General features: G+C 40.7%; 51 protein-coding genes and 1 pseudogene (1 of these 52 only partly in view). 35 read left to right on the top strand and 17 right to left on the bottom strand.

The genetic code is table 11. The annotated features are described in order from the left end of the window. On the bottom strand, positions 1–1,310 hold the 5' portion of the coding sequence (locus H8S90_RS13840; RefSeq protein WP_187338461.1) for a RagB/SusD family nutrient uptake outer membrane protein. It extends 70 nt beyond the left edge of the window; 1,310 of the gene's 1,380 nt are visible here — the first part of the coding sequence; it begins with the start codon at positions 1,308–1,310; its stop codon lies off the left edge, out of view. 10 nt (positions 1,311–1,320) lie between these two features. Further along, complete coding sequence (locus tag H8S90_RS13835; protein ID WP_187338460.1) at positions 1,321–4,590, bottom strand: SusC/RagA family TonB-linked outer membrane protein; 3,270 nt, start codon at positions 4,588–4,590, stop codon at positions 1,321–1,323. A 627-nt stretch (positions 4,591–5,217) separates the two neighbouring features. On the opposite strand from H8S90_RS13835, the gene H8S90_RS13830 reads away from it, so the two are divergent. From H8S90_RS13830 to H8S90_RS13820, 3 genes are all read left to right on the top strand, one after another. Beyond that, positions 5,218–5,601: a hypothetical protein gene (locus H8S90_RS13830; RefSeq protein ID WP_187338459.1), complete on the top strand. Its 384-nt coding sequence runs from the start codon at positions 5,218–5,220 to the stop codon at positions 5,599–5,601. 256 nt (positions 5,602–5,857) lie between these two features. After that, positions 5,858–6,082 carry a PLDc N-terminal domain-containing protein gene (locus tag H8S90_RS26460; RefSeq protein WP_187338458.1) on the top strand — a complete coding sequence of 75 codons (225 nt, stop codon included), beginning with the start codon at positions 5,858–5,860 and terminating at the stop codon, positions 6,080–6,082. A 462-nt stretch (positions 6,083–6,544) separates the two neighbouring features. Continuing rightward, complete coding sequence (locus H8S90_RS13820; protein WP_187338457.1) at positions 6,545–7,183, top strand: hypothetical protein; 639 nt, start codon at positions 6,545–6,547, stop codon at positions 7,181–7,183. Positions 7,184–7,264: 81 nt separating this feature from the next. Here the strand turns inward: H8S90_RS13820 and H8S90_RS13815 are convergent, their stop codons facing one another. Next, positions 7,265–7,972, bottom strand: coding sequence for an Eco47II family restriction endonuclease (locus tag H8S90_RS13815; protein WP_187338456.1), 708 nt, complete (start codon positions 7,970–7,972; stop codon positions 7,265–7,267). Between the two features lie 144 nt (positions 7,973–8,116). On the opposite strand from H8S90_RS13815, the gene H8S90_RS13810 reads away from it, so the two are divergent. The 4 genes from H8S90_RS13810 (at position 8,117) to H8S90_RS13795 (ending at position 11,326) form a co-directional block, all read left to right on the top strand. Continuing rightward, positions 8,117–8,377, top strand: a complete 261-nt coding sequence (locus tag H8S90_RS13810) for a hypothetical protein (RefSeq protein ID WP_187338455.1) — start codon at positions 8,117–8,119, stop codon at positions 8,375–8,377. Further along, complete coding sequence (locus tag H8S90_RS13805; protein WP_187338454.1) at positions 8,353–8,676, top strand: hypothetical protein; 324 nt, start codon at positions 8,353–8,355, stop codon at positions 8,674–8,676. The genes H8S90_RS13810 and H8S90_RS13805 overlap by 25 nt, the downstream gene beginning before the upstream one ends. Before the next feature lie 146 nt (positions 8,677–8,822). Next, on the top strand, positions 8,823–10,601 hold the full coding sequence (dcm, locus tag H8S90_RS13800) for a DNA (cytosine-5-)-methyltransferase (protein ID WP_222852092.1): 1,779 nt from the start codon (positions 8,823–8,825) through the stop codon (positions 10,599–10,601). Continuing rightward, positions 10,601–11,326, top strand: coding sequence for a PmeII family type II restriction endonuclease (locus H8S90_RS13795; protein WP_187338453.1), 726 nt, complete (start codon positions 10,601–10,603; stop codon positions 11,324–11,326). Before dcm ends, H8S90_RS13795 begins: the two co-directional genes overlap by 1 nt. Positions 11,327–11,328: 2 nt before the next feature. Here the strand turns inward: H8S90_RS13795 and H8S90_RS13790 are convergent, their stop codons facing one another. After that, entirely contained in the window at positions 11,329–11,829 is a 501-nt protein-coding gene (locus H8S90_RS13790; RefSeq protein ID WP_187338452.1) for a very short patch repair endonuclease, read from the bottom strand. A 98-nt stretch (positions 11,830–11,927) separates the two neighbouring features. Between H8S90_RS13790 and H8S90_RS13785 the strand changes: the two genes are divergently transcribed. Continuing rightward, positions 11,928–12,248, top strand: a complete 321-nt coding sequence (locus H8S90_RS13785; protein WP_187338451.1) for a hypothetical protein — start codon at positions 11,928–11,930, stop codon at positions 12,246–12,248. Between the two features lie 46 nt (positions 12,249–12,294). Here the strand turns inward: H8S90_RS13785 and H8S90_RS13780 are convergent, their stop codons facing one another. Continuing rightward, on the bottom strand, positions 12,295–13,197 hold the full coding sequence (locus tag H8S90_RS13780) for an NmrA family NAD(P)-binding protein (protein WP_187338450.1): 903 nt from the start codon (positions 13,195–13,197) through the stop codon (positions 12,295–12,297). 95 nt (positions 13,198–13,292) lie between these two features. On the opposite strand from H8S90_RS13780, the gene H8S90_RS13775 reads away from it, so the two are divergent. Then, the gene (locus H8S90_RS13775; protein ID WP_187338449.1) at positions 13,293–13,634 is read left to right on the top strand and encodes a helix-turn-helix domain-containing protein; all 342 of its coding nucleotides are present in this window, start codon (positions 13,293–13,295) and stop codon (positions 13,632–13,634) included. A 525-nt stretch (positions 13,635–14,159) separates the two neighbouring features. Further along, a complete protein-coding gene (locus H8S90_RS13770) occupies positions 14,160–14,561 on the top strand; it encodes a nuclear transport factor 2 family protein (protein ID WP_187338448.1) in 402 nt (133 codons plus the stop codon). A 145-nt stretch (positions 14,562–14,706) separates the two neighbouring features. Here the strand turns inward: H8S90_RS13770 and bla are convergent, their stop codons facing one another. Continuing rightward, the gene (bla, locus tag H8S90_RS13765; protein WP_187338447.1) at positions 14,707–15,615 is read right to left on the bottom strand and encodes a class A beta-lactamase; all 909 of its coding nucleotides are present in this window, start codon (positions 15,613–15,615) and stop codon (positions 14,707–14,709) included. Between the two features lie 747 nt (positions 15,616–16,362). Between bla and H8S90_RS13760 the strand changes: the two genes are divergently transcribed. Then, entirely contained in the window at positions 16,363–17,073 is a 711-nt protein-coding gene (locus H8S90_RS13760) for a hypothetical protein (RefSeq protein WP_187338446.1), read from the top strand. Positions 17,074–17,524: 451 nt separating this feature from the next. On the opposite strand, the gene H8S90_RS13755 is transcribed toward H8S90_RS13760, so the two are convergent. Further along, the gene (locus tag H8S90_RS13755; protein WP_187338445.1) at positions 17,525–17,830 is read right to left on the bottom strand and encodes a hypothetical protein; all 306 of its coding nucleotides are present in this window, start codon (positions 17,828–17,830) and stop codon (positions 17,525–17,527) included. A gap of 19 nt (positions 17,831–17,849) precedes the next feature. On the opposite strand from H8S90_RS13755, the gene H8S90_RS13750 reads away from it, so the two are divergent. The 6 genes from H8S90_RS13750 to H8S90_RS13725 all read left to right on the top strand — a co-directional run bounded on the left by H8S90_RS13750 (position 17,850) and on the right by H8S90_RS13725 (position 21,237). After that, positions 17,850–18,242 (top strand): hypothetical protein, encoded by a 393-nt coding sequence (locus H8S90_RS13750; RefSeq protein WP_187338444.1) that lies wholly within the window; start codon positions 17,850–17,852, stop codon positions 18,240–18,242. A 10-nt stretch (positions 18,243–18,252) separates the two neighbouring features. Next, positions 18,253–18,822, top strand: coding sequence for a hypothetical protein (locus H8S90_RS13745; protein ID WP_187338443.1), 570 nt, complete (start codon positions 18,253–18,255; stop codon positions 18,820–18,822). A 175-nt stretch (positions 18,823–18,997) separates the two neighbouring features. Next, positions 18,998–19,384: a DoxX-like family protein gene (locus H8S90_RS13740; protein WP_187338442.1), complete on the top strand. Its 387-nt coding sequence runs from the start codon at positions 18,998–19,000 to the stop codon at positions 19,382–19,384. Continuing rightward, positions 19,377–20,096, top strand: a complete 720-nt coding sequence (locus H8S90_RS13735; RefSeq protein WP_187338441.1) for a DUF2071 domain-containing protein — start codon at positions 19,377–19,379, stop codon at positions 20,094–20,096. The genes H8S90_RS13740 and H8S90_RS13735 overlap by 8 nt, the downstream gene beginning before the upstream one ends. Next, complete coding sequence (locus H8S90_RS13730) at positions 20,096–20,845, top strand: class I SAM-dependent methyltransferase (RefSeq protein ID WP_187338440.1); 750 nt, start codon at positions 20,096–20,098, stop codon at positions 20,843–20,845. The genes H8S90_RS13735 and H8S90_RS13730 overlap by 1 nt, the downstream gene beginning before the upstream one ends. Then, entirely contained in the window at positions 20,842–21,237 is a 396-nt protein-coding gene (locus H8S90_RS13725; RefSeq protein WP_187338439.1) for a hypothetical protein, read from the top strand. The genes H8S90_RS13730 and H8S90_RS13725 overlap by 4 nt, the downstream gene beginning before the upstream one ends. A 180-nt stretch (positions 21,238–21,417) precedes the next feature. On the opposite strand, the gene H8S90_RS13720 is transcribed toward H8S90_RS13725, so the two are convergent. The 4 genes from H8S90_RS13720 to H8S90_RS13705 all read right to left on the bottom strand — a co-directional run bounded on the left by H8S90_RS13720 (position 21,418) and on the right by H8S90_RS13705 (position 25,373). After that, a complete protein-coding gene (locus H8S90_RS13720) occupies positions 21,418–22,338 on the bottom strand; it encodes an AraC family transcriptional regulator (RefSeq protein ID WP_187338438.1) in 921 nt (306 codons plus the stop codon). A gap of 217 nt (positions 22,339–22,555) precedes the next feature. Next, positions 22,556–23,395: an SDR family NAD(P)-dependent oxidoreductase gene (locus H8S90_RS13715; RefSeq protein ID WP_187338437.1), complete on the bottom strand. Its 840-nt coding sequence runs from the start codon at positions 23,393–23,395 to the stop codon at positions 22,556–22,558. 232 nt (positions 23,396–23,627) lie between these two features. Further along, positions 23,628–24,482, bottom strand: coding sequence for an SDR family oxidoreductase (locus tag H8S90_RS13710; protein WP_187338436.1), 855 nt, complete (start codon positions 24,480–24,482; stop codon positions 23,628–23,630). Positions 24,483–24,554: 72 nt separating this feature from the next. Beyond that, positions 24,555–25,373: a helix-turn-helix transcriptional regulator gene (locus H8S90_RS13705; protein WP_187338435.1), complete on the bottom strand. Its 819-nt coding sequence runs from the start codon at positions 25,371–25,373 to the stop codon at positions 24,555–24,557. 24 nt (positions 25,374–25,397) lie between these two features. On the opposite strand from H8S90_RS13705, the gene H8S90_RS13700 reads away from it, so the two are divergent. The 3 genes from H8S90_RS13700 (at position 25,398) to H8S90_RS13690 (ending at position 27,574) form a co-directional block, all read left to right on the top strand. Next, a complete protein-coding gene (locus tag H8S90_RS13700; protein WP_222852091.1) occupies positions 25,398–25,592 on the top strand; it encodes a hypothetical protein in 195 nt (64 codons plus the stop codon). Between the two features lie 367 nt (positions 25,593–25,959). After that, a complete protein-coding gene (locus H8S90_RS13695) occupies positions 25,960–26,769 on the top strand; it encodes a hypothetical protein (protein ID WP_187338434.1) in 810 nt (269 codons plus the stop codon). A gap of 268 nt (positions 26,770–27,037) precedes the next feature. Further along, the gene (locus H8S90_RS13690) at positions 27,038–27,574 is read left to right on the top strand and encodes a GNAT family N-acetyltransferase (RefSeq protein WP_187338433.1); all 537 of its coding nucleotides are present in this window, start codon (positions 27,038–27,040) and stop codon (positions 27,572–27,574) included. A gap of 64 nt (positions 27,575–27,638) precedes the next feature. Here H8S90_RS13690 and H8S90_RS26455 read toward each other — a convergent pair. The 4 genes and pseudogenes from H8S90_RS26455 to H8S90_RS13675 form a co-directional block, all read right to left on the bottom strand. Continuing rightward, positions 27,639–27,755 (bottom strand): annotated as a pseudogene (locus H8S90_RS26455) (IS3 family transposase); the annotation flags it as partial. Between the two features lie 69 nt (positions 27,756–27,824). Further along, positions 27,825–28,223, bottom strand: a complete 399-nt coding sequence (locus tag H8S90_RS13685; RefSeq protein ID WP_187338432.1) for a hypothetical protein — start codon at positions 28,221–28,223, stop codon at positions 27,825–27,827. Between the two features lie 334 nt (positions 28,224–28,557). Beyond that, the gene (locus H8S90_RS13680; RefSeq protein ID WP_187338431.1) at positions 28,558–31,362 is read right to left on the bottom strand and encodes a bifunctional aconitate hydratase 2/2-methylisocitrate dehydratase; all 2,805 of its coding nucleotides are present in this window, start codon (positions 31,360–31,362) and stop codon (positions 28,558–28,560) included. Positions 31,363–31,609: 247 nt separating this feature from the next. Then, on the bottom strand, positions 31,610–32,038 hold the full coding sequence (locus H8S90_RS13675; RefSeq protein WP_187338430.1) for an SRPBCC domain-containing protein: 429 nt from the start codon (positions 32,036–32,038) through the stop codon (positions 31,610–31,612). Positions 32,039–32,254: 216 nt separating this feature from the next. On the opposite strand from H8S90_RS13675, the gene H8S90_RS13670 reads away from it, so the two are divergent. From H8S90_RS13670 to H8S90_RS13630, 9 genes are all read left to right on the top strand, one after another. Then, the gene (locus tag H8S90_RS13670) at positions 32,255–32,842 is read left to right on the top strand and encodes an RNA polymerase sigma factor (RefSeq protein WP_187338429.1); all 588 of its coding nucleotides are present in this window, start codon (positions 32,255–32,257) and stop codon (positions 32,840–32,842) included. Positions 32,843–32,876: 34 nt separating this feature from the next. After that, a complete protein-coding gene (locus H8S90_RS13665) occupies positions 32,877–34,103 on the top strand; it encodes a FecR family protein (protein WP_187338428.1) in 1,227 nt (408 codons plus the stop codon). Between the two features lie 240 nt (positions 34,104–34,343). Further along, a complete protein-coding gene (locus H8S90_RS13660) occupies positions 34,344–37,829 on the top strand; it encodes a SusC/RagA family TonB-linked outer membrane protein (protein WP_222852090.1) in 3,486 nt (1,161 codons plus the stop codon). Positions 37,830–37,849: 20 nt separating this feature from the next. After that, entirely contained in the window at positions 37,850–39,865 is a 2,016-nt protein-coding gene (locus tag H8S90_RS13655) for a RagB/SusD family nutrient uptake outer membrane protein (protein WP_187338427.1), read from the top strand. Between the two features lie 119 nt (positions 39,866–39,984). After that, the gene (locus H8S90_RS13650; protein ID WP_187338426.1) at positions 39,985–41,091 is read left to right on the top strand and encodes a glycoside hydrolase family 105 protein; all 1,107 of its coding nucleotides are present in this window, start codon (positions 39,985–39,987) and stop codon (positions 41,089–41,091) included. Between the two features lie 24 nt (positions 41,092–41,115). Further along, a complete protein-coding gene (locus H8S90_RS13645; RefSeq protein WP_187338425.1) occupies positions 41,116–42,567 on the top strand; it encodes a sulfatase in 1,452 nt (483 codons plus the stop codon). Positions 42,568–42,917: 350 nt separating this feature from the next. Beyond that, the gene (locus H8S90_RS13640; protein WP_187338424.1) at positions 42,918–43,706 is read left to right on the top strand and encodes an AraC family transcriptional regulator; all 789 of its coding nucleotides are present in this window, start codon (positions 42,918–42,920) and stop codon (positions 43,704–43,706) included. A gap of 69 nt (positions 43,707–43,775) precedes the next feature. Continuing rightward, positions 43,776–44,759: a S41 family peptidase gene (locus tag H8S90_RS13635; protein WP_187338423.1), complete on the top strand. Its 984-nt coding sequence runs from the start codon at positions 43,776–43,778 to the stop codon at positions 44,757–44,759. Positions 44,760–45,021: 262 nt separating this feature from the next. Continuing rightward, positions 45,022–46,086: an NADH:flavin oxidoreductase/NADH oxidase gene (locus H8S90_RS13630; RefSeq protein ID WP_187338422.1), complete on the top strand. Its 1,065-nt coding sequence runs from the start codon at positions 45,022–45,024 to the stop codon at positions 46,084–46,086. Positions 46,087–46,196: 110 nt separating this feature from the next. Here H8S90_RS13630 and H8S90_RS13625 read toward each other — a convergent pair whose 3' ends face one another. Further along, entirely contained in the window at positions 46,197–47,621 is a 1,425-nt protein-coding gene (locus H8S90_RS13625) for a sulfatase (protein WP_187338421.1), read from the bottom strand. A 395-nt stretch (positions 47,622–48,016) separates the two neighbouring features. On the opposite strand from H8S90_RS13625, the gene H8S90_RS13620 reads away from it, so the two are divergent. Further along, entirely contained in the window at positions 48,017–50,479 is a 2,463-nt protein-coding gene (locus tag H8S90_RS13620) for an ABC transporter permease (RefSeq protein ID WP_187338420.1), read from the top strand. A 445-nt stretch (positions 50,480–50,924) separates the two neighbouring features. Then, positions 50,925–51,431 carry a pyridoxamine 5'-phosphate oxidase family protein gene (locus tag H8S90_RS13615; RefSeq protein ID WP_187338419.1) on the top strand — a complete coding sequence of 169 codons (507 nt, stop codon included), beginning with the start codon at positions 50,925–50,927 and terminating at the stop codon, positions 51,429–51,431. 154 nt (positions 51,432–51,585) lie between these two features. Here the strand turns inward: H8S90_RS13615 and H8S90_RS13610 are convergent, their stop codons facing one another. Further along, the gene (locus H8S90_RS13610; protein ID WP_187338418.1) at positions 51,586–52,608 is read right to left on the bottom strand and encodes a TlpA disulfide reductase family protein; all 1,023 of its coding nucleotides are present in this window, start codon (positions 52,606–52,608) and stop codon (positions 51,586–51,588) included. A 533-nt stretch (positions 52,609–53,141) separates the two neighbouring features. Here H8S90_RS13610 and H8S90_RS13605 point away from each other — a divergent pair. The 4 genes from H8S90_RS13605 to H8S90_RS13590 all read left to right on the top strand — a co-directional run bounded on the left by H8S90_RS13605 (position 53,142) and on the right by H8S90_RS13590 (position 57,587). Beyond that, entirely contained in the window at positions 53,142–53,369 is a 228-nt protein-coding gene (locus H8S90_RS13605; protein WP_187338417.1) for a DUF899 family protein, read from the top strand. Between the two features lie 205 nt (positions 53,370–53,574). Next, positions 53,575–54,564, top strand: a complete 990-nt coding sequence (locus H8S90_RS13600) for an MBL fold metallo-hydrolase (protein WP_187338416.1) — start codon at positions 53,575–53,577, stop codon at positions 54,562–54,564. A 118-nt stretch (positions 54,565–54,682) separates the two neighbouring features. After that, complete coding sequence (locus tag H8S90_RS13595; protein ID WP_187338415.1) at positions 54,683–55,966, top strand: pepsin/retropepsin-like aspartic protease family protein; 1,284 nt, start codon at positions 54,683–54,685, stop codon at positions 55,964–55,966. A gap of 211 nt (positions 55,967–56,177) precedes the next feature. Continuing rightward, a complete protein-coding gene (locus H8S90_RS13590) occupies positions 56,178–57,587 on the top strand; it encodes a sialate O-acetylesterase (RefSeq protein WP_255501605.1) in 1,410 nt (469 codons plus the stop codon). The last annotated feature ends 84 nt before the right edge of the window (positions 57,588–57,671 follow it).

Genomic DNA, 57,671 nt, shown 5'->3' with positions numbered 1-57,671 from the left:
GCCCTTTCTGTCCAATTACCTTTGTGCCGCTTCACAACCTCGGAAAGCCTTTCTGTGCGTTTCAAATCCATGAAGCGGTGCCCCCATTCCATGAAGAACTCTCTTCTTCGCTCCTCTTCAATTGCTAATAAAAGCTCAGGTTGTGATATGTTGCCCGCTTGAAAAGATTCCAATCCTGCACGTAGTCTTATCCTATTTAAATCTTCCCATGCGCTTTCGGGACCATCCAACTGACCGAGATGTGCCTTAGCTTCCGCACGAATCAAAAATTGCTCTGCCAGTCTGAGCACCACCAAAAATTCCTGTCCGTAAGTGTTTGTATTTCTGTTCTTGTACTTGAAGGCATAAGGATAGAGGATTAGACTGTCTGCCGCCACTTCATTGGTATTTATCCAATTCGCTTTCCGTAGATCATTTTTACCAAAAGCAGTTACCAAACTATCGGAAAGTGCATAAATCACCGCAACACTTGTATTTGACGGAAGTAAACTTGCCGCATCGCTTATAAAATCATTTTGCGTCCAGAATTGAAGTATTGTTTCATTACTTCCCGAAAAGAAAACATTATTCACATCGCCGTTGAGTTCAAATCTTCCGGACTGTATTACCTCAGTTGAGAGTTCGACTGCCCTTTCCCATTCGTTCTGCTGCAAATAAGCTCTAGCGAGCAATGCGCTGGTAGCCCATTTGTCTGCATGGGTTCTGTTATCCGTGTCCGAGACAGCTTCCAAGCGCTCTTTTAGCCCAAGAAGATCAGCTATGATGAAACTATAAACTTCTTCTTTTGTACTGTTTGGTAGCACTGCGGTAATATTTACATTCGTTTCCAAGACTAATGGAATATTGTCATAAATGCTTACGAGGTACAAATAGGCAAAAGCCCGTAGAAATATGGCTTCATTTTGAACCATATCACTAAAGAGGGTTGGCGTATTATAAATCCCCTCCATGTGCTCAATTATCGCATTACATTGGTAGATCACGCTATACAAGGAAGACCAGATGTTCTGGTTTAAGCCATTATCCAATGAAATGCTATTGCGAAAAAATTCTTCGGCTTGCACATTAGACGCATTATGGTTGAGATCATCTACGTATAGGCTCAGGTACTTGTTCAAATTCGGATCTACATTACGTTCAATATATGCGTATACATTACTTAGGGCACTGTGTGCAGAAACCGAATCATTGAACACCTCTTCCGGTGTGATAAGATTTTTGGGTGTGTTTATTTCAATCAGCTTATTACATCCCGTCAAGGATGCGCCTGCTAAAAAAGCTATAAATAGTACGTTCTTAAATAATTTCATCTTCAATAAATTAGAGGGTTAACTGAAAACCAAACACCAACGATCTCATCGGCGGAATATTCCTTTGCGAATTGGAGAGTGCTCCAGACTCGGGATCCAGCAAAGGCAATTCGTCATTCCAGAAACTCAGGAGGTTCTGCCCTGTAGAATAGATGCGTAAGGAGCCTTTCTGCTGACCGGCAAAAACCAAAGGCATCGTATAAGAAAGAGCAAGATTCTTGAGCCTTAAATAAGCCACATCAAAATAGTTGGCAGAAGAAGTGCTGTAATAGGCATCATTCAATGTGCTTGCTCTTGGCATTTCTGTTTCATCACTCGGCGATTGCCACCTATTTGCTACTATAGCATAGTGATTGGTTCTCCAACCAGGGCTATAAAAGATGCCGCCGGCCGTCGTCTGTTTAGCAAACTGAAAAAGCACATCTAGTGACCAGCTTTTATAAGTCAAGCTATTGCCTAAACCACCATAAAAATGCGGCGTTCGCCTGCCAAGAGTGTAAAAATTGTAAGGTACCGAGATATTACTTTCGTGGTAAGCATATGAAGCTATCCCCGTCTCTGCATCCACACCCAAAAAGCGCCTCCCGTATATTCGATTAATATCATAGCCCTCTTCCAACGTATTGGCATAACTGGAAAGTGCTAAACCCGGAAACTCCTTTAATATATTTCTCGGTACGGTAAGGTTGAAGGTAGAACTCCAACGCCAGTTCTTGCTCTTTATATGCTCATTTTGTATTTCAAACTCCCATCCAGTGTTCTCCACCACTGCTGGCAGGTTTGCCTGATAAGAAGAAAATCCCGTCATCCGAGGAATAGCGTAATTCACCAACTGATTACTACTGCGGTGACGATAGCGGTTTATCTGTACCATAAGTCGATTATCCAGAAAGCCCAGTTCCAGTGCATACTCCAATTTGTGGGTTTTCTCCCACCGAAAATCCTCATTCGCTATGCGTGAAGGTGCCAAACCTGCTATCCCCTCATAAATCAATCCCGAGTTATTGTAGGTAGACAGGTATTGATAATCCGTTATCTGATCATTTCCTACAATGCCATAGCTCGTTCTCAATTTGCCGAAACTCATCATCTGCAGGAAGTCTTTCAGCCATGCTTCATCTCCAAACAGCCAAGCGACACCGGCAGAGCCAAAATTTCCGAAACGGCTCTGTGGACCAAAGCGAGAAGAGCCATCCCTTCTAAGGGAGACATTGAGGATATACTTATCTCTAAGGGTATAATTTATTCTGGAAAACATGGATACATACCTATATTGAATGAAGCTATTGGTACGTGTAGGTACATTACCTGCCGAGCCAAGGTTTTCCATCAAGCTTTCATTGGCGAAGTTTTCTGCCCTTATAAATACCCCTTCTCGAAGACTACTTTGGAAAGTTCCCCCCAGCATGACGGCAAACCTCGATTGTGCGAAATCCTTTTTATAATCTATCTGTGGTTCTGCGATATAAGACTCCGTGGAATTCTGGCCGAAATTGGTATAATTTATTGACCCGGGAAAAAGTGCAACTTCAGGAAAAAGCTGCGTTTGATCTATACTAATTTTATTATAGCCGGCACTTAACTGCAATTTCAAATCCTCAAAAAGTTTATAGCTGACCAATGTATTTACCAAAATATTACCCGTTTTCACTTTGCTTCTTGCATGTAACTGCGCAATTGGATTGCTGATGTACCAGTTATAAGCACCACTCTCCTCAAATACAGGAAAGTGTGGTGGCAGCAATATATTAGACCAGATACTACCCGATGGATTAGCTGAGCGATTGTCATCGTTGTTTACCAGTGTTGAGACGTTGAAATTAAATTTACCATCCTTCGAGGCGTGGGTCAATCGCAAGTTGATACCAGACCGGATATATTTATTATCGCCCGGCAATACATTAGATTCGTTACGAAAGTTTGCACCAGCTATAAAATTTGTGTAGGTGCTTCCACCGGAAAGTGACACCTGCGCATTTGTTAGTTGCGCTGAATTCCCCAGCATATAATCAAACCAATCAGTCGTACTATCTGCATTCCAAATTGTTAAATCCGGCGCATAATCAGCTGAAGCGGGATCATTAGAAGGAACCCTTCCGTCATTTGCAAATGCCTCCCTCCTAATGTTCAGATATTGCTCCATATCCAAAAGCTTCGGCTTATTTGCAACTGTTGAAAAACCGTTCTGTAAATTGACGTCTACTTTTGTCTGTTCTCCCGCACCCTTCTTCGTTGTAATTATTACTACGCCATTTGCACCCCTGCTACCATATATAGCCGTTGCATCCGCATCCTTCAGTACAGAAATAGATTCGATATCATTCGGGCTCAAGGTATTAAAGGGATTTACGGCCCCCGCTATAGATCCTCGATCCAAAGCAGAGCCTCTGCCAATTGCACCCTGTTCATAAGGAACACCATCTACGATGTACAAAGGATTGACTCCCGCACTTATTGACCCCGTGCCCCTGATCTGAATATTGATATCTCCTCCCGGCAGACCATTGGTTGTTTGCACGAAGACCCCGGGCATTCTACCAGATAAGGCAGATAAAACATTCGTTACCGGTTGCTGTTCGATTTCTTTTGCTGTGACGCTGGATACGCTCCCGGTATTAAACCGCTTTGTTGTTTGGCCATAACCGATGATCTGCACCTCATCCAGCTCTGCTGCGCTCCCCAAAGCTATATTAAAGGGACCTGCATTTTGTCTACTAAACGCTAACTCCCTTGTTCGGTATCCCAGGTAACTGATCTGGAGGGTTCCAGCCGAATCCCTAGTGACCATATTAAACGTACCATCTTCATTTGTAGTGACCGTTTTGCCTGTACTTGTAATTTTAACCGTTGCCCGTTGCAAAGCCACGCCGGTGGCAGCGGATGATACCGACCCTCGCAGACGGTACGGTTCATCCTGCTGCCGGGCGTGGGCCAAACAAACACAGAACAAGGAGATTAGAAAACCAGTTGTTTTCAGCGCCAAAGGCTTTGACGCTAATATTTTTCGGTAGCTGTAAAACGCACTTCGGTAGCTACACTTGTCATTTTGGCCATGGTTTACGCCATTTCGGTTATTTTTTAATAATGTAGTTCTGACCTCATAGGTGCTTTGCTTTTTTCCGTATATATTACTTTCATTTCGTTCGCTAAAAAAGCCATTTCGTGTATGAAATTTGTTGACCTCACCCCCTAGTGAAAAAATGAGAAACTTTATTTTGTGTATATACTTATAAAGCTTAAATTTGAGACATAGGTATCCCCTATGAACGTAAACCTTCATGTTTTTGTAAATTAGATTTAGGTATTTTTAATAAGAAGAATCCGAGATATAATCTACCCATTAGCGCTATTGAATTAGCACTTTCGGAAGAAAATAAGAAAAGGTTTTACGGACTTAGGTTGGTGCTGTGATGATATGGATTATTGGATTTTGAAGTGGTTTTGCATGTGCGCGAGGCATTGTGCAAGGCTTGCTTGCGTGAGTTTTTGGCCGTTGGATGTGGCGTCGGTTCGGTAAAATCGTTTTCATAATATCTGGTTATGATAACGATGTCTACAACGTAAGGAGTTAGAAATATTAGGCCGTCACAAACCAGTGAGGCAGTCCTTGCTCCTTCTATTTTGGAGGAAACCGTCAAGCAACCTCTTCAATAAACCCTTCGGATTTATTGGTGCCCATAGAAGTTCAAACGCAAAGACGCCCATACTGGTGTTTATCAACAAAGATAGAACATTCCAGTAAATATACAGGGCGACCTTACGGTTCTCTCTTGGGCAAAAATTGACGGTTTTTCCAAATTGAGAGACATCGTTGCGAGTAGATTCACTTACTCGTTAAGTGTCGCTTTATTTATTAGATACAAATATAATAATAACTGCTATATAATGCAAGTTTTTATCTCAAATAATGGCTAAAAAAATTAACAATATTAAGGAAGAGTTGAATAAAAGTTCGTTGCAAGTTGCTGCTTTGGCTCTGTATCTCGACGTAGAAGACACAACGATAAGCAAATGGAATTCCAATAAATATCAGCCTAGCCTAAATAAAATAGATGATATTGGTGATATTTTAGAAATTGACAACACCAATCTAATTCTTTCCATAAAAAGAGAATCTACTGGTTTAGCTGATGCACTACAGAAGGAATACAAAAGGTTGCTGCAAACTGGAATGCCCAAAAAAGTAAAAGTGAAAGATGCTAAAAGCGAAGAGAAAGAGATAAATAATCCAGAATTCGTCAGTACTTTGAGAGATTTTGTTGAGAAATATAAAAAGGAGAAAGCAAAGTAAAAGATATGGATAATACTCTCAGAAGTGGCCGGCTTAAGCAGCGGTGGTTTGGTTCCGATTGTCCTAGTATTAATATTAATTATTTTGAAATTTTTCAGCCGTAGAAAGGAAAATCATATGGAGCATAATAAAAATAGAACTATTATATCGAGTGTCGGAAACGCAGTAACAGAAACCATTTGGGCAATCGGGACGTCCATCGCAGCTTCGGCTGTGTTGCAATTATCAAAGCGGAAGCATCTGAAATATTAGATTCATGGTATTAAACTATTTAAATATTGGTACACCAGAAATAATATTCGTTGTCCTGTTTACAATAGTGGGATTTTATACTATTTACCAATGTATTAATAATCCTCAATTGACCTCGACACAACGTATTACTTGGCTAACTGTTATCCTGATCATTCCGGTATTTGGATGTTTAATTTATCTATTTGCAAATAAGAAAATAAGGCATCAAAATAAATTAAGGAAGTAATCGCGGCAAAGGCAGCTACCGATGCGCAAGATTGGAAGAATTTATATTACCGAAAAGATGCCCCGGAAGCATATGAGCTCCTATTAATCGAAAAAGCTATTGGTAAAACTAGCGAAGCGTTTAAGGAATTGTACGAAAATGATATTAAATGAGACGAATGATGTAAAATAGAATAACCAAAAACATAAACCTAAACTTATGGCAAAAGACAGCCTATATTCTGTAATTGGCGGCAAAGCGTATCCCTTCGAATGTGAAGAGGTAACAATAGAACTAAGCTGCGTATAGAAGATTTCGAATACTAGATATAATATCAGATTTAATTTGGAAACAGGAAGATGATATTACGGTTTCCCGTATTTCGGAAACCCGGAATAACGCAAGCCACTCTCCCAATTGTAAACAACTATTATTCAATCTAATAAAAATTTATACATTAGTAAAATCCAATAAAAATTGTTTATGAAAACCCTAAACCTACCTATTTTTGTCGCTTCATTCATTTTTGTGCTTTCATTGATATTCCTGAATTTTGTAAATTCTCCAGTAAAGTATTTGGTAGCATCATTGGGCTTACTGTCTCTAACAAGCATCGCGGCAACGTCATTAAAAAATGTGCATCCAGCAGCGTCTCATATTGAAGTTCTGATCCTTTATCCTCTTCACAAAACATGTTTTGCGCTCGGATTCTTTCTCTTTATCGCACCATTTCTAATTTTCTTTATGATTTGGTTAGGTGTGGCTAACCAAATCTTGGGGACTACAATAGCTGCGCAGCTATTTTTGAATTTTTCAATTGATGTGACTATATTATTGGCTATAATTGTTCTCCTTGCTATAGGCAGCACCTTCGTGATGGGGCATAAAATTCATAACATCTTAACTGCAGGGTATTATGATGATAACGACAGCACGTCATTCAGAAATCATAGATATGGAAAAAAATCCGCCACTCGTAAGGAGTTTGTAGACGCACAGCTTAGTTTTATTAAAAAATATTGGATATGGATTAGTATCGCAAATTTTTTACTACCAGGTATCTCTATGCTCAATGCTTTCGAGGTTGTTTTCTCTTGGATTAAAGAGATTAAAAGGAAATAATAATATAGGTCTTACTGATCCATTGGTTACCAAACTTATTTTACACACTGAGATGCCACGAAGAGTAATTTGGACTTGCTCCTATCCGTAGGCTAAACCAAAAAATTTAGTTAGCCCCTCCCTTCCCATTTCATCTATCGGCTTACCGATAATATCTGAAATAATCTCGGGCAATACGTTAAACAAATCAAAAAGAGCGTTTTTGTCACCCGTAACAAGCTCATAAAAACTTGCGCCATCTATTATTCTGATTTTCTCATTAATTGGACATTTGGCACCTTTGCTTTTATCTGAAGGTATAAATGGTATATTTGACCTAATAGGAACTTTGGGTATAACGGTAACGTAATAAGCTGTATAACCCTTGTATATACTCGTTTTGGGAGAAACCAACTTATCTAGATCATAATATAAATCGGACAGCTTCCCACCCGTTACCGTATTATGCTTATTTTTGACCTCTGCGATAATTTTTTTTTCTTCCGACACCAAGTCAATAATTTTGCCTGTACGTTGATTATTCCACCCTTGTACACTTCCCAAAATATTCTGATGGAAGTTACCAATATGGTTTTGCAGGGTTTTCTGCGCTTGTCTAGTCTCTTCTGATAAGACCCACTCCTCGTAATCAATATCATATCCGCAGATTTGTATCATTGCTGAAAATGGGTCTAGAACATTTTTATAAAACTTGGACTTAACGTTAGCCTTGGACTTCTGTGCAACTGTTAAAATTTTTGTTACCGCATCGTTTAAGTCCTGATCGTTTATCCATTTGAGTTTAGGCATCTTGATTATTTATAGGTTATACACCGCAAAGATAATAAATTTGAGTTGCCGAAGAAACTGCGTTAAAACACAAAATTAAACCGTATATTTGAAATAATATATCGCTCATTATGAACAGAGTACAAACACAAACAACTTGCAATAATGGGATATAAATACTATGACATACATGAACAGAAAATAAGACCCGAAGATCTGCAAAATAAAAATGCATGGTGTGAGAAAGGTGCTCGCTATGAAAAATCGTTTGTACAAATATATGGCGAGGCATTGGGTTTAACGCAAAATCCGGAAAAACAAACAAACGATTTTGCTCCAGATCTTATCAACACAAAACAGGGTGGGCTAGCAGATCTCAAAACCCAGCGAACACCCTTTTTTTGTCTCAAATACTATATAAGATAGACCCTCAATATGCGGTAACATTCAATGAAATTGATTACATCCGTTACCAACAGAAATATTCCGGGATAGAGGTGTACTTTTGGATAGATTGGCAAGCTGTGCGTTTTAATGGATCGAATTCATCCGTCAAAGTGCTTCCAATGCAGGGCGTTTGGCTGATAACCTATAATAATATGCTTGAGGCAGTTAAAATGGCACCGTTACACACCTACAGTCAAAGAGTCAATGATAAACAAGGGAATGCCAAAAAAAGTTTCATACTCGACCTAAGTTCTACTTATTTTTCAAAAATAGTTTAGCTTCTACAGCCTTTAGTGCTTCTATAGCATATTGTATTACGCTTGACGGCATCCAATATTTCTTTTTGTTCCTTTCTTTCTTATTTTATTGCTAATTTTTTTAGTATGTTTGCAAAAAACAATTTTATCCCAAAACCTACACGTTTATGAAAAAGAACATTAATTTTGGAACAGCGATCAGCTATGGTGCTGGTGCTTTTCAAGAGCAGCAACAGCTTTATTTTGGTGTTATGGACATACTAGACAGTACTTTGGTGAGAAAAGATATTGAAGAAAAAGCAAAAACAATAAAACCAGCGAACACAAAACTTGAAAAAAAACAGGTAGCAGATCCTTACTACGGTCTATTTGCCCACCATTTGGCTGCCCATGGTTTTAGATATACGGTGAACAGCCAATTGATCCAACCATTGGAGGGAAATCCGGATTTTGTATTACCCGCCGATAAATGCTGTATCTTTCTCAGTAAAAGTGATAAAGATATTGAACTGTTATTAAACAAATCTGGGTGGAAAGTCTTTTGGTTTCCGAAGGTAAAGAACGGTCAACATAATATAGAGGGCTCCTTGACAGAGCTCCTCAGTAGCATCCAAGATACCCAAACAGAAGAACAGCCTAAATTTACTTTTATTGATTTGTTCTCAGGAATAGGGGGATTTAGAATAGCATTGAATAAACTTGGAGGAAAGTGTTTGGGTTTTTCAGAAATAGATAAACCTGCATCTGAAACGTATAAAACAAACTTCGTTGGCAACAACGATGCAGAATTAGAGCTTGGTGATATTACCAAACTTGGCGAACTTCCCTTTAAGGAAATTGATTTGATCGTTGGTGGAGTTCCTTGCCAATCATGGTCTGTTGCGGGAAAAATGCGGGGTTTCGATGACCCTCGGGGCAAGCTTTGGAATGATTCGATCCGTTTGGTAGCACTGAACACGCCGAAGGCTTTCATCTTTGAAAATGTAAAGGGTTTAATGGACCCGAGAAACAAGGCCAATCTTGATCTAATAGAAACTAGCCTAAGGGATTTAGGGTATAAAGTTAAATCGCAGCTCTTAAATTCCCATGACTTTGGTCTTCCACAAAATCGCGATAGGATCTTCATTGTTGGTATACGTAACGATTTGGCAAAGGGGAATAAATTTGACTTTCCAGCTCCACTTGGAAAGAGCACCAGCTTAAGTGAGATCATGGATGGGCTAACTAAAACCGGTAAAGTCAAAAAGAAGACCTTTGATCCAAAGGAGATCTTCGGTGAGAAAATACCCATTGGTAGAAATCGTTTTCAAAAGAACACGGAATTGAATGATTTTTTTGTTTTCTGTGATACACGCAACGGACATACCACCATTCACTCATGGGACTTAATAGACACTACTGAGAGGGAAAAAGAAATATGTCTGGCAGTGCTGCGGAATAGACGAAAAAAAATCTATGGCGATCAAGATGGAAATCCACTGCCTTTTACGGCGCTCCGTAAATTGGTGGATAATCTGAGGGAAAACGAGCTGACGAAATTGGTTGACAAGAAAATCTTACGCTTTGTAGAAGGGAAGAATGGATATGAATTTGTAAACTCCAAAAATTCGTCAGGGATAAATGGTATCTATCGGATATATCTACCCCACTCAGAAATCTTTTCTACCTTAACAGCAACTGGCACCAAGGATATGATTGCTACCGTAGCTGTTAAGGGAGACTCTCCAGAAGAGTATCGCCAAAATTTCATTAATCAAGTGGTGAAAAAAGGGGCTTATAGAGCCATAACGGCGAAGGAATCTGGTAAGCTTCAGGGTTTTCCCAATGGTTTTGCCATTCATAAGGATGAACGCTTGGCTAAAAAACAATTTGGAAATGCGGTTTCGACCTCAGTTATTTATTATCTTGGCAAATCATTACTGGAAACGAAAATATTCAACAAATAATGACGGAAGCAGAAAAGAAAGAGATCATTGAAAAGTTTAAAGCTTGGTTCAGAGATAATTTAGCCATCTCCCACAAGCGGAATACCGAAAAGCTGAAAGACATTAACAAGTTTCAGATCAATCCTTTTCTGCTGCATTACCTAGCTAGTTTTTTTGAAGGTAACACAGAACCGGAAAGCCTTGCCAAAGTTCTTGTTTATCCAAGAGTACTTGGCACGTCCATCACGACTTCTTTTGGAACCGGAATGCAGCGTTTCATTACACAGATATTGGGAGCTTATGGATCTGTAACAGCTGGGATAGACGTCGAATTTGTGGATCAACTTGATGGAAGGAGAAAATATTGCCAACTTAAATCTGGTCCCAATGCTATAAACAAAGATGATGTAGACACTATTGAGAACCATTTCAGAAGCATCAAAAATCTGGCAAGAACCAATAATCTTGACCTGCGATATGGTGATCTGGTATTCGCGCTCATGTATGGTGAAAGAAAAGAGGTAAATTCGTTTATCCCGATACTGGAAGGTAGGGACGTGGTCGTTCTTGTTGGCGAGGAATTCTGGCACCACTTTACGGGCGACCAAACTTTTTACAGAAATCTAATCGTTGCGGCTGGCGAAGTAGCCCAGGAAATAAACATGAAGGAATCTATCAACGAGGTGATACAAGAGCTTAGCAAAGACATCAATCAGAAGTATGATGACCTATTTGGTGAAGATTGACTTCAATCATTCTTATAGGGTATTGTTATGTCCTTTGCTGTTTCAATAAACAACATAATCTGATTTACAACTTTTGGAAGGTTGTTCGTAACTTCTCTTGACCAGAAACGAAAAACCGTAAAACCCATTGCCTGCAATTGATCTCGATCCTGACGATCTTTTTGCATATTGCGTTGGATCTTGGGTATCCAGAAGGCACGATTGCTTTTAATGCGATTTTTATTTTGCTCCCAGTTATGACCGTGCCAAAATTCCCCATCAATAAAAATGGCCAGCTTGTATTTCTTGATAATGATATCCGGTTTTCCAGGCAGGCTCTTATCATGTAAGCGAAAGCGGAGATTCTTTGCCCATAGGGCTTTACGTAACAAAAGCTCAGGCTTTGAATCTTTTCCCTTTATCTTGGACATGATCTTGCTACGCTGCTTGTTGGTATAGAAACCGGCTGCTTCCTTAAAACGGGGTACCTTAATGAGTTCTTCGCCTGTAGGGTGATATGCCATGATACAAATATAACAGTAAAAATGATGATCGGTTTTTTCTTCAAAACAGCATGGCTGGTTATTATTTTTTGATAATATAAAAACCTATTTTTGTTTAAATGATACAGCATTTTCCTATCAATAATGACCTGCCCATTCATCATCTGGCCGCCTGCTTTAACAATACATCGGCGACCTATAAATTCTATTGGCTTTTGGCTATATTAGATGGCGTTCAGGATCGCCAGCGAGAATTGGACAAACATAAGCTGTTTGCCAGTATGATCTCCAGCGCATGGTATACTGTAAATTATTTTCAAGTATCGTTTGGCCAACAAGATTTAATACAAGATATTGTAAGGGGACTCAAAGATATTGAAGGCATTAACATTGATGCGCCAAAAACATTAAACTATACTAACCCAAATGACAAAACTTAAACCTGGCCGTTACCCGACTTTTGCGCATGCGATTTTATTTGGAAAGCTAAAAAGTACTTTGAGAATAGATTATAGCAAACTCTTTAGCAAAATCAGCAAGTTTTGTTTTACCTAATTCTATCTTATTTTTCATATAGTCTTCTGTCATAAGACCCGAATTTAATGCAGCGTACATTTCAGTTAGTTCTTTTGCTACCGGATTATTCATCCCTGCTGCTTTAAGTTTATCCATCATTTCTTGTTCACTGATTATCTTCCATTTCAAAGCTGGGACTCCAATTACGTTTCCTATAATTTGAGCAACTTCACTCCCTGTTAGTTCTTCACTTGCAATATATCGGATGTTTCTTGTTTGATGTATTTGGGTAAATTCTTCTAAAGCAACTTCAGCAATATCTTTGGGGGATGTCCATGGTATTGATTTACTTCCATAACTTGCATAGATTGTATTTTCGGATTTTATGTCTTTTATATATCCATATAAGTTTGTGTATAGCGAATTTGGGCGTAAGTGAGTAATGCTTATTTCAGATGGTATTTCATTTAAAATTTTTTCCACGTAGAAAACACCCTTTATTGCTCCATTGCCTTGGTTTAGATGAGCACCCATACTGCTCAGATTAACTACACGTTTTACTGTTGTGGCGTCCTTAATAGCTTTTGCATAAATTTCTGAACGCTTTTTGTAAAAGTCAACAATGTCTAAGTTAGGATCTAAATAATTCAAAGGTGGATACATAGTAAATACTGCATCCGCACCATAGAAACTGTTTGTCAAAAAATCAACATCGCCCAAATCTCCAATCGCAGGCGTCGCCCCCAATTCTTTTATTAAATACGCAGCTTCTTTTCTGTTATCAACCCCTATAACTTCATGCCCGCTTTCTGCTAATTTTTGCGTTAATAGTTTTCCTATATTCCCTAAGGATCCAAGAACCGTAATTTTCATCTTTTTATTTTTATTTGAACAAAAATATTAGTGATAAACTATATATTTACTATTGATTACCTTAAGGAAAGTAACTTTATATGTTTGTAAATTTTATGAAAGATGAAGAGTTGTTTAGTCAACACGTTATGGCTCTTCGAGATTCTATTGATTTATTGACAGGAAAATGGAAATTCTGTGTTTTGTTAAATCTTTCTGTTCATACTGAAATGCGGTTTAAGGATTTGCTTGAGGAGGTAGATGGTATCTCGCCAAAAGTTTTGTCTAAAGAGTTGCAGGAATTGGAAGATAATTTATTAATTACAAGAACTGTGAATAGTACCAAACCTGTTACAGTTTCCTATAAACTTGCCGTACACGCCAAAGAAACTGAACCTGTCATCAAGGCATTAATTGTTTTTGGCTTGAAGCATAGACAGAAGATAAAAGAGAAATAAAAGTTTAGTAAATGTATTGGCCATACTCCAAAGGGTACACTCAACGATTGTCACTCGTTAATTTGCAATACTTACTCAAAAACTCCTATAATCTTAAAATCGGTAAGCGCATCCTCTTCAAGCACGGTGGATTTAACCGTGGGTCACAGATTCGAATCCTGTTGGGGGTACAAAGCAAATTGAAAAAGCTAAATAACCATGACAAGAACACGGAGATTGTATTCTAGTATCTCCAAGAATTGGCAGAAGAATATATCATCAACTCAACCGGAAAGAAAAAAGATCGCGCATGAAATAACGGAAGATAAAAAATAATGATACTAGAATCAGCTATATTGTATGTAAAGCCTAAGCTACAGGAACAGTTTGAAAAAGATTTTCAAACAGCAGAACAACATATCAGTTCGATAAAGGGATACACTTAGCATGGAAAAAACTGTTACACCATTACTATGATCCGTTCCCGGTGGTGGAGCATTACAAAACTATAATCAAAAACAAATCATAACCGATAAATACAACCTTATGGACACAAATCATCCAAACGTGGAATTAATACACGAGTTCTTCCGAATCTATGCCAGCAACGAAACCGACCAGCTCAGCAATGTACTAGCAGAAGATATTAAATGGCATATCCCCGGTAAACACCCACTGGCAGGAACTAAGTTAGGTATACCAGCTGTAATAGAATATTTAGGTCAACTAGGCAAAGCGTCATTCCAAGCCTCTCCCATCGTAATGGGTGTAAGCGATCAATATATGATCGACTGCCACCGTAACTGGAGTAACTTAGATGGCACCAACAATCTTGATAATATGTCATGCCTACTTTGGAAAATTGAGAACGGCAAAATTGTGGAGGTATATAATTTCCCGGAAGATCAGCATAAAGTGGATGCATTTTTTGGGGAGGTTTATGGGTAAACATGATTTAGAGCACTTATTTCCCCGGAAAGCCGAACTGATCTAAAATTAAACGAATCGGAAGGCCAACTTCAACCTTCGTCTGAGTAAAATCGGCCGTCAGAATTTTGACTTTAAATTTGACCAAAAAGAGCCCAGAACTGTATTATTTACATTCTGCCCAATAATCAAAAGCTGCTCTTGTAATCTTTGCAATCGTCAATTCGCGTTTTTTTTGAGAGTCATAAGAATCTGAAATAAAAACGGATATCGCTAAATGATTGCCATTAGGAAGCGTAACAATTCCTACATCGTTCGTTGCTCTGGTTAGTCCATTAATAGTACCGGCGGTACCGGTTTTATGTGCGACCTCCGTGCCCGGTGGCAATAATCCCTTTATCCGCCGATCAAAATAGGGCGACGATGCAAACATATATGCTAAAAGCAAAGCCCTGCTCCTTTCAGAAAGGATGTTACCGCTGTAAAATATCTTTAATAATTGTGTCATAGCTTTGGGTGTTACCCAGTTTTGGTATTGAATGGTATCATTGGCCACCTGTATCATTTCGGTAGTTGAAATGGCTATATCTCTTATACCAAGTTTATGAATGTACTGTTCAGTACTATCTGTTCCACCTAAAAGCTCAAGTAAGACATCACATGCGGTTCCATCACTTTCTTCCATGTTATATTTCAGCAGATCTCTTACGGAAAGGTTAGTGCCATCTTGGAATTTGTCTCGTATCGGGCTATGACCGTTTTTGGGAATATACGCTGATGTGTCAATACGGATAATTTCGTCTAATGAAAAAATCCCTTTATCTACCCGGTCAAGCATTGCAATCGAAATGGGAAACTTATAAACGCTTTGCATCGGAAACGGATTGTCGCCATTAAAGGATATCGACTCGCCTGTTTCTATAATTAATCCATAGATACCTGCCTTTCCATTGCCACTCGCGGCAATATCTTCAATTTGTTTTTGAAGTGTATTTTGTCCCAAAGCTAAGACAGGCCAAATTAAAAGAAATAAACCAATTGATAGATTTAATATTAGTATCTTATTCCTCGCCATATTTCTAACTGTGTGGTTTACAATGTATGACTCACAAGTCGCAATATAAGCAATTACCCGATGTATTTATTTTGTTTTAACGATGTATATCCTTTAGGCATATAATACAAAATACCATCATGATGAGTAGATCCAATTACATCGTTATGTTATTGTTTACGAAAACAAATTACAGTAAATTTCGCAAAGACATTTTATTGTACTATGGTATTATTTAGTTATATACGTGTTTCGAAAACCCAGTAAGATTTCTCTTTCCTTCCCATCATGTTACGATTTTTAAGTAATAAAAAGACTTCTTGTTGCCGCCTTGTTAATGGTTCAGTTTGACCACCAGTTTGACTACCAGTTTGACCACCTATCTGACCACCCTGAGCATTCTCGGAAGGCAACCAAAATTCTACTTTTGTAAAATTTGTACCTTGTCCAAAAACCGGAGCCGTACCAGCATAGTTAAAATTTATTATTTATGCAACGGGTGTTGTAGCTATTTCTTTGAATTTCTATTGTGTCTTGAAGTCCCTTCTTTGCAACACCCTCTCGGAAACCTTTATTATTTTTTAGGTCGGTCAAAGAATTCGTTCAGCACCTATCCTACCGCCAACTTCGCACTTTCTTGATCGATATTAAGCGGGCATAGGCTCTTCCAGTTTCCACATTGATATTGTATAATGCAAAAATCTAATAAACCGAAAAGCATAATATTGATTTGTGAAAAACAGATCAAATAATCATCTAATAATAAGAATGAAAGAAATACGAACATCATATTATATTATTACCTTTCTGTTATCACTATTTTACCTGCACGCCAATGCCCAACCTAACAATGAAAAAGAAATTGAAGAACTTTTCAAAAAAAACGCTGATAGCACAATAATTTTCCAAGGTATTACCCCTATGGCAAATGTGCCTGATAACTTATTTATTGTAAGCAAGAAAGATGATACAGTCAGTCTTTTTACCTATCATTACTCACGCCGAGACATTCCAGCATACGCAAAACTGCCGCAAACTTTAGGCAACCATATCCGTAACAAAAAATACGATCGGAAAGGTTTCAGGATTGATAGGTTCTTTGATGTATATGACATCTCCACAGAAAAGGGTGGCTCTCTATGGCAGGAATTAATGGCTTACAAGCCCTGGCAGCTGCGGGATGACAAAGTATACGGCTCCGGTTGTCCGGTAGAACCTAAAATAACTACATTTGAAGACGGAAGCTCCATGGAAGAGCTAAAATGGACAGAGGCCGCTGGACATAGTTATCTAGTCAAACTTATTACTGAAGACAGTACAAAACAATTACTCTATTCTTCCCCGGAAGACCTGGACAAATGGTGCGAGCCCAAGGAAGGACGACAGCACATCATTAAAATTAAGGAGCTTTTGTTAACATATTTTGGGAAAGACTCGGTTTTTTGGGAAAATCCAGCGCACACGGATGGGGTAAAGTAAATACGATCACGCTGGAAATAAAAGAGGCAATACATCCACATCTAGTAGTTACAAGCCTCTCCTCGACTTCGTGGCCTTACTGAAAATACAATATGGATCAATCCAGTCCACTGGTGGTATCACAATTTGTGACCTTTAAAGAGGAACTCAACAAAACAAAAGATTCTCGTATCTCTAAGCTTTCCTAAGTATGACACACATGCTAACTGAATGACATCTGATCCACAAATTCATTGCGGCATTCATTATTTAGACAAGAATGATATTGACATATCTCGCCGTTATGACTCTTGACCTCCGTAAAATCTGTACGAGCTCCGCATGCCGGACAGGTGCTTGGTTGATCGCTCATTATATAAACTTCTTTGATAGCATGCATAATATTGTAATTGTTGATTGTAATTGTTCGTCGTTCCGTAGAAAATGTTTAGTAAATACTTAATTGTATAGTTTAAAGCTGCTTCTTTAAACAGTTTAAAAATTCACTCAGGCTCTGCTTTGTTGTCGCAGACTCTTGCGTTTCTTCTAAGGATACAAACTCATGCCAGCTGTGATCGTACTGGTTATTCCAATGAGAGAAATGCAAGTCTGGCACACCAAGCTCGTACGCATAAAAATACATTTCATCAATTAAATTTGCATGGATTATATGGGTTGCATCAATTACGCTTAGATTTTCTGGATTATACATAATAACTTCACCATGGTTCTTATAATTAGCACCGTCACGGTACATATAGCTAAACTTTACTTGCATCGGCTAAATAGGTTTTGATTTGGAATGCAAAGATAATGATTGTTTGTGTGTTTGGGGATACGGGATTATTAAGTGTCCAAACCTGCCGTTATGTCTGGGACGTTTGATATCCGTCCATGTCGGGCTACCCAATATAGAATTTGAGCAAGCTTTATTTCATGATATTGTGACAAATACCCTTTCTGCTTTTTCTAGGGGCACCCAAGATCAGAAGGACGCATACGAGAGTTGGATTGATCAAATTACTGAAAATCGCACCAAGGCACCCAAAGCATATCAAGATCTGGGAGGACAATACTTTGAATTTATGGAAATTTGGAAGAATTTTTATCCTGAGTATGACAGGACTATTAAAAATGACTTAAATCCGGAGGCGATGCTCAATGTGCTCCAAAATTCCGGTTGTTATTAAATTGTAGACTATGAAAAAACTATCAAAAATAGCTGTTGCTGTATTAGCTTTATTTTCTTACATACACAGCGCTGCACAAATCAGACTGGACAAAGATATTACCAAGGCAAAAGGTGATTTGGAAATCTTTGAACTGAAAAAGGAAGGAAAAAATTATCAGGGAAGGGATTTTATAATCGTTGGCAACGCCAAAAATAAGCTTGATAAACTGCCGCTGGAGGTCCCTAAAGTTGTCGATCAACCAGGATATGATTATCCTGGACATTATTATAATATAAATTTAGAAGAAGTACGCGCGTTGATAGCTCCTATTATTCTGGCCAAAGCCGGTGATGATGAAAATGAACGAATGGAGATAAATTATTATTTTACTCCGGATGGGGCCATTCGTGAAATTGGTTTCGTGGTGAATGAGGGAAACCCTTTAAATATTGAGGATTTCGAAAAAATGGAAAAGATTTTGAAAGGTAATATAAAGATTGTATCAAAAGTAAGGGGAAACCCTTATAGTGGGGTTTCGTTTGTTAAAATTAGTGATAGTTTCAAAGTCTGGAAACTGAAAAATTCTAAGCCTTTATGAGATTAAAGGGGTATAATCTATAAAAAGAAATTAAATCGCTGCTGTAATATATCCATATTCCATTTCTTTCTTTGAACCATCGCATATAAAATAGTAAATTAAGCTGCAATTTGATGACGTACTAAAATTCTCGACAGAAAGCACAGGGACTTCAAATAATAGACACAAAAGCGGCATGCGAACAGTATATAGGGGGCAAATAATAAATTGGGTAATCGCTTCAGTTTGGTTAATCAATGGATTATACTGTAAGGTGCTGAATTTGGTTCCACGCCACGAACTAATCGTTGCGCGCATTCTCGGAATTAACCATGCCCATATACTGACGCAAATAATCGGTTTAGGTGAAATAGCCCTTGCCGTGGCTATTATATTCCGTGTTTGTCCACGTTTATTAGCCTACGCTCAGATTACCCTTGTGTTGGTAATGAACGTAATCGAATATACCTATGCACAGGATCTTTTGCTCTTTGGAAAATGGAATCTTTTTTTTGCATTTTGCTTTTGTCTCTTAATATATTACTATAATTTTATCCGGAACGAAAACCCCAGGTATGCTTAGTCGTCTTGCAGTACATCCATTTGCAGTGGAAGCTTTTTTTGATTATTCGCTGGTAATTACTATTGCGGTACGTAAAGAAGAGCTGGAACCCTATGTGCCATCATTTCTGGATCTGGATGTAATGCACAACAGATGGGCGTTCTTAGCAATCGCGGCCGTCCAAACAAAAAGTCTACGGCCGAAAGGTTTTCCAAAATTTATGGGGCGAAACTTTTTCCTGATCGGTTATAGACTATTTACACGTTACACCGACAAAAAAGGCAAAACAAGGCGGGGGCTCTATATTCTAAAATCCCAAACAGACTCCCGAAGCATGCTGTTTCTCGGTAGTATCTTTACAAAGTACCGTTATGAAAAAGTCAAGGTAACTCAGCTGTTGACCAATCAGGAACTGCGTATTGATAGTAAAGACTTTAGTGTAGACGTGAAACTTGCTGCTACTGATTTTATTCCGCCACCTGAGAGCTCTCCATTTGACGACTGGAAGGAGGCAAGGAAGTTTGCGGGCCCGCTTCCTTTTACCTTTAGCGAAGCTGATGGCGGTGTGCTGATGGTAGAAGGTGTTCGGTCAAACTGGGATCCGCGGCCGGTTGAAGTAGTCGATTTCCGCTCCGATTTTCTGAAGTCTCTAGGCTTCAAATCTGCCAAACTCGCTAGCGCATTCCTTGTTAGCAATATTCCCTATTATTGGAAGAAAGGTTCTATAGCATAATGGAAGAGCTCAGATCACCCTTTCAGGGCGTCAAAAATATCATATGCTTTAATTGGCACTTTTTTTTAATAGCAACGCTGTGGCTAATTGGTTTACTGTACCTAAGCTACTACTTTCCCATCGGGAAAACGCTTATTTATTTAATGGTATGCTGTACATGCTTGTCGCTTCTCACCACACTTATTGTTTCACATTATATTTATGACCGGTCTGCACTGTACAAATTATCATGGCTTGATGGGGTATCAATTAACGGCTCCGGAAAACTAGCTAATATACATGCCGGTTGCGATGAAAGCAGTGCTTTGCTATCCTTCAAATTTACCGAAGCCTCGATTGATATCTTTGATTTTTACGACCCCCAAAAACACACGGAAGTTTCGATAAGAAGGGCCCGGAGATCAATGCCTTCTTTACCTGGGACAAAAACTACCGGTACATCCCATTTGCCTGTTGCCGACAATAGTTATGACGGAATTTTCCTGATCTTGGCCGCTCATGAAATCAGGAAAGACAGTGAACGTATTATTTTCTTTGGCGAACTGCGGCGGGCGTTAAAACCCGGAGGAAAGATCATTGTGGTGGAACATCTGCGGAATCTAGCTAATTTTTTGGCCTATACTATAGGTTGCTTTCACTTTCTGCCGGCTAGCGTTTGGAACAGAACCTTTGACGGCAGTAGTTTGCAGTGCACAGGTCTTTTGCGGATAACACCGTTTGTAAATGCTTTTATACTGGAAAAAAGATGATCGGGCATATTCAACTTGTTGGTTGCTTATTAATGGCGTTGAGTTTAATTCATGTGTTTTTTCCACGTTACTTCAAATGGAAGGATGACCTCAAGCCCTTAAGTTTAATCAATCGACAGATGATGTATATCCACACCTTTTTTCTCGCGTTTGCCCTGCTTCTACTTGGCTTATTATGCGTATTTGCTGCCGATGAGCTCACCGATACGCCACTGGGCAAAAAACTCTCCTATGGCTTTGCGCTATTTTGGACAGCAAGGCTGATGGTACAGTTTATCGGATATCATCCATCCTTATGGAAAGGGAAAAAAAAGGAAACGATTATCCACATCTTGTTTGTTATACTGTGGATTTATATCAGCGCTGTCTTCTGGATGAATGCTTATTACTAGTTGACAAAAGATTACGTCCGGAGAAAAATCTCGTAGTTTTGCTTCAATGGCCACACTATAACCTGCGTTGACCAATGGTTCCGACAGTGCTACCCTAAACGCTGTACCTAATTCCCTAGTCATGTCATTCAACACGGAAGCTTACCACAATGCAAAGCCTAACGACGGGAAACGGTAATGTTAATTAAAAGACCTACGAAATTCTTGCGGAGAGAGCTTTGTTTTGGTTTTAAAAAGTTTACTGAATGACTGTGAGTGTTCAAAACCCAATGTATAGGCTACTTCGCTCACGGAAAGGTTAGTAGTGGAGAGCTTTTCTTTAGCCTTTTCAATCACTTTAGCATGAATATGCTGCTGAGCACTTTGGCCTGTTAGGGCGCGCAGCATATCACTCAAATAACTGGGTGAAAGATGTAGCTTTTCGGCTACGTAACTGACGGTGGGCGTGCCCTGACTTGACGGCATTTCTTTATCAAAGTAATGGTTCAACAGCTCCTCCAGTCTTTGCAACAGCTCGTTGCTGACTACCTTACGCGTGATAAATTGCCTCTTGTAAAATCGGTTGGCATAATTAAACAGCAACTCGATCTGGGAGATCATGACATCTTGGCTAAAGTCGTCAATCCTGTTATTCAGTTCTGTTTCAATGTTGCGGAAAATGGACATGACTATTGCTTTCTCTTCTTCCGATAGATGGAGTGCTTCATTGGTTGCATAGGAGAAAAAACCATACTGACTGATTTTTTTTGCTATGGGATATCCTAAAAAGAAATCGGGGTGAATCAACAATGTATATTCCGAACATACCGCCCCCTCGTTGTCATTGCCACCTATAATCTGGCCCGGAGAGGCGAACAGCAGGCCACCCTCATCAAAATCGTAATAGCCCTGACCATATTTTAGTTTTCCGCTAAGCTTTGGCTTATAAGAGATCTTGTAAAAACCCAGGACATGGCGTTGTGGAATTTTGAACAGTTCTATCTGGCTATGCGCCCCATTGATCAGGCTAATGAGCGGATGCCGGGGCTGTGGCAGGCCAAAGGCCCGGTGCGCATCAGTAAGTGATTCAAATTTATGTAAGCTGTTATCTTCCTTTTTCATCTGTAAAAATTATTCGTCAGTATTCTATTTTAAAGGCACTCATGAACCGCAAAGCGGTTTTTATTCCATCGGTAAGATGGAGCTTACCACGTTTAAACCCCGTGAATAAATTTGCATTCCGGCATGATGAAAATGAAATTTTAAACATGGACGGTTCATATAACAACAAATATAGCCATAAGCGGTTAGCATTAAAAACGCCGCTTATGGCTGATTTTTAATTCGCTTTGCCTTGGGCAGCGCTGGATAGCTCATCCCAGGCCTCCCAGATAGCCAGCCGCTGGGCATAGGCTTCCCGCGTGCCTGAAAGATTATGACTACCAAGATTAAAACGTAACGGTGGCTGTTCTGCATCTATTATTTTAAACAATGCCTGTGGCGTTGCAGCCGGATCACCTCTTTCCATCGTTTTTAAGCTGTCTGCAAATTTAGCTTTAAAATCGGCATATACTTCCATGCCGTTTGCAAATTTCAATGATTCCTGGCTACCGAACTCGGTAGCATAAGCACCTGGTTCGATAATGGTTACCTTGATCCCGAAGGGGGCTACTTCAGCCGCCAGGCTTTCATAAATGGCCTCAAAAGCCCATTTGGAGGAACAGTAATAGCCGATTACCGGCATAGTAATGTGGCCAAGATTGCTGGAAGTACCAAGGATGTGGCCATAACCCTGCTCCCTGAGCAAGGGCAAAGCGGCCTGTACTACAGCGACCGGCCCTAAAATATTCGTCTCGTAAAGTGCTCGGATATCGGCAGCGCTGGCTTCCTCAATAGTTCCCACCAATGAATAGCCTGCATTGTTGAGCACGATGTCGAGCCTACCAAAATGCGCATGTGCGGTTGTTACGGCCTCTTTTACCTGATCGGATTTAGTCACATCGAGTGCTAAGGTCAATACCTGCTCACCATACTTATCTTGGATATCTGCAAGGTCTTCCAACCTGCGTGCTGTTGCAACTACTTTATCGCCACGTGCTAAAGCGGCTTCCGTCCAAACACGGCCAAAACCGCGCGATGTGCCGGTAATGAACCATACTTTATCCTTTTGCTGTGTCATGATCTTTATCTTTTTTGTTCACAACAAATGTAGGCCAAACGCTTTCTTTACTTGTAGGCTAAGTGCGGATATTTGTAGTCATATAGAGAATCAAAGGGGTTAATGAGTCGTGTAATAAGTTACTACTTACAGGTTAGATTTGGGTTCTCTGTTAAAGTAGGATACCCAAATCTTAAAAGCGATTTTATTCAATAAATGCACGAAATGAACGGGGCTGGTATATGAGGGACCCTTACAATTCTTGAATATAGTTACGCACGACTTTGCGTTTCCGTCCCAATAATTTTTCCAACTGATCGTCTATGTCGGAAAATTCACCAGTACGGATACTGGATGCCATACTCACCGTAAAGTCAATTTCGCCTTGTGGCATTTTTAGTTTCGAGAGTTCCGCTACAAAGTCGGCATCGGAAATGTCATGGTATGCGGCATCCAAACCTTTCTCAGATTTGAACAATGCAGCCAAATCGTTAAATGATATTGCCTCCTCACCGGTTATCTGATATTCAGCGTTGTGGTGACTATCCGGTTCGGTCATTACGATGGCCAGCGCTTCCGCAATATCCGCACGGCTCACAAAACTGACTTTCCCATCGCCTCCCGCGTAATAAATCTGACCATCCTGTACGACGCTGCCAATGAACAAGGGGATGGTCTCAAAGTACATGCTGTTTCTGAAAAATGTAAAAGCGAACCGCTTATCCCGGATGGCCTTCTCCGTTGCCCAGCAGGTTCTGCCAGCCAAGAAAACAGCATTTGGGCCGGGCCTGAGCGTACCGGTATAGATGATTTTCCGGACACCTGCCGCCTCAGCTGCCTGCACCACATTAAGTTCATGTCGGGAGGCTTCCGATCCGTAGGCAGACGAAGAAATCAGTAGCAGTGTTTTCACGCCATCCAACGCCTCAACCAATGCGGTCATATCATCATAATCTGCCTTACGGATATTGATGCCCGAGTCGTGGTACGTTCCTAGTTTTGCGGGATTCCGCACGATGGCAACTATATTTGCTACCGGTGTTTTTTCGATTAGGCGGGAAAGGGTCAACTGCCCTAAATTTCCGCTTGCTCCTGTTAATGCGATCATATACAATTCTTTTCAGCAAATCTAAGGGGTTCTACTATCCAAAAATTGAACAAAACCGCCAAAACGGTTAAATCAGCGGATCAGGTGAGGAAAATTTGGCAACTGTTCTTTAAAGGCATGTGCAAATTGCCGGGGAGAGCAACCGACAAACGCTTGGAAGGTGCGGATGAAATGCGACTGATCAGCGTAACCATGCGCAAGTGCTAAGTCCGTGAACTTCAGTGGCCGTCCTTCTCGAATGTGCTGCATGGCGGCCTGGAACTGACAAATTCGGGAAAATAGCTTTGGTGATATGCCAATAGCTTGTTGGAACTTGCGCTGGAAGCTACGTTCTGAAATCCGCAACTCCTTCCGCAACTCCCGCAGTTGGATGCGGCCACCACTATCCACCAGCATTCGGGATGCATACACAGCCTCGGCATCCAGACTGACAACATTTTTCACGATCCGTTGGTGGAGGTAATCCGCCAGTGCGCCTATCTGCGTATCTGCGGTTGGCGCATTCATTAACTGCTCAATCAGCGATGCTCCTATTTTCCCATCCAGGGTGTCAATCGCCAGGCACTGATCGGTCAACTCAAACGCGGGTAGTCCAAAGATGGATTGCAGGGCATTTGGATAGAAATAAACCCCCACGGCTCGGAAATCAGAAGGGATAATGATGGTACTCGGTTGGATCGATTGACCGTACAGGTAGCATGTGGGCAATTCGTAACCTTGCTGCTGCGCACGGCCAGCAGTCAGCTGCTGGAAAATCAATCCCGGCAAACCATCGGCAATCGTGGTAAAAGCATGGTATCCCATGGCATCTCCCCTGTTATCCAATGTCCAAAAATAACGTACATAGGGAATTAAAGGGGTTGGCGGTGCAAATTTCCGGTATTCCATCATACCAAAGATAACGATTCCTTTGGTATGACCGAAAAGATAGATCCCATCCTGGAAAGTCTGGAGGTTGCCGCTCCTGATATCTGTCTATCGGCTACCCAATATTCTATCATCGACCATGAAGACGCCGTAGACCGCCTGTTGCCTGCGGTTCGAAAGGCAGGTGTGCAGCTGGTATCTGGCGCCGGATACAATTCAGGATTCGTCACAATCAGCCATTAACATCTATATCCGGGAAAAATCAACGAAAAACTCTTGGAAGGTTATTTTTATATCGGCACGGATTGGAGAGATGGACTATCAACAGATAAGTTGTTAATGTGATCAATTCTGTGGTTACTATTGCCTCGAACAATGGAACTCAGTTTTTGTATTAGATATCTGTAAGGTCTTGATTATGTTTTACACAAAACAAGATATACAGCCCTCCTCTTCATCCTGTAAAATATCCATCAAGAAAAGTAAATTATTATTCTTCCTTCGTTAAACACTTACTACGCTTCAGATATTCTCTTTTAATTTCGATTACACACGCCGGCTTCGCTAAATCTTTGTATATTAGAATGGAACTAACTTGCACCATCGTTGTATGAAACCGATTATTATTCTAGCCTTAGCCTTGCTTCCGATACTAGGTAAAGCGCAAAGTCAATCAGAAAAAATGGATACGATTATTTTCAAATTAGACCTTCTCACAATTGAGAAAGATAGGATCTTTGCAAGTTATATTGAACCTTTAAAGGATCAACTTTCCGAAAGTGACCGGGTCAAGCTTATCAATATTGAAAATAGCCTGACAGATAGCAATCTATACGATAGGCTCAATAAAGGATTGAGCACCTTATTTTCATCCGAAGAGGTAAACGACCTGTATAATTTTGTCATCTCACCAGCATTTCACAAATTTTCCAAACCGCAAACATTTGAGCAGGCCATGACGAAAGGCTTCGCTGATATATATGCTGAGCTTGATTCTCTGGAGAATAAGATTCAAGATTTTTCGCCTGAGCGAAAGGATTTCATTCCTATTCCGGTGGAGCGGAGTGATGGCTTTTATGCCGTTAAAAATTACACACAATCTATAGATCTGCAACGCGTTGAACTGGTCAATGACGCTGCGGTAAATTCCCGGGACATCGAGCATGTAGAAGAAGATTTCGATTACGCCGGAAATAGGGTGTTGAACATAAGGCTAAAGAAAGACGGTGCGGAAAGATTTTTTAATCTTACGAGATTGAATAATGCTAAACCCATTGCCATTGTTGTTGATAAAAAGATTGTCGCCTTACCGGTTATAAATGAACCTATTAAGAGTGGAAAATTGACTGTTGTTCTGAACTTTTCTGAAGAGGCTATTAAGGAAATTGTTGCACGGTTAGGCAACGCGTCCGCACTTTAGCTCTAAGGAGCTACCTTTTTTAGATCATGATGGATGGTGTACTACCTATGATAACCATGAAATAATAAATGGCGACCAAGAGCTCAAATACAGCGATGATAGTTGCGAATGGCTAGGTTATTATCGTTTATTTAAACATTTGGCTTTGAACAAGGCACATTTGTGGCAGGAATTAATGAAGAAGAGAGTTCTGTAGCGGTGTTAGAGGGAATGGTAAATTAAAACCAGCGAGTGGCTGCATTTATCTATGGAATTAAAGTATAATTAAATGAAAATCTTTTTAGAAACGAATCGGCTTATACTAAGGGAAATCGTTCTACAAGATATTGATGGGATGTTTGAGTTAGACGCCGATCCTGATGTACACAAATATCTGGGGAACAATCCTGTAAAAAACAAAGGGGAGGCTGAGAAGAATATCGATTTTATACGACAGCAATATATCGAAAACAATATCGGACGTTGGGCGGTGATAGAAAAAGATTCCAACAACTTTATCGGTTGGGCAGGCTTGAAATTCGTGAAGGAAGAGATCAACCGTCATATTAACTACTATGATCTGGGTTATCGATTGATAAAGAAATACTGGGGTAAAGGTTACGCAACAGAAGCAGCAAAAGCCTCACTTGCTTACGGTTTTGATCAACTTAACTTACCGGAAATCATTGCCATTGCCGATTGTGATAATATAGGATCTAATAAAATATTAACCAAAATTGGTCTAAAACGTATAGAAGAGTTTTCCTTAAAAGGTGTTAAGCATAACTGGTATCGTTTAAGCCAAAAAGATTGGCACGGATCCTAAGAGTAAAATCGAGGCATGTATCACCTGAATTAGTTATGACTTAATCTGATAATATTTTTAGGGTATCGGGCCTTTCCATCCGGTGTGAGGCGCTTCTATTCCGCCGAGGTCTCTTGGATCTGAGATTGAGACCTTCCAATTTGTATATCCGATATACACTCTTCCAGTTGTCAGCAAAACCTTATGCTTATAGAAAGAAACTAAAAAAACAAAGCCGTCTTTTGAAAACAGCTTTGTTGAAATGGAGAGCTTACTTATATTTAATAAACGTTGCCCTAATTTTCTGTTTTTTCAAATCGATAGTGTTACTACTTGAAGATGCCGTTGTTTTATTCTTCTTTTTTTCATTTATAACACCACCACTTGAATTAGATGTGCCATAAACCTCTTCTTCCATCGAAAAAATCACACCATCAGCCCCTTTTTGCTTTGCTAAATCGATGATTTTTTGCTGGGTCTTTTCCAAAGAACGAAAACCTTTTGCAAGTTCAGTTTTTCCCATAACCGTGTATTCCTTTTCTACATCCTCAAGATCATAAAACTCATCTACATTTTGCGTAGGTGTGTGGGTTTTTCCAAAATACTTTTGTGCATACGTCGTATTTAAAAAGAAGAAACCCAAAAGAGCGATTAGAATTGCTTTTTTCATTTTTTTCTGATTTTTTATTTAAAACGCAAAGGTAAATTGATCTATCTTTTGGGAAGCCACTTTTAAGATGAAGTGATAAAATTGAAGGATGGAGTGCCCGATTGCCACATTAAACTGATACTTTTAACTTGCCCGCAATAACACCTTTAACGTATATCTTTGATTGGGATAGATGTAGTCATCTACGGTCTTATATAGAAAATGATTCTGGTTATCAAAGGCGATAAAGGATGAGATCCCTTCATAGAAACCGTTTTGGATGTGCAGGTCATAGACCTCACACACCCAAAACGCATTTTATCTATCTTCATGGCCCAATAAAAAATTCAGAAATCTAAAAAGAAAGCTGATGAGCGGCTGAAGGGCTCGTAGTCATTTTTTTAATAGGCGGTGCAAACTGGGTAAGCTGAATACCTTTAACAGCAGCTTTATATTCTTCAATGGTGGGGGTTCTTCCAAAAATGGCAGAAAGAACAACCACCGGGGTAGATGCCAATAACGATTCTCCTTTCTTACGGTCTGAATCTTTGACCACACGCCCTTGGAACAGACGGGTAGATGTTGCCATTACGGTATCGCCTTGCTCTGCCTTTTCCTGGTTACCCATGCATAGATTACAACCAGGTCGTTCCAGATACAGAATGTTGTCATAGGTTGTACGAGCAGCACTTTTAGGAGCAGCATCATCGAATTCAAAACCAGAATACTTTTGCAGCACATCCCAATCGCCCTCTTCTTTGAGTTCATCAATAATATTGTAGGTAGGAGCTGCTACTACCAAAGGAGCCCGGAACTCCACTTTTCCGTATTGTTCTTCTAGGTTTTTCAGCATTTTGGACACGATCTTGATATCTCCTTTATGCACCATGCATGACCCAACAAAACCAAGATCAACATGTTTCTCTCCCCCATAATACGTAAGATCTCGAATGGTATCATGCGTATACCGCTTTGATGCATCCACGTTATGTACGTCAGGGTCGGCAATCATGGGCTCATCAATGATATCCAAATCGACCACAAATTCCGCATAATATTTAGCGTTCTCATCAGGTGTTAATGGCGGTTTTTCTCCTGATCTGATTTCATTGATTCTGTTATTGGCTTTATCAATGAGGCCTTGCAATACTTGTTTCTCATTATCCATGCCCTTTTCGATCATGATTCCGATTCTGTCTTTTGCTATCTCCAATGATTCGATGAGGGTATCCGGCTGGGAAATACAGATGGATGCTTTGGCTTTCATTTCTGCCGTCCAATCTGTGAAAGTGAATGCTTGGTCAGAGAGCAGTGTACCGATATGCACTTCTATAACTCTTCCCTGAAATACATTTTCTCCATTAAATTCCTTTAACATCTGTAGTTGGGTAGCATGCACCACATCACGGAAATCCAGATGATCCTGCATTTTGCCTTTGAACGTCACTTTTACCGATTCAGGAATGGGCATAGAAGCTTCACCTGTGGCCAATGCGAGCGCAACGGTACCAGAATCTGCTCCGAAAGCAACTCCTTTAGACATTCTGGTATGTGAGTCGCCACCAATAATTATAGCCCAATCATCTACCGTAATATCATTAAGCACCTTGTGAATGACATCGGTCATCGAATGATATATACCTTTCGGGTCTCTAGCAGTTATAAGACCAAAGTCATTCATAAAACGCATCAACCTCGGAATATTCTGCTGAGATTTGCTATCCCAAACGGATGCCGTGTGACAACCCGATTGATAGCCTGCATCTACTATTGGAGAAATCACCGTTGCAGCCATTGACTCCAACTCCTGGGCAGTCATCAATCCGGTCGTATCCTGAGAACCAACAATATTTACCTTTGCACGAACATAAGATCCCGCATGTAAAGTTGCACCGGAGGTTCCAACAGCATTCTTATTGAATATTTTTTCTACTGCGGTAAGACCTTGACCGTGATGTGAAATTTCTTTGGATGGGGCAAATACGAGAGGAGCAACAATGCCAAGGGTCTTAGCGGCAAAAGTCTGTAGTTTTTTACCAAATTCGATAGCGTAAGACCCCCCTGCCTTCATAAATTCGATCTTTTGAGGAGTGAACGCTGAGCCTACATCCATGATCTCCTGCCCTTCTTTATACAGCTTCTTGGTCTTTGTATTGATGGTAAGGACAGTCCCGGTATCAACAGAATAGGCTTGTTCTAAAACAGGCTGTCCCTCAGCGTCTACCACAAGTTTACCGTTTTCATCGAACTTTTTTACCCAGTTTTTAAGGTCTAAGCCGATTCCACCCGTTACGCCAACCGTAGTTAGAAATATCGGAGAGATACCGTTGGTTCCGGCCACCACCGGAGCAATGTTAACGAACGGTACAAAAGGACTTGCCGGCTTACCAATCCAGAGAGCTACGTTATTTACACCTGACATTCTCGAAGAACCTACACCCATGGTGCCTTTTTCGGCAACCAACATGACCCTTTTGTCAGGATGTTTTTCTTTAAGCGCCTGTAGTTCTTTTTGTTGTTCTTTGTTGTGCTCAAACATGCACTGGCCATGAAGCTCACGGTCTGACCTGGAGTGCGCATCACTTCCCGGAGAAAGCAAGTCTGTAGAAATATCACCGATGCCCGCAACGAAAGTTACTAACTCAATCTCTTCAGGTATGTCCGGTAACTTGGTATAGAACTCTGCTTTCGCGTAACTTTCAAGAATATCTTTGGCAATTTGGTTGCCATTTTCGAAGGCTTTCGCCAAACGATCTGTATCAGCGTCGTATAGAAAAACTTGTGTTTTCAGTACTTCTGCAGCATTTTTTGCGATAGCTTGATCATCGCCCAATGCCAGATCCAACAAAACCTCAATAGAAGGCCCTCCCTTCATGTGGGATAATTGCTCAAAAGCAAATTCGGGTGAAATTTCTTTTACTTTAGACTCCCCAAGAATAATTTCCTTCAAAAACTTTGCCTTTAAACGAGCTGCGCTTGTGGTTCCAGGCAATACATTGTAAATAAAGAAACGGAGCGAATCTTCCCGGTGTTCATGATTTACATCTTTGATTTGCGCAATAACTTCGTATAGCAATTCAGCATCATCAATCGGCAATGGATGAAGCCCCTGGGCTTCTCTATCTATAATCTGCTTTAGATATTCGTTATATCTGTTCATAAATTAATCTTTAGTTCAAGAAGGGATCATAAGTGATCCAAATTTGCGAATTTAAGCAAATTATCTAAAAAGTTGTAAATTGCTTATTAAGGTAGTTGATGAAGTGGAGGAATATCACAAAAGATGTTGTAACGGAAACCGCACAACCTTTTGATAGCTAGGCTTTCTATAATTAACGGAAGCTAGGCATTTTGCGATGAGTTATAGCGTGTGAGTCCTTAAGCGCTTGGTTGTTCATTGTCCGTTATTAAAATTCTCGGTCCTGATAGGGAAGACCTGTTTTATTTTCGCAATATGTCTTTAAACTATATAGGAACATTGCCCAATTGTAGTTACAATATCGATAATAGTCAGTCAATTCTTTCCAATTAAAGTGCCTGAGCACAATGATTGTAATATTATTTTTTTCTGAAAGCTCAAAAGAAACGCCTGTTCCAAACCATTCTTGGTCAGATGCTATACACTCCCAAACAATTTTACTATTCTCTTGCAATTCGATGATTTTCATTTTTGTGATATACCCTTCATCAAAATCAAACTCATTAATAAAACCTATTTCGGGCTTTACCTTTAGTTTTCTTGTCCAAACTCGTCCTAAGCCTTCTTCCGATGTAAGCGCTTTATATACAGTATCGATGGGTGCTTTGATGTAGTTAATTTGTTCTATACGTTCCATTTTTTGTTTTTTATTATAAGCGTCCCGATAATTTGAAGCGCCCTAAAAATTACCCCTCTAAATTATCAATTCTGTCAATAAATCCAAAAGGTGCTTGAAATTTAGTATCTCATGGGACTTCTACAGCCAAGATGTCTAATTGATGTTCAATTTGCGGTTAAGGAATTGCGGTTAATATGAATTTTGGTTACATTGGCCCACCAAAATAGGTCAGACGTGAGTGCCGATTATAACCAATATAAAGATAACGAGCTTTTAATGCAACTAGTGGCTGGTAAACAACAGGCACTGGAAGCACTCTATAATCGATATTGGGATAGGCTGTTCGTTGTAGCGGCGAACTTGCTGGGTAGTCCGGAGGAAGCTGAAGAATGCGTTCAGAATGTTTTTATCGGTTTATGGAAACGACGGGAGAATTTACAATTGACGCACTCACTCCATACGTATCTTGCCGTGGCCGTAAAATACCAGGCATTAAGCGTGCTATCTCGTAATCAGCGGCGTAAAGAACGCCCCTCACAAATAGGTTTTGATGACGACCCCATAGATGCCGTTTCTCCTGAAGCCGATTTTATTGCCAAAGAACTTCGCACGCGGATCGAACAGAGCATCAACCGGTTGCCTCCCCAATGCCAACTGGTATTCCGAATGAGCCGTGAGCAGGACAAAAGTGTTAAAGAGATTGCTGAATCGCTGGGACTTTCGGAGAACACAGTTAAGATGCACCTGAAGAACGCAAATAAAAAACTCCGCAGCGACCTGCTCTTTTATATTTTTTTTCTTTCTCATACACCCTTTCTTTAAAAATCTTAGACTATATAACCAAAACCGGTTATAAATGGCCTTGTTAAGGAAAGAACTCGAAGTATTAGCAGCTAAAATGATGGACGGCTCCATCTCACCCGTGGAGCAACACCGGCTTAACGAGTGGTTGGATGAGCAAATGGTGAAGGACAGCTACGAGCTGGAAACATCGTTTGCTACAGATGCGGAGGATTTGAGAAGGCGTATGCTGGTGCGTATATTGGAAGTTGCGCAACCGGTAAAAGCTGGAAAAGGCCTGAAAAGCCCGTTCGTATGGTGGTCTTCAGCGGCAGCGGCTGTCATAATCTTAGTGCTGGGGGGAATTTGGTTTTTTGATGGCAGGTTGCAGACCGAAAACGATCAAATTAAAAGTGTGCATGCTGATGATATTGCGCCGGGAGGAAATAGTGCCGTGCTCACGATGGCTGATGGTAGTAAGGTTGAACTGAGTAGGAAGCAAAACGGTATAGTGATAGCGGGTGACGTTAGGTACGCTGACGGAAGCGCTGTATTAGCATCAAGGGTCGAAAATCAGGAATCAAAAGATCAAACAAACAGTACAGAGGCCGTCGCGTGGGAGCTTATGTCTATAACCACTCCCAAAGGCGGCACCTACCAAATCACCCTCCCTGATGGCTCCGAGGTATGGCTGAACGCAGCATCAACTCTGAAATACCCCAGCAGATTTTCCGGCAGCGAAAGGGTCGTGGAGCTCATCGGTGAAGCTTATTTTTCAATTCGTGAATCAGTGAAGAAGGGAATTGGTGAAAAAGACAAAAATTCTACAAAAATACCATTTAAGGTTATGAGCGCGGGCCAAACCGTTGAAGTTCTTGGCACGGAATTCAATATTACTGCTTACCCTGATGAAACGGCGATTATCACCACGCTTATTAAGGGATCAGTTCAATTGTGCGGGGATGCCGCTGGCACGAAAGTGTCACTCATACCTAATGAGCAAGGGGTATTCTTTAACGGCAACATCACCAAAGAAAAAGTTGATGTCAGTACGGCTATAGCTTGGAAAGAAGGCTTTTTTGCTTTTGATGGATTGCCGCCCGAAACTGCTTTTGCTCAATTGGGGCGCTGGTACGATATGGATGTTTCGTATCAGGGGAACATACCTCAGGTCGGCTTTTTTGGAATAATAGAGCGAAGTAAACCGTTAGGAACCATATTAAAGGTATTGGAAAAGAGTGGCGTCAAGTTTAAAGTGATGCAGGAACATGGCCGAAACCAACTAGTTGTGATCAGCGAATAACCAATTATTGTTAAACTTATAGTAGTATAGATTTACATGAAAACATAAAGCAAATAATACCAATAACAAATCCAGGCCATAAAAAGAACGGATGATGCTCGCGACATCACCCGCTTGAATATGTCTGGCAAGGCCCATACTTATTTATTTAATTGACCATCCAAACAGGACAAATATATGATTTTTACACGAAGTGTAAGGTGGCTTTTATGCCCTTACAACTACCGAAATTTGATAATCATGAAGCTGGCGATTTTTTTGTCTCTTGTACTTAGCTTCCACGCGTTTGCCGAGATTAATGCTCAAAAAATTACGCTCAATGTAAAAAACCGCTCTCTACGGGAAGTCATGCGGGAAATCCAAAAACAACAAGGGTATTCATTTTTCTTCCGGGGAGAAAGTATAGCTTCTATACGTGTCAGTGCTAGCCTCAAGCAGGCAGAATTGAATGAAGCAATGAATCTACTGTTGGCCAACCGGAATCTGAATTGGTACATGGAAGACGGTACCATCGTCATCGCGACGAAACAGCCCGAAAAAAAGCCACCTACTGCCATAAGGCAGGATCGGGCAGTAGATGGAAAAATCACCGATGAGTTTGGCGAAGCCATAGAAGGGGTTACCATAACGGCAAAGGGCACGTCCACAGTGGTTATGTCAGACACGACGGGTAACTACCGGATTACCGTACCCAGTGAAGCAAGCATACTAGTTTACAAAATACTAGGGTATCAAACTATCGAACTCGCCATTGAAGATAGACAAGTCGTTAACGTGACGTTGCAGCCCTCGATGAGCGACTTGGATGAAGTCGTGGTTGTCGGTTATGGTACGATGCGAAAAGGAGATCTGACGGGTTCTATCATCCAAATCCGTCCTGACAAGATTGCAAACGAAAACCCAAGAACGGTACAGGACATCTTGCGGGGTACACCGGGTTTGAATGTCGGCTTTAGTCCGTCGGCTAAGGGAGGCGGATCTTTGCAGATACGCGGTCAGCGGTCTGTATATACAGATGGCAACCATAACAATCCCCTGATAATACTCGATGGTATGTTCTTTTATGGGGAACTATCCGAAATCAATCCCGACGACATCGAGCAGATCGATGTCTTGAAAGATGCTTCTGCTGCAGCCGTTTACGGATCAAGAGCGGCCAACGGAGTTATCATCATCTCTACCAAACGGGGTAAACCCGGTAAGCCGGTGGTCAATTTCACGGCTAATTGGGGTGCTACCGGTCCGAGTGATTTTCGCAAAAGGTGGGATACAGACGCTTACCTGCAACACCGGCAGGACTGGTTAACGAAAAACACCTATGGTGTCAATCCGCAAACCGGCGCATACGAGGCTTACCAGACCGGCGTGTTTGCCGATCAACCGGGCTTCTTCATGCGCCCAGACCAATTACCATCCACGGTTTCGCTTGATAGCTGGCGCGCTTATAGCACCAATGATGCGGACGAACATGACTTAAGCATTTGGGTAAGGAGATTGGGTTTCACGGGTAACGCCCTGCAAAATTTCATGGACGGTAAGGTTGTTGACTGGACGGACCAGACCTTCAGAACAGGCCTAGACCAAGACTATAACGCCAGTGTCAGCGGGGCAAGTGACCGTACCAATTACTATTTTTCCATGGGTTACCTGAGAAATGAAGGTGCGGTTGTGAGTGATAATTACCGGGCGATACGCGCTAATATGAAGATAAATACTAATGTAACCGACTGGTTCGAATTAGGGGCAAATGTAAATTTCCAAGACCGTTCTGACGGTAATGTAGAGATTGATATTGACCAGACTATGCGCAACAGCCCTTTCGCTGACTATGCCGATGAGATGGGCAATCCCGTACAGTTTCCATTGAGCGCTGAATTTAGCCAGCGTGGTTACAACTACGACTTTCAACGGCAATACTTAGAGTTGGACAGGGGTTACACCGTATTCAACACGATCTTACAGGCGAAAATAAAGTTACCGTTTAATATTACCTATTCCTTCAATGCCTCGCCCCGCTATCAATTTTTCTATGATCGCTATTTCATGTCCGCAGATTTACCGGGGTCCGACCCGAAGACCCGCGGTGCCAACCGGGAACAAGCCAAACGTTTTGACTGGTCGCTGAACAATACCATTACCTGGGATTATACCTTTGCAGAGAAGCATCGTTTTAACGTCACGCTTGTGCAAGAGGCGGAGCAACTGCGTTATTGGCAGGAACGTATCGAGGCACGGAATATTCTGCCTTCGGATGCCCTGGGATTCCATGGTGTAGGCTTTGGTAACAAGGAAGAAAGTGACTACTCCAGCAATGATACGCATGAAACAGCCGATGCGCTGATGGCACGTTTGTTCTATAATTATGATGACCGTTATATGCTGACAGGAACCATTAGGAGGGACGGTTATTCAGCCTTCGGTTCAACCGATCCCTATGGCATATTTCCTTCCCTGGGAGCGGCCTGGACCTTTACCAACGAGGATTTCTTTAAATGGGATCCGATCATGAGTTCCGGTAAACTACGCGTTTCATATGGTAGAAATGGGAATAGGTCATTGGGTTCTCCATATTTGGCGCTTGCCAACCTTTCGCGAGGGGGTGAAGGGATGCAAGGATATATTGACGCCTCAGGACAGTTGCTACAATACCGTTACCTGATGATGAACCGTTTGGCCAACCCCCATCTGGAATGGGAAAAAACTGCGGCATGGAACTTCGGATTGGATTTTGGCTTTCTCAACGAACGTATATCCGGAACACTCGAATATTATCATATGAGCACCCACGATATGATTATGGGGCAACGATTACCGGGTTTCTCAGGGTTCAGCTCCATAACTACGAATTTGGGACAGGTGGATAATAGCGGCGTGGAGCTCGCACTGAATACCCTAAATATTGATAAGGAAAATTTCCGTTGGTCGACCACCCTAGGATTTTCATACAATAAGAACCGGATCAAACACCTGTACCATGACTACGAAGATGTGGTGGATGCAAACGGCAATGTAACCGGCCGGAGAGAACGAGACGATATTACGAACGGCTGGTTTATAGGTCAATCCATCAATACGATTTGGAACTATCGGGTTACCGGAATTTGGCAGAGCCATGAAATTGAAGAAGCTGCAAAATATGGACAGCAGCCGGGTGATCCCAAAGTAGCCAATAACTATACCGGAGATGATATAGTGAATGCAGATGGCTCGGTCACATATGTCTATAATGATCGGGATAAAGAATTTTTGGGCGAAACTGTGGCCCCCTATCACTGGTCTTTGCGCAACGAGTTCGTCTTATGGAAAGACCTGACCTTCTCCTTTCAAATCTATTCCTTTATGGGACATAAAAGTTTATCCGACAATTATTTAAACAACGACGATGCGGGGGGACGTATGCAGTACGCGCTAGCTAATCTACCTGCCAAGGAATACTGGACCCCCGATAATCCGACCAACGAATTCGGTCGGATCGAAGCTTCTGGACCTGTAGGCGCTGCTGGCGCACAAAAGTTATATAACCGTTCCTTCATCCGTCTGGACAACATTGCTGTCGGATATACCCTACCGCAGCAATGGACCTCCAGATACAATTTAAACCGGGTCAAAGTGTTCGGCGCCGTACGTAATACGGCAACGTGGGCACAGGAATGGATATACGGTGACCCAGAAACGGGATCATGGGCCTCACGTACATTTACCTTAGGATTGAACTTAACTTTTTAGACGATCAAGAAACGATAGAAATGAAGAAGATAACAAAACAATTACATCGTATACTAATGGCTCTACTTCTAGGTAGTGTTTTAGCGGGTAGCAGTTGTTCGCGGGATTTTTTGAATCCGGATCCCTTATCGTTCTACGAACCCAATACAACATTTAACACCAGATCTGGCCTTGAGGCTGCACTCGCCATTTGTGACCGCCACCTTAAATTGTACTGGATGACGGATCACGATGCCATGCTGGCGCTTGGTACAGAGTATATGTTTTCCGAACTGATGGTATCAGCCGGTACTGACAAGCGAAATATGTTTGCCGACATAGCCAATTTGCTTACACCCACAAGTGACGATGGGCCGACACATCATGATGTGCAAAGAACGAATAGTCTATGGTTTTTTTGGGACGAAACCTATAAAGGAATTAGAAATGCAAATACCATTATCCATTATGTAGATAATGTACAGGAGTTGGACGAAGCCACGAAAAATATGTTTAAAGGTAGAGCTTATTTTCATCGTGCTTTCCGCTACTTGGCCTTGGTATTTCAGTACGGTGATGTTCCTCTTGTGACCAAATTATTGGAAGTACCTAAGCAAAATTACCGCACTACCGAGCGTGATGCCATTTTACAGATGATAACGCGCGATATGGAACTTGCCGTTGAATGGGTGCCGGATCAACGTGAATTCGGTCTCATAGGTATGGTTAATAAAGGCGCTTGCCGAATGTTGCTGGCGAAATGTTATTTGGCGATTGGAGAGTATGCCAAAGCCAAGGAGCAAACCGATATCCTGATCGACCAATCAGGATACGCGCTTATGGAAAGTCCATTCGGCACATTTAATGGTGGTGGTGAGCCACAGACCTGGCCCATTACAAGAAACGTAATCTGGGATTTACACCGCGCCGAAAACAAACTCATTCCGGCAAACCGAGAACTCATTATGGGTATGCCCAATAGGGGTTCGGATGCCGAATCGTTTATACAAATGCTGACTATGCGTGTTTTGTATCCCTTTGTGTTTGACAATAGGGTTCAAGCCCGGGATGGACGGCAAGCTTTGCTTAACATTCGACGTAATACCGCCGAATATGATCCACAATACGATTACATGCGGGCAATGGGACGTGGCATCGCAAATTTTCGTCCAACACGCTTCCATATGACCGGTCTTTGGCAGGTAAATGGTGTCATGGATGATACAGATCTACGCCATAGCTCAGAAACAGGTAATTGGGTGCGTATGGAGGACTACCGCGTAAATAATGAGGCTTCGACTGCATTCGGCGAGCCACTCACACTTTTTAATCCCGACAACGGTGCGCTATTGTGTAGCGATACCATTCGCCGTTGGTTTGATGTGCCACATTACAAACTTTACCTGGATGACCCTGTAGCTGAGAGGAATATTGTGGGTTCGGATGGCTATCGAGGTGCTACGAACGGTGGAAATGCCGATTGGTACCTCTATCGGTTGGCTGAAGCCTATCTCCTGCGGGCTGAAGCTAAATTCTACCTGAACCCTGGCGATGGCACCATCACCGATGATCTGAATGCCGTGCGGCAGCGGGCACAATGCACACAATTATATACAGGCGCGGTTACGATAGGAGACATCATGAATGAGCGTGCCCGCGAGCTGTACTGGGAAGAATGGCGCAACGTGGAATTAAAACGTGTATCACTTTGCTTGGCCCGTAGTGGTATGCCCGATGAGTGGGGGAATACCTACAGCCTGGAAACCTTCGATAAGCAGAGCGGTACGGATCCGCAGGGCGGTAGCTACTGGTACCAGCGTATCGTACATTACAGCATGTATAATAAAGGTCCGATCCAGGTGAATGCACCCGGGAATAGCAACCCAAATTATACCATAGATAAAAAAAACATGTACTGGCCCATTCCTAATTCAGCGATCACGGCCAACATAAATGGACAGCTGAGCCAAAATTACGGTTACGACGGGTACAATCCCACAACACCGAAATGGGACAACTGGGAAGATGCGGTAGCCGACGAGGACAGCGCGGAATAGTGAATGTTAAGCTCTGAAACGGTGCATTGGATTATACCAAGCTTGGATAAGAAAACAAGGTGATTATTGATTAAATATGAATAAAGTATTTTAAATTTATAAACAAAAAACAAACCAATATGTCTAAAAAATTATTCCTATCGCTATTAACAGCCTGCGCTTTGCAATTTTCGTTTGCGCAGCAAAATTCCCTAAAAAGTTTTCCCAAAGGATCAACCCCTAAAGAGATCGGCAAAAAACTAGCCTATCATTTTATAGGCAGCAGGCATGAACTTTACGCCGGGAAATGGATGCACTATGCAAGCGTATGTGCTTGGAACGGCGCCCTCGACTACGCACTAAAAACGAATGACAAGGAGCTCATTAAGCTGCTACAGGACAAATTTGAGCCTTTTTTCACCTATGAAAAATCGCTGTTGCCACCCATGAACCATGTAGACTACAACATGTTCGGAAGCCTAGCACTGAAACTCTACCAGATAACAAAAGACGAACGCTATCGGGAACTGGGTTTAGCTTACGCTGACACACAATGGGAAGTGCCCGCTGACGCGAAAGCGGAAGAAAAAGCTTGGGCAGAAAAGGGATTTTCCTGGCAGACACGGTTATGGATTGATGACATGTATATGATTACTGTGGTCCAGGGCGAAGCCTATAAAGTGACCGGCGACAAAAAATACCTTGATCGTGCAGCCAAGGAAATGGTTATGTACCTGGATGAGCTACAACGCCCCAACGGACTGTTTTATCACGCACCTGACGTACCATACTATTGGGCACGTGGCGACGGCTGGATGGCTGTAGGCATGCCCGACCTGTTGCGGATGATGCCTGAAGACCACGAAGATCGCCCGCGCATTATGGAAGGTTATCTGAAGATGATGGAAAGCCTCAAAAACCATCAGCAACCAAGTGGGATGTGGAATCAATTAATTGATGAACCGACCTTTTGGGCGGAAACATCCGGAACGGCCATGTTTGCCTATGCTTTTGTTGTTGGCCTACAGGAAGGATGGTTGGACGCCGCGGAATATGCTGAGCCCGCACGCAAGGCTTGGCTGGCGATGATCCCGTATATTGATCAACGTAACAACGTAACTGAGGTTTGTATCGGCACCGGCAAAAAGAACGACAAACAGTATTATTATGATCGCCCGCGCAATCCGGGAGACCTTCACGCACAGGCGCCATATCTTTGGTGTGCGGCAGCACTTTTGGCAGAATAATGGCTATATGAACACGGAGTTGATATGAACAATAAAAAAAACACCACCATGCATCCATTTATCATACTTTTGGTCGCGCTCCAATTATGCACCGCCTCATACGCTTTCGGGCAGGCCGCCAACAATAACAGAAAGCCAAACATCTTACTGATCATTGCGGACGATCTTTCCAAGACATTACCCCTTTATGGTGACAGCACGATCACTACTCCCGGTATGGATGCTGTGGCCAAAGACGGCGTAGTATTTGAACGCGCATACTGTACGGCATCTTCCTGTACCCCCTCAAGGGCAAGCATCCTGACCGGAAAGTATCCCCACCAACTGGCCGAGGGCGGCAACTTGCATGGATTCTTGCCTCCAGAGCACGAAAACTACACCCGGATACTGGCCGAGAACGGGTATCGGGTGGGCTTGCAGGGGAAAGGTTGGGGGCCGGGAAATTATTCGGCAGGAGGCTACACGGACAATCCAGCTGGCAAATCGTATCAGAACTTCGAAACTTTCATGGAAGATCAGCCTGCAGATGTCCCTTTCTGTTTCTGGATAGGCAGCCACGATCCGCATAGGCCCTACAGCCCGGAACTTCGGGAGCGTCTAGGTATTAATTCGCTGAAAGTAAAGGTACCGGCCTGGTTACCAGACGATCGTTTGGTGCATAGCGATTTCCTTGACTATTACGCGGAATCGAAACGTTTTGACCAAACGGTAGAAAAGGCGATTGCTCTGCTCAAGGAAAAAGGAATTTATGAGCAAACATTGATTGTGATCACAAGTGATAATGGCATGCCTTTTCCAAGGGTTAAAGCGAATGCCTATGACATGAGCACCAATATTCCGCTTATAATAGGTTGGGGTGGAAATTTTATGAAGGGAAATCGGCTCGAAGAACTGGTAAGCCTAGTGGATCTTGCCCCAACTTTTCTCTCGGCCGCAGGGTTGGAAGTGCCCAAATCTATGGTCGGACAGTCGCTATTGGATTTGCTGAAAACGGGTGAAAGTACGCAACAACGTGCGGCGGTTTTTAGCGAACGGGAAAGGCATGCTTATGTTCGAGCGGGAAATCTGGGCTATCCGATGCGGGCAATCAGGACAGATCGCTTCCTGTATATCAATAACCTACGCCCGGATCGTTGGCCGGCAGGTGATCCGGAGAACACGGAGTCGAATAGATTCTTTGGGGATATTGACGATGGCCCGACCAAACAACTTTTGCTGAAAAATGAAAACGATCCAACCTATGAAAAGTTCCGGTTATGGAGTTTGGATAAACGGCCTGCTGAAGAACTATATGATTTGGAAAAGGATCCCGATCAGTTAAAAAATTTGGCGAAAGACCCAAGCTACGATAAGATTCGGCGTGAATTGGCAGAGCGTCTGATGGAGTGGAGAAAGAGTACAAAAGATACTGTAACAGAAACCTCGGAACCTTTTGACAACTATCCTTTCTATGGAGAGATACCTAATAGATTGTAAGAAGAAACTTTTCAGAAAATCGTGCTGGGGTTTAATGCAAAGGCGGCGCCCTATGTAAGACCATGGAGAGGCCGAATAACTTGGACATTTTGCAATTTGCAAATGCAAAATATCGCTAATTCAAATGCAACATCCCAACGAATCGAAAAGCGAAAAAATCATATAATTGATTTGTGAAAAACAGATTAAATGAGCATCTATTAAATAACAATAAAAAAATGCAAATACCATACAGTATCATTACCTTTTTGTTATCACTACTCTACCTGCATACTTATGCACAATGGCAGTGGAAAAGAAATCGAGAAACTCTTTAGAGACCATACTGATAGTGCAATAATTTTTGAAAAATGCTTCAATTGAGAAATGGAAAATATTTAGGATCCAATAAAAGAAACTGGGATGCAGATGGGATACTGGTCAGTGAAATAGAATACCATAAGAAGGTTTTTGAAGGCTGGCATTATCATGAGAATCAGCATCTTACTTTTATATTGCGAGGTGGCAATCGAGAACAAAGAAAAAATAAAGAACTGGAAACCTCACCTGGCGACATTGTGTTTTATGAAAGTGGAGAACTACATCGAAATTTTGGGACAAAGCATCCTTCCAAAAATATTAACATCGAAATTGCACCTCCTTTCTTTTCCAGTTATGATTTGGATACCACTTCCTTTGCCGCTACCACATTAAATTATACAAACGCAAAATTTGCTTTACTGAAAACATATCATGAGTGCCTTACAATGGACGAAGACTCACAGACGGCAATACATGCTTTATTGCTTAGCCTGATGACATCCCCTGATCAAATTGAAAAAGTAGATTTGCGATGGGTAAAGTTAGTTAGAGAAATATTGAATGACCAGTGGAATGAACAAATACCATTAAGAGAAATTGCTACTTTAGTTCAGGTACATCCCGTAACGGTTTCCAAGTTTTTTCCAAAATATTTTCATTGTACCCTTGGCCAATATATCAGAAAGCTAAGAATTGATAAAGCAACTACGCTATTAGCAAATTCGCAATTGTCACTTACAGAGATTGCGTATCAATGTGGCTTTTTTGATCAAAGCCATTTCATTCGGGTGTTCAAGCAAATAACCGGGTTTCTTCCAAAAGAGTACAGAAAACTATAGCGGGCTAATTTTATACAATTTAATAATGAAGTGACCTTCTAAATTTGCTAAAAAAAAATAAAAATTCGGATGAAACTCATTATATCACTAATTTTTGGAGCTTGCTTACTCAATCCAATTGATGCGCTATCACAAAACCTGTCAAAAAAGGAAATAACTTCCGCTTTAACGAATATTGCAAGTCTTATTGATGAAAACTATGTATTTGCAGCTAAAGGAAAAGCAATTTCAGCGCATTTATTGCAAGAATACGAGAAAGGAAAATTCGATCAAATAAAAAATTGGGAAATGTTTGGGAGTGAACTTACAACATGCCTTCAGCATTTCAGCAATGATGGACATTTGTATGTCAGGAACGATCCAAAAAGAGTAAAAGAGCTTTTGGACGCCAAAAATCAGGAAATAAAAACAGATTCTTCAAAAACAATCAGTTCCGACCCATTTTATTACGGAATTGAGGCTCCTGAAAAGAATTTTGGATTTCGTGAAATCAAAATTTTGGACGAAAATATTGGTTACATCAAACTTTCTGAAATTAATATATCGGAAAAAAGCTTACCAGTTCTCTATGCTGCTATGCAGTTCATTGCAAATACAAAAGCGTTGATAGTTGATTTGAGAGACAACGGCGGTGGAGGCAGTGATGTAGGTTCAGTCTTTGAAAGCTTTTTTCTTCCTAAAGATATTCCGTTATTAGAATTCAAAACAAGAAATGGTCAGAGTCAAGTAAGTAATACAGTATCATGGCTAACCGAAAAGAAGTATGATAATCCATTGTTAGTTATTATTAACAAGGGCACAGCTTCTGCCGCAGAGGCATTTGCATTTTCATTGCAAAGTAATAAACGAGCTATAATTATCGGACAAGCGTCCGCAGGAGCTGCCAATATGAATTCATGGTACACTGTAAATGACCACATCTATTTATCAGTATCAACAGCATCCCCCACAATACCCGGGACAGAAGAATCATGGGAACAAAAAGGAGTACAACCTAATTACCCTGTGGAAAATGGTAAGGAGATTGAGTTTATACAAAAGTTGTTGAGATAAGGGTTTTTAATAGATGTCGCTAAACACCTTCGCATTTTGAGAGGTAAATATAAAGATTGTATCAAAAGTAAGGGGAAACCCATATAATGAGGTTTCGTTTGTTAAAGTGCCTTTATGAGATTAAAGGGATGCACGTTCTGCAAGATATTGATGGGATGTTTGATCCTTTTTTTATGCAGCGCACTTATATCGCCCAGCAGGAAAAATTTAGCTAAGTTTGGAATATTGTACACTAGAAAATTCATTTGTTTAAAATAGTATCATGTCAACGTTATTTAGCCCATTCACGATAAAAGGAATTACGTTAAAGAACAGGATCATTGTTTCGCCCATGTGCCAATATTCAGCGGTCGACGGTTTTGCCAACGACTGGCATCTGGTGCATTTGGGAAGTTTCGCAATCGGTGGAGCGGCATTGATTTTTGTAGAAGCTACCGGTGTATCACCTGAAGGAAGAATTTCCGCTGCTGATTTAGGATTGTGGAAAGACGAACATATAGAAAAACTCAATCAAATCAATACCTTTCTGAAACAACAAGGAAGTATTCCGGGAATCCAGTTAGCACATGCAGGAAGAAAAGCAAGTACAATGGTTCCCTGGGAAGGACGCGATGAAGTAAAAATAGAAGACGGCGGCTGGCAAACGGTTGCTCCTTCGGCAATTCCTTATAGTGATAGTTACCCAAAACCTGTTGCATTAGACCAGAACGGCATTCAAAAGGTAATCTCCGATTTCAAATCGGCAACTGAAAGAGCTTTGAAAGCAGGTTTTGAAGTGATAGAAATTCATGCTTCTCATGGCTATTTGCTGCATCAGTTTTTATCACCTTTAGCCAATCAGCGTACCGATGAATACGGAGGTAATTTTGAAAACCGGATCCGCTTGTTGCTAGAAGTGGTAGAAAGTGTTCAATCGGTTTTACCAAAGGAAAATCCATTATTCATTCGTATTCCGGGAACGGACTGGGCAGAAAGCGGTTGGACACCCCAGGATGCTTCGGCACTTGGAAAAGTTTTAAAAGACAATGGCGTGGACGTATTAGACGTAACCAGCGGCGGTTTGGTGCATCACCAGAAAATTGCTATCGGTCCGGCTTATCAAACACCTTTTGCAGCAAAAGTAAAAAGAGAAACCGGTGCAGTTACTTCGACTGTCGGTTTAATTACCAATGCCACACAGGCTGAATCTATTTTAGTAAATGAAGAAGCTGATTTGGTAATGCTCGCCAGGGAATTTTTAAGAGACCCGCATTTCCCGTTAAGGGCCGCATACGAGCTGAAAGAAAATACGGACTGGCCCTTGCAGTATGAAAGAGCGAAGTGGTAGTTCACTAAACTTGCCCTTCTCGAAATCTTCAAAACAAGGCACACACCAGGTGGCCCAAAAATCAATGAACATTAATTTCCACAAGAAGGAAGGTATTAGGTAAACAAACTTTAATCTTTTATGAGATCTCTTAATTGATGATGTAAGGTATTAAGTAATCCCTCATCTGCTGTGCTAATTTTATTTACCATTTCCTGCGGATCGACCACATGATCATAAATTTCCCTCGCCACAATAGAATCAGAATTAAATGGATACCATTCGGTGTAGCGATATCTTTCTGTTCTTAACGAATACCCCATATATTCAATCGTATCTTCTCCCATGAGGGCCGAGTATGGACGAATAAATTGACTCATTGCAAAGCCTTTTCCCGGATGATGGGGATGATCAAATGATGGCTTAAATGTTATCCCCTGTAAATCCTCTTTAGCTGGTAGTCTGCAATAATCCACTAGCGTTGGATAAATGTCTAATAATTCAACGAGCGATTCGCTTTTCACCCCCTGCCCTTTCATGTTCGGAGCAGAAACAATCAGCGGCACACGCACCGCATTTTCGAAATTGGTCGATTTTCCCCAGAGGTTTTGTTCGCCCAAATGATATCCATGGTCAGATAATAATACAACGATCGTGTTTTCGGTCAACTTAAAGCGATCAAGCGCTTTCAGTAATTTTCCTATTTGGGCATCTATATAACTAACAGAGGCGTAATACCCTTGCCATAACGCTTGTTTTGTTTGAGAAGAAATATTTCCAGTTTTTGCAATTCCCATGTATCCGCGTAACTCCTGCGAATCGTGAAATGCCAACCACGGCGCTTCTACGGGTTGCTGGTTAAGCGGTAAAGGAAAACGAACTTGATCATAGATTCTCCAGTACTGATCAGGAACAGAAAAAGGAAGGTGGGGTCTTCTGAATCCAACAGCTAGAAAGAAACTTTGCGATCGTAACTGACTGAGTATTTCAATAGAAGCCTCCGCTACCTTGCCGTCTATATATGCTGTATCTTGTACATTCTCTCGTTCCGTTGCGGCGCCTTTTACTCCGGTAAGATTTTTATCATTGATATATTTATGCCCCTTAGCATTCTGGGTAACATTATAGCGAACAGGACCTGACCAGGACAAAGAATCCTGATGTGTGGCCGGATCGTGATAAATTTTGCCTGCCGAGGCTGTTACATATCCGTTATTCTTAAAATATTGGGGCAGCGTAACAATTGCGGGCTGTGTGTTTCTAAAGGTTTCTTTTAAATCCCATATGTGAGTGCTATCAGGCCTAAGGCCGGTAAGAAATGACGTTCTTGAAGGGGAACAAACCGCTTCTTGGCAGTAGGCCTTTTCAAACAGCACTCCCCTTCTTGCTAAAGCATCTATGTTTGGTGTGTGGACGATGGAATCACCGTAACAGCCCAAGGTAGGACGAAGATCATCAACCACGATAAAAAGCACATTCGGCCGATTGTCTTGCGCTTTACAAGGCCAACAGAGAATGCCAATAAAAAAGAGTAAAAGCCACTGTTTGTTCTGCATCGTCTATTTCCGAATATATTTGCAAGAATGCATTGTATGTGCACTAAAATAATAAACTTTATGGAATTCCTCTTAGAGACATCTTTACAGTTGAAAGAGTAAAATTTGGCTGCATCGTTATGGGCTCCACAACTTATGAATGGATATTTGCTAACCACATAAGTGGAGATGCCGGGTTTCCGCAATAGTTCACCTCATCTCTGTAAAGCAACTGAATCAAAACCGGCAATGAGTAAAAAGCAAGGTTTTGAGACCGATCTGTTCGAAAACGCGCGATCAATGTTCGATTTCGAACACAAAAGACTGTTGGTGTTGAATTAAAATATTGGTTATAAGCATTTTATATTAAATGGCAGATGCTTTGCCGCATTTGGCGGAATAACAAACTTACTGAGATGATCAGAAATTACATTAAAATAGCTTGGCGGAACCTGAGCAAAAATAAATTTTCAACGGTTATTAATGTTTTAGGGTTATCTGTAGGCCTTACCTGCTGCATGTTGATCGGTGTATACCTAAAATATGAAACCAGCTATGATAATTTTCATCCCGACGGGGATCGGATCTTTCAAGTGGCAACAACTTTGCAAATGAATGGTGGGGAAAAAGAAAACTGGGCAACTACACCTACTCCAATGGCCGCTGCTTTAAAACAGGAATATCCACAGGTAGTTCAAAGTGCTCGTCTGCTCAACCTGTTGGGTGACGATAAGCTTCTAATTCAGCATTTCCCGGAAAGTGGTCAGCCAAAAGCGCTCTATGAGGAACGGGGAATGATGGCTGATCCTGAGTTTTTTGATATTTTTAATTACGAGTTTACAGAGGGCTCGGCAGAAAGCGCCCTTAACGGCCCTAATACAGTAGTTATCTCCTCGGTAATAGCAGAAAAGTTATTCGGGTCTGCTCCCGCCCTGAACCAGGAGATAAGAGTTAACAGTAATTTCAACGGTGAACAGGATTTCCGCATTACGGGGGTTTATAAACCCTTTAACCAAGCAACACATTTAGACATAAACTTTATTGTTTCCCTCAAGGGTGGTGATATGGAAAGTTATCTCCAAAATCACTTACAGGATTTTGTTACCAACAATATGTTTTATACCTATATAAAGCTTGCACAAAATGCGGATTACAAACAGCTGGAAGCAAAGTTTCCGTCTTTCCTGGAAAAATATGCCAGAAAAGACCTCAAGACTTCTGGCTTTAATAAAGAACAATTTTTAATCCCTGTTGCTGACATTCATTTGTTCAATAATATAACGCTTCAATTGAGCCCACCCGTTAGCAGTACCTATTTATTCATATTAGGATCTATCGCGGTTTTTACCCTATTAATCGCTTGCATAAACTTTATGAATCTAGCTACGGCCCGATCTGCAAAACGCTCTGCCGAAGTGGGTGTACGGAAAGTTTTGGGCGCGGAAAGGAAGAGTTTGATTTTTCAGTTTTTAAGCGAATCGTTTATCCTCGTTTCGGGCGCTTCCCTGCTATCAATAGTATTTACCATAGTGCTTTTGCCTGTATTTAATTCCGTTTCCGGAAAAGATATTCCGTTGTCTTTTTTTGTCGACTATAAATTAATTACCTATAGTATTATCCTTGCATGCACCACAGCAATTGTAGCGGGAAGTTATCCATCTTTTTACCTCTCTTCGTTTAATCCCATTGCGGTTTTAAAGGGTAAAATAGGCAATTCGCTTTCGGCAACGTTTTTAAGGAAAGGACTTGTTGTTTTTCAGTTCACTATTTCTATTACGCTTATTATCGCAACGATTGTTATAGCCCGGCAGATGCATTTTTTACAGCATACCGATCTCGGCTTTAGGAAGGACCAACAGGTAATCATACCCCTGAGAAGCCAAGGTGCCAAGAAAAATTTCGCTGCTCTTAAAGGGGTTTTAGCAAACGACAGTCGCCTCCATGCTGTTACCGCCTCGCGGTACTATCCCGGAATTTTTAACCCTTCAAACGGAAATTTATACCGGGAAGGACAGGCTAAAGAGGAGAGTAAAAATGTTAACACTAATGTTGTTGATGTAGATTTCATGAAAACCTTGGGAATTGAGAAGGTGGCCGGTCGCCTCTTCTCTGCCGAGTTTACTGCTGATACTGTCAATAGTATGGTAGTAAATGAACAGGCTGTAAAAGACCTTGGTTTTGCTTCGCCGTCAGAGGCTATAGGCAAAAGACTTTACTTGAATGAATTTCAAGGTAATACTACCTACGAGGTTGTTGGAGTAGTAAAGGATTTTCATTTTCAGGATTTTCGCCATGCCGTGACCCCTTATGGCTTCGAACTGGCTCCTACAGATTGGGATGCTTATAATTATATGATCATAAATGTAAATGAGACCAACTACGGAAACTTATTGAAGGCTATAGGAAATAACTGGAATAAGCTGAATCCCAATGAACCCTTTGAATATTTTTTTCTTGATGATAAGTTCCAGAATAATTATGAAGCCGATCAGCGCCTCTCAAATGTCGTATTGGATTTCACTGTTATAGCTATTTTTATTTCTTGCCTAGGTCTCATAGGTCTGGCCGCTTTCAGTGCCGAACAGCGAATTAAAGAGATAGGTGTGCGAAAAGTGCTAGGCGCAGGCGTATCAGCGATCGTGCTGATGCTGTCCAAAGATTTTCTGAAGTTGGTTTTGATTGCTGTAATTGTTGCAGTGCCTATATCCTGGTATATAATGAATCTATGGTTGCAGGAGTTTGCTTATCGTGAAGCTATTAGCTGGACGGTATTTGTAGTGGCCAGTACAGGGGCTTTTATGATTGCAATGATTGCTGTTGGTTATCAGGCGATAAAAGCAGCTACAGCAAACCCCATAGAGAGTTTGAGAAGTGAATAATCGTTTTTAGTTTAGATAGGGCAAGTGCAGTAAAATCTATTTTGCTCAATAAAGATATGCCAAACTCGAATTGCAAAATGCCTCTCTTAATTATTCACCTACTACAATAAAATCCATGAAATGCAAATTCTGGTGATGAAATGGTCATTTTCGGTGACAAAACCCGGTTTTTTGGTGATGGAACAGTAGTTGATTTTCATCACTAAAGCCGCTCAACACGCAACGCGGTTTATGACGATATCAATACCAGTCAAGACCCGATGAAAAACCGTCTGTTAAATTCGTTGAAAATTCTTTGTGAAGGGAGTAAAACATTTTGAGACCAGAACAGTTGTTACTTTGAAAAAACATCGCTAATTACGCTAAAGATTGTTAAAACATACTGTAAATGATATTAAAAGCTGTTTAACATCAATACCATAGATTAGTAGTAAAATTCAATCACATGAGTACAGAAAACTTGCACGATAAGGAGGCCATTCAAAAATTAAAAGAAATGGTGGATAAAATAGATATTGGAATGTTGTGTTCTAATATATCAGCCGGTGACCACGTACATGCTGTACCTATGAGCAGACAGGAAGTGGATGAGGATGGCAATATCTGGTTTCTATTTTCCGCTGAAAGTGAATCGCATCAAAACCTTCAGAAAAACAACAAGCTAAGTCTTTTATATTCAGACATCAAAGACTATAACTTTATCAGTATTGATGGCACCGCTGAAATATCCAGGGATCAAGCCCGTATAGAAAAATATTGGAACAAAATGATCGAAGCCTGGTTCGAAAAGGGAAAAGAAGATCCCCGAATAAGGGTTTTAAAAGTCATTCCCTCAGAAGCCCACTATTGGGACAACAAGACCAATAAGCTGGTAACATTCCTAAAAATTGCTGTGAGTGCCGTATCGGGAAAGAAGATGGATACCGGAAGACAAGGTGATCTTAACCTTTAAATGGATTAATAAGAACTTAATCTGGCAGTTACAATCAGAAGTCTCTTATCCAAGCGCCTAATCTACCTCTAATTTAACATCATAAATTATGACACTCAATTTTCTAAACAATTGTACCTGAAATTTGAAGGTTCTACAGGATTAAATTGCACATTTACTTTTTCATTTTTTCTATTTCCCGTCCAATTATTGCTGCCGCGTCTCCTCCTTCTCCGAAACCTTCAAAAATATGTACAATTCTACCGTTTTTATCCACTAGAAAAGACTTTGGTATGGCACGAACTTCATAGGACGCTATCTGAGTACTATAGAAACCTTTTAAATCAGAGATATTGATCCAGGATATTTCGTCTTTTTGTGATGCAGATCTCCAATCTTCTACATTGTTGTCGACATAAAAACTTAAAACTTCAAAATCTTCCTTGTTGAACTTCTTATAGATGTCTGCTAACTCCTTATTACTTGCCCTGCAGGGACCGCACCAAGCTGCCCAGAAATCGAGCAGGACCACCTTACCATAAAAATCAGATAATTTATATTCTTTGTTGTCAAGATCTTTTCCTGCTATATCTACAGCAACTGCTCCTACTTTTAGTTCATCATTTGCAATATACTGCTTGATTACTTCTCCAAATTTTGTTGCTCTTAGCTCTGCGGGAAAAGTATTAAAAAGTAATTTCAAACTGTCTTTGGTTAAATCATTCCGTAAAAAATACAGTTCATTTATTGTTACAATTGATGGCTCGAAATTTTCAATGGTATTAATTCTTATGTCTGTAACCTCTTTGTCTATCTTGGAAATAGTATTCCATATTTTCTTAAGTACCATTTCGTTTTTTTCATTCATGGCAAGTCGAAAAAGACTGTCGCGTTTTACATCCTGAATAAAATGCTGACTTTCAACAGATTTATATATATCATTTAACGGTGATCCAGTTACCTTTATATTGGAGAAATCTTTTTTGCACCCCTCTAAACTGATTCTTTTGTTCTCAACCCAAAAATTAAATTCAACTTCTCCAGATTCAGGTTCTAACCTGTATACACACGGTTCTTCAATATCTCCTTCGAAATATATATTACCATTTGTTAAATAAGCGGAGTCAATCTCAGCTGTAACATCAAGGTTTATCAACAGAAACTTCGTTTGTTCTTCAAAGCCGGTTAGTTTTCCCATTATTTCAAATTGATTCTGCTTTGATTGCGCACAAACAATTAGGTTCGAAGGGAAAGTTAAAAAGAGCAATATTAGGGTATGTATGGGTATAATTTTAGCGTTCATTGTTCAAGATTATTTTTTATTAATCAACATACTTAATATGACGTACCTAATATACATCCTATAAGTAGGTAATACCTGTATACAAACATTTTTATTTGGTTATCCCATAGGTTAGCTTTTCTCCCGTTCTTTGATATTCAAATCATGGTATGCAACAAGTGTACAAAAACGCGTTTCTAAATTTAGTTAAAAACTTGAAGAATCTTTCGACTCAATGATCAAAGAGATCAATTAAATGATGAGGGGCATGAATGCGGCTGTCCAAATCTCCTCCTATCAAAGTCCACTTTACACCTCTTGATGACCGTATTTTATTTTGACTTTTGTTTCTAAGACTATTTTATTAATTAACAGATAAGTATTTCAATTTTTTTTCTTGAACAATTAGGAAGTAGAATAGTTATTACTGATCAATAAAAAACTTAATTATGAAAAAGGCAAAAAATGGGATCGGAAACCGGAAAATAGCTACTTACGAAGAATGGCTTAACGCGCGTAGGGAACTACTGAAAGCCGAAAAGGAGCTGACGCGCAACAGTGATGAGGTGGCAGAGCTGAGACTGCAGCTTCCCTGTGTTCCAGTTAATAAAGAATATATTTTTGATACGGATCAAGGTAAATTGACGTTTCGGCAATTATTTAAGAACCGTTCATAGTTATTGGTGTATCATTTACCGAAGAGCTGCAGCAAGAGGGTATCTTTTACAATTACCGGAGGGAAAGAAAGAGTAGATAACCAGTTTATAGCGCACCCCATTATTTCTGGAATGCTATCAAATCGCACGTACTTCACCTGACTGCCACATAGCTTTATTGATTTTTTGTACATTAGCATAAATATCTTAACTTTTATTTTCAAATATGGGCAAAATAAGCTCTCATAACCCGAATCTTGCTTTTATAAAAGAAGGCTGGACAGGAAATCCTATTTCGACAAAAGATAGCTATGAAAATTTAGACGGAACTTCCGTTAGAAGTCTAAGAGAACTATTACAGTGGGTTAGAGGTGAACGGCCGTTGGCAAAATTGAAAAAAAACCAAAAGTCTGCTTTATCGTTTACGCCTACAACGAATATAGGTGATAAAACGATTGACTGCATGATCCCTATTGGCCATGCGGGGTTCGTATTCGACGTGGGAGGGGTAAGGATTGTAATAGATCCGATATTGCACAACAGCACCTTTTTGAAAAGGTTTACCCAGGTGCCTTTTAGTCCTTCTGAATTGACAGGTGTTGACTATCTGTTGCTCTCACATAACCACAGGGATCACATTGACAAAAAAACAGTCAAGTTACTTACGGCGCTCAATCCTACGTGTAAAATTTTAACAGGCCTGGAAACCGGAAAGCTGTTAAGAAGTTGGAATATAAGCAATGAGATAGAAGAAGCCGGCTGGTTTCAGCGGTACAATACAACAAAGGATGTGATCATCGATTATCTTCCGTCCAAACATTGGTCGCGAAGATGGTTGACCGATACTAATATCAATCTTTGGGGCAGCTTTATGATACAGTTCACTAAATTAAAAAAGACCGTATATTTTGGCTCTGACAGTGGTTATGGCGTACATTTTGAATTGATCGGAGAATTGTATGATATCGATCTAGCTATTTTGGGCATAGGTGCCTATGAACCGCAATGGTTTATGCACACGGGGCATATGGGACCAAAAGATGCCCTGATCGCTTTTGCAGATCTAAAAGCAAAAACGTTAATGCCTATGCATTACGGTACGTTTGACCTAAGTGATGAACCGGTGTATTATCCTGAAAAAATCCTAAGGGAGTTGAATGCGGACCAACGTGTAACTATCCGTTGGATGGAAATTGGCAAAAGAATGGAAGTATAAAAAATCACTTTAATACGAAATGATATATCGGGTATAGACTGTATAAGGTTTTTAGTAAAAAGAGGTATTTTTAAAAAGTCAATTACTTGAATAATAAACCGCTTCAAAATTTTACTTTATGAGAAAACTATGCTTACTATTCATCGCATTCCTTTTCGTGGCCCGTAACGATGGCTTGAAAAAAAAGAGTGATGCAAATTCATTTAAATTTTTGGATTCGTTGGCAAGCGATCTGGATTATTTCAAGTTACAGAAAGAATTTCAGCACTACAAAAACCAATTATCTAAAAGTGATTCCCTTTATTTTAAGGCAATTCTCGCTAGCTCCTTCAACGACCCTGAAAAATCAAATGAAGCTATTGAGGCTTTTTTCAAAATACAGCGAGAAAACACAAAAGATAGCCTGACAAAAAAAATGTTGGCCACTCAACTTACAAACCATATTAATCAATTTCAGTACGCAAAGGCTGTGAAAATAAATGAAGTTCTGCAGCTGGAATATGCTGAGCTTCTAGATTCCAACAAAATGGGAGATTTAAAAAATACGCACAAAATATGGCAGGCTTTAGAGGAAGTTCCACCACAGAAAGTAAATATTAGCGCTAACGGGGCCTTGCCCCTATCGAAAGATAAAGCAAGACTCTCTACCTTGGCGATAAATACAGGGAATACTACAACAGATTTTGTATTTGATACCGGAGCGAACTTCTCGGTAATCCAACGATCTGTTGCAAAGGATTTAGGAATGAAACTGCTTCCCGCACAGTTCGATGTGGATGCTGCTACCGGGCTAAAAGTGAAAAGCGATCTTGCAATTGCAGATACGCTGAAACTTGGTGAAATCATCTTCAACAATGTAGTTTTCTTGGTTTTTGACGATAAGGATTTATCGTTTCCTACAATTGACTATGAAATTAAGGGGATTATAGGTTTTCCGGTAATAAAGGCCCTAAACGAAATACACCTTACTCAAGACAGCTTGTACATTCCCCAGAGTCCAATTGAATACAGCTTTAACAACTTGGCATATGACGAATTTATGCCCATCGTAAAAACCAATTATAATGGGGATGAATTGCGTTTTAATTTTGATACGGGTGCTGCATCTACTTCCTTATATTCTAGATTTTACAACAAATACCAATCAGACATTGATACAAACCATACTAAAATTAACTTCAATGCCGGAGGAGCTGGTGGTCACACTTCTTTTGAAGGATATTTACTCGACAACATTAAACTTTCTGTGGGCAATTCAGAAGTTGGTTTAAAGGAAATACAGCTCCATCCACATAGAATTGGAAATACTGATGAGCTGCATGGCAATTTAGGCCAGGATTTTATCCAACAATTTGATACCATGATCATCAGTTTTAAATATGCTTCAATATTATTTCGATAGTTTAAAATTCGATTGTTAACAAAATTGCAAACATTCTTATAGTCTATGGATATATTCAATGAATCACTAATGATTATCAGATCACTTATCTCAAATTCCGATAAAATCTACTAAATTAGCCTGCTGCACTACAGTCAATTGCTTAAAAACATCTGGCTGTCAAGTTCAACAATGAATTAATAGCTTTACGACCAGTAAAAAATCTAATTTGATGAAAAAAACAACCTTACTAATTTGTCTGTTAGCAGCCTGTGCTAAGGTAAATTTTGCCCAGCTTCGCCTTCCCAATATCTTGTCTGACAATATGGTCTTACAAAGGAATACTCTTTCCAACATCTGGGGCTGGGGTGACGCTGCTACAACAGTGGTTATCAAGGCATCATGGCTTGATGATACCATAAAAACTACCGTTGATGCCGGGGGGAAATGGACAGCTCAGGTACCTACGAAACAGGCCGGTGGACCTTATGAATTGCATATCGCATCGGCGGGTAAAGAAATTTCCTTACATAACATATTATTGGGTGATGTTTGGTTAGTTTCCGGTCAGTCCAACATGGAATGGGGCGGCAGTCAGAATCTGCAGGAAATAATGGATGAACTCCCAAATGTTGATGACAGCAATTTAAGATTATTACAGATCAGCAGAACTGCCGCAAAATATCCGCAAGAAAATATCCCGAACAGCTGGCAGCTATTAAATGCAGAAACACTGAAACCCTTCTCAGCGATAGGTTATTTTATCGGAAAAGAATTCAGACGAGAGGTTGATGTGCCAATAGGTATAATAAACGCATCTTGGGGAGGTACGCCTGCAGAGGTGTGGACACCGGAATTCCTGATAGATAATGACATGCGCTTGCGCAAGGCGGCAGAGCTTCAAACGGAAGCACCTTATCGACCTCATGAGAAAGGCGTACTTTGGAACAGCATGATCTACCCATTAACTCCTTTTAAATTGACGGGATTCTATTGGTATCAAGGCGAAAGTAACGTGAACAGTTGGCCCGACTACGATAAACTGATGCGCACAATGATTAACTCCTGGAGGATGGCCTGGGATGAAGATTTGCCTTTTTATTTTGTTCAGATTGCTCCATTTGCTTATGATAATAAAATCCCTATGGCAGCACTGCTACGCGAACAACAGAGCAAAACTGCTAATTCGCTTGATCATACCGGGATGGTTGTCATTACGGATCTGGTAGACAATATTGATGATATTCATCCAATACAGAAGAGAGAAGTGGCCAAACGGTTAGCAAACCTAGCGCTCAATGAGCACTATGAGGTGGGTGATGATCAGGATTACAAATCTCCACTATATAAAAGTTACGCTATTCAAGGCAATACCCTTGTTGTTCATTTTGACCATTTGACTGGAGGCTTAATGACTAAGGGTAATCGTATTCAGGATCTTTATATTGCGGGGGCAGACAGTGTATTCCATGAAGCTGAAGGAAAGATAGAAGGGAATACGTTGGTTGTTTCATCTTCGAAGGTATCCAAACCGGTGGCCGTACGTTTTGGTTTTACCGAAACCGCAATGCCTAACTTATTCAATAAAAAGGGATTACCGGTATCTCCTTTCAGAACAGACGAATGGGTGCTTTCCGAATAAAGATTATACCTGAGAAAACTGTTTCTTTAAGCTATTGAAAAAGCCGAAATCCTACAATGAAGCTATTCAATTTATGCATATTGC

The organism is Olivibacter sp. SDN3 (genome assembly GCF_014334135.1).
In the GTDB taxonomy this organism is placed as follows: Bacteria; Bacteroidota; Bacteroidia; order Sphingobacteriales; family Sphingobacteriaceae; genus Olivibacter.
The sequence above is the reverse complement of the archived record's forward strand: the minus strand, read 5'-3'. Positions and strand labels throughout refer to the sequence as shown.

What these genes read in the sequence shown, in the direction of transcription:
- H8S90_RS13820 (WP_187338457.1), top strand. Translation starts at nt 6,545, where the DNA reads ATGAAAACCCTAAACCTACCTATTTTTGTCGCTTCATTCATTTTTGTG.
- H8S90_RS13610 (WP_187338418.1), bottom strand. Translation starts at nt 52,608, where the DNA reads ATGGGAAAACTAACCGGCTTTGAAGAACAAACGAAGTTTCTGTTGATA.
- H8S90_RS13625 (WP_187338421.1), bottom strand. Translation starts at nt 47,621, where the DNA reads ATGCAGAACAAACAGTGGCTTTTACTCTTTTTTATTGGCATTCTCTGT.
- dcm (WP_222852092.1), top strand. Translation starts at nt 8,823, where the DNA reads ATGAAAAAGAACATTAATTTTGGAACAGCGATCAGCTATGGTGCTGGT.
- H8S90_RS13590 (WP_255501605.1), top strand. Translation starts at nt 56,178, where the DNA reads ATGAAAAAAACAACCTTACTAATTTGTCTGTTAGCAGCCTGTGCTAAG.
- H8S90_RS13730 (WP_187338440.1), top strand. Translation starts at nt 20,096, where the DNA reads ATGGAAGAGCTCAGATCACCCTTTCAGGGCGTCAAAAATATCATATGC.
- H8S90_RS13690 (WP_187338433.1), top strand. Translation starts at nt 27,038, where the DNA reads ATGAAAATCTTTTTAGAAACGAATCGGCTTATACTAAGGGAAATCGTT.
- H8S90_RS13600 (WP_187338416.1), top strand. Translation starts at nt 53,575, where the DNA reads ATGGGCAAAATAAGCTCTCATAACCCGAATCTTGCTTTTATAAAAGAA.
- H8S90_RS13700 (WP_222852091.1), top strand. Translation starts at nt 25,398, where the DNA reads ATGACCGAAAAGATAGATCCCATCCTGGAAAGTCTGGAGGTTGCCGCT.
- H8S90_RS13620 (WP_187338420.1), top strand. Translation starts at nt 48,017, where the DNA reads ATGATCAGAAATTACATTAAAATAGCTTGGCGGAACCTGAGCAAAAAT.
- H8S90_RS13745 (WP_187338443.1), top strand. Translation starts at nt 18,253, where the DNA reads ATGAAAAAACTATCAAAAATAGCTGTTGCTGTATTAGCTTTATTTTCT.
- H8S90_RS13695 (WP_187338434.1), top strand. Translation starts at nt 25,960, where the DNA reads ATGAAACCGATTATTATTCTAGCCTTAGCCTTGCTTCCGATACTAGGT.
- H8S90_RS13680 (WP_187338431.1), bottom strand. Translation starts at nt 31,362, where the DNA reads ATGAACAGATATAACGAATATCTAAAGCAGATTATAGATAGAGAAGCC.
- H8S90_RS13665 (WP_187338428.1), top strand. Translation starts at nt 32,877, where the DNA reads ATGGCCTTGTTAAGGAAAGAACTCGAAGTATTAGCAGCTAAAATGATG.
- bla (WP_187338447.1), bottom strand. Translation starts at nt 15,615, where the DNA reads ATGGCGAGGAATAAGATACTAATATTAAATCTATCAATTGGTTTATTT.
- H8S90_RS13835 (WP_187338460.1), bottom strand. Translation starts at nt 4,590, where the DNA reads ATGAAGGTTTACGTTCATAGGGGATACCTATGTCTCAAATTTAAGCTT.
- H8S90_RS13640 (WP_187338424.1), top strand. Translation starts at nt 42,918, where the DNA reads ATGCTTCAATTGAGAAATGGAAAATATTTAGGATCCAATAAAAGAAAC.
- H8S90_RS13685 (WP_187338432.1), bottom strand. Translation starts at nt 28,223, where the DNA reads ATGAAAAAAGCAATTCTAATCGCTCTTTTGGGTTTCTTCTTTTTAAAT.
- H8S90_RS13630 (WP_187338422.1), top strand. Translation starts at nt 45,022, where the DNA reads ATGTCAACGTTATTTAGCCCATTCACGATAAAAGGAATTACGTTAAAG.
- H8S90_RS13715 (WP_187338437.1), bottom strand. Translation starts at nt 23,395, where the DNA reads ATGACACAGCAAAAGGATAAAGTATGGTTCATTACCGGCACATCGCGC.
- H8S90_RS13810 (WP_187338455.1), top strand. Translation starts at nt 8,117, where the DNA reads ATGGGATATAAATACTATGACATACATGAACAGAAAATAAGACCCGAA.
- H8S90_RS13785 (WP_187338451.1), top strand. Translation starts at nt 11,928, where the DNA reads ATGATACAGCATTTTCCTATCAATAATGACCTGCCCATTCATCATCTG.
- H8S90_RS13740 (WP_187338442.1), top strand. Translation starts at nt 18,998, where the DNA reads ATGCGAACAGTATATAGGGGGCAAATAATAAATTGGGTAATCGCTTCA.
- H8S90_RS13770 (WP_187338448.1), top strand. Translation starts at nt 14,160, where the DNA reads ATGGACACAAATCATCCAAACGTGGAATTAATACACGAGTTCTTCCGA.
- H8S90_RS13755 (WP_187338445.1), bottom strand. Translation starts at nt 17,830, where the DNA reads ATGCAAGTAAAGTTTAGCTATATGTACCGTGACGGTGCTAATTATAAG.
- H8S90_RS26460 (WP_187338458.1), top strand. Translation starts at nt 5,858, where the DNA reads ATGGTATTAAACTATTTAAATATTGGTACACCAGAAATAATATTCGTT.
- H8S90_RS13775 (WP_187338449.1), top strand. Translation starts at nt 13,293, where the DNA reads ATGAAAGATGAAGAGTTGTTTAGTCAACACGTTATGGCTCTTCGAGAT.
- H8S90_RS13780 (WP_187338450.1), bottom strand. Translation starts at nt 13,197, where the DNA reads ATGAAAATTACGGTTCTTGGATCCTTAGGGAATATAGGAAAACTATTA.
- H8S90_RS13595 (WP_187338415.1), top strand. Translation starts at nt 54,683, where the DNA reads ATGAGAAAACTATGCTTACTATTCATCGCATTCCTTTTCGTGGCCCGT.
- H8S90_RS13720 (WP_187338438.1), bottom strand. Translation starts at nt 22,338, where the DNA reads ATGAAAAAGGAAGATAACAGCTTACATAAATTTGAATCACTTACTGAT.
- H8S90_RS13830 (WP_187338459.1), top strand. Translation starts at nt 5,218, where the DNA reads ATGGCTAAAAAAATTAACAATATTAAGGAAGAGTTGAATAAAAGTTCG.
- H8S90_RS13725 (WP_187338439.1), top strand. Translation starts at nt 20,842, where the DNA reads ATGATCGGGCATATTCAACTTGTTGGTTGCTTATTAATGGCGTTGAGT.
- H8S90_RS13660 (WP_222852090.1), top strand. Translation starts at nt 34,344, where the DNA reads ATGAAGCTGGCGATTTTTTTGTCTCTTGTACTTAGCTTCCACGCGTTT.
- H8S90_RS13655 (WP_187338427.1), top strand. Translation starts at nt 37,850, where the DNA reads ATGAAGAAGATAACAAAACAATTACATCGTATACTAATGGCTCTACTT.
- H8S90_RS13635 (WP_187338423.1), top strand. Translation starts at nt 43,776, where the DNA reads ATGAAACTCATTATATCACTAATTTTTGGAGCTTGCTTACTCAATCCA.
- H8S90_RS13760 (WP_187338446.1), top strand. Translation starts at nt 16,363, where the DNA reads ATGAAAGAAATACGAACATCATATTATATTATTACCTTTCTGTTATCA.
- H8S90_RS13815 (WP_187338456.1), bottom strand. Translation starts at nt 7,972, where the DNA reads ATGCCTAAACTCAAATGGATAAACGATCAGGACTTAAACGATGCGGTA.
- H8S90_RS13795 (WP_187338453.1), top strand. Translation starts at nt 10,601, where the DNA reads ATGACGGAAGCAGAAAAGAAAGAGATCATTGAAAAGTTTAAAGCTTGG.
- H8S90_RS13735 (WP_187338441.1), top strand. Translation starts at nt 19,377, where the DNA reads ATGCTTAGTCGTCTTGCAGTACATCCATTTGCAGTGGAAGCTTTTTTT.
- H8S90_RS13650 (WP_187338426.1), top strand. Translation starts at nt 39,985, where the DNA reads ATGTCTAAAAAATTATTCCTATCGCTATTAACAGCCTGCGCTTTGCAA.
- H8S90_RS13710 (WP_187338436.1), bottom strand. Translation starts at nt 24,482, where the DNA reads ATGATCGCATTAACAGGAGCAAGCGGAAATTTAGGGCAGTTGACCCTT.
- H8S90_RS13790 (WP_187338452.1), bottom strand. Translation starts at nt 11,829, where the DNA reads ATGGCATATCACCCTACAGGCGAAGAACTCATTAAGGTACCCCGTTTT.
- H8S90_RS13605 (WP_187338417.1), top strand. Translation starts at nt 53,142, where the DNA reads ATGAAAAAGGCAAAAAATGGGATCGGAAACCGGAAAATAGCTACTTAC.
- H8S90_RS13645 (WP_187338425.1), top strand. Translation starts at nt 41,116, where the DNA reads ATGAACAATAAAAAAAACACCACCATGCATCCATTTATCATACTTTTG.
- H8S90_RS13615 (WP_187338419.1), top strand. Translation starts at nt 50,925, where the DNA reads ATGAGTACAGAAAACTTGCACGATAAGGAGGCCATTCAAAAATTAAAA.
- H8S90_RS13705 (WP_187338435.1), bottom strand. Translation starts at nt 25,373, where the DNA reads ATGATGGAATACCGGAAATTTGCACCGCCAACCCCTTTAATTCCCTAT.
- H8S90_RS13675 (WP_187338430.1), bottom strand. Translation starts at nt 32,038, where the DNA reads ATGGAACGTATAGAACAAATTAACTACATCAAAGCACCCATCGATACT.